The 57671-nt window shown below is 32.1% G+C and carries 54 protein-coding genes and 1 tRNA gene (2 of these 55 cut by a window edge); 40 read left to right on the top strand and 15 right to left on the bottom strand.

The features are described 5' to 3' along the window. From ACP15M_RS07385 to ACP15M_RS07250, 28 genes are all read left to right on the top strand, one after another. Window positions 1-347 carry the 3' portion of a hypothetical protein gene (locus ACP15M_RS07385; protein ID WP_425076548.1) on the top strand. It extends 61 nt beyond the left edge of the window, so the window shows 347 of its 408 coding nt (coding positions 62-408); its start codon lies off the left edge, out of view; its stop codon occupies window positions 345-347. Beyond that, window positions 337-1332: a BtrH N-terminal domain-containing protein gene (locus tag ACP15M_RS07380; protein WP_425076547.1), complete on the top strand. Its 996-nt coding sequence runs from the start codon at window positions 337-339 to the stop codon at window positions 1330-1332. The genes ACP15M_RS07385 and ACP15M_RS07380 overlap by 11 nt, the downstream gene beginning before the upstream one ends. A gap of 1 nt (window position 1333) precedes the next feature. Next, on the top strand, window positions 1334-2077 hold the full coding sequence (locus ACP15M_RS07375) for an ABC transporter ATP-binding protein (protein ID WP_425076546.1): 744 nt from the start codon (window positions 1334-1336) through the stop codon (window positions 2075-2077). Continuing rightward, window positions 2070-3335, top strand: coding sequence for an ABC transporter permease (locus ACP15M_RS07370; RefSeq protein WP_425076545.1), 1266 nt, complete (start codon window positions 2070-2072; stop codon window positions 3333-3335). Before ACP15M_RS07375 ends, ACP15M_RS07370 begins: the two co-directional genes overlap by 8 nt. Continuing rightward, window positions 3313-3765, top strand: coding sequence for an acyl-CoA thioesterase (locus tag ACP15M_RS07365; protein ID WP_425076544.1), 453 nt, complete (start codon window positions 3313-3315; stop codon window positions 3763-3765). The genes ACP15M_RS07370 and ACP15M_RS07365 overlap by 23 nt, the downstream gene beginning before the upstream one ends. Continuing rightward, on the top strand, window positions 3758-4903 hold the full coding sequence (locus ACP15M_RS07360; RefSeq protein ID WP_425076543.1) for a beta-ketoacyl-[acyl-carrier-protein] synthase family protein: 1146 nt from the start codon (window positions 3758-3760) through the stop codon (window positions 4901-4903). Before ACP15M_RS07365 ends, ACP15M_RS07360 begins: the two co-directional genes overlap by 8 nt. A 5-nt stretch (window positions 4904-4908) precedes the next feature. Continuing rightward, window positions 4909-5970 (top strand): methyltransferase, encoded by a 1062-nt coding sequence (locus tag ACP15M_RS07355; protein ID WP_425076542.1) that lies wholly within the window; start codon window positions 4909-4911, stop codon window positions 5968-5970. Window positions 5971-5972: 2 nt separating this feature from the next. Beyond that, window positions 5973-6596 carry a 3-oxoacyl-ACP synthase gene (locus ACP15M_RS07350; RefSeq protein ID WP_425076541.1) on the top strand — a complete coding sequence of 208 codons (624 nt, stop codon included), beginning with the start codon at window positions 5973-5975 and terminating at the stop codon, window positions 6594-6596. 1 nt (window position 6597) lies between these two features. Further along, window positions 6598-6855 carry a phosphopantetheine-binding protein gene (locus ACP15M_RS07345; RefSeq protein WP_425076540.1) on the top strand — a complete coding sequence of 86 codons (258 nt, stop codon included), beginning with the start codon at window positions 6598-6600 and terminating at the stop codon, window positions 6853-6855. A 95-nt stretch (window positions 6856-6950) separates the two neighbouring features. After that, entirely contained in the window at window positions 6951-8153 is a 1203-nt protein-coding gene (locus tag ACP15M_RS07340) for a beta-ketoacyl-[acyl-carrier-protein] synthase family protein (protein ID WP_425076539.1), read from the top strand. Beyond that, window positions 8154-9215 carry a beta-ketoacyl synthase N-terminal-like domain-containing protein gene (locus ACP15M_RS07335; RefSeq protein WP_425076538.1) on the top strand — a complete coding sequence of 354 codons (1062 nt, stop codon included), beginning with the start codon at window positions 8154-8156 and terminating at the stop codon, window positions 9213-9215. After that, window positions 9209-9985, top strand: a complete 777-nt coding sequence (locus ACP15M_RS07330; RefSeq protein WP_425076537.1) for a polysaccharide deacetylase family protein — start codon at window positions 9209-9211, stop codon at window positions 9983-9985. Before ACP15M_RS07335 ends, ACP15M_RS07330 begins: the two co-directional genes overlap by 7 nt. Beyond that, window positions 9978-10595 (top strand): LolA family protein, encoded by a 618-nt coding sequence (locus tag ACP15M_RS07325; RefSeq protein WP_425076536.1) that lies wholly within the window; start codon window positions 9978-9980, stop codon window positions 10593-10595. Before ACP15M_RS07330 ends, ACP15M_RS07325 begins: the two co-directional genes overlap by 8 nt. Then, window positions 10576-11187, top strand: a complete 612-nt coding sequence (locus ACP15M_RS07320; protein ID WP_425076535.1) for a hypothetical protein — start codon at window positions 10576-10578, stop codon at window positions 11185-11187. The genes ACP15M_RS07325 and ACP15M_RS07320 overlap by 20 nt, the downstream gene beginning before the upstream one ends. A gap of 1 nt (window position 11188) precedes the next feature. Continuing rightward, entirely contained in the window at window positions 11189-11821 is a 633-nt protein-coding gene (locus tag ACP15M_RS07315) for a porin family protein (RefSeq protein WP_425076534.1), read from the top strand. A gap of 2 nt (window positions 11822-11823) precedes the next feature. Then, the gene (locus ACP15M_RS07310; protein WP_425076533.1) at window positions 11824-12189 is read left to right on the top strand and encodes a 3-hydroxyacyl-ACP dehydratase; all 366 of its coding nucleotides are present in this window, start codon (window positions 11824-11826) and stop codon (window positions 12187-12189) included. 12 nt (window positions 12190-12201) lie between these two features. After that, the gene (locus ACP15M_RS07305) at window positions 12202-12699 is read left to right on the top strand and encodes a hypothetical protein (protein ID WP_425076532.1); all 498 of its coding nucleotides are present in this window, start codon (window positions 12202-12204) and stop codon (window positions 12697-12699) included. A 17-nt stretch (window positions 12700-12716) separates the two neighbouring features. Then, the gene (locus ACP15M_RS07300) at window positions 12717-13913 is read left to right on the top strand and encodes a DUF2062 domain-containing protein (protein ID WP_425076531.1); all 1197 of its coding nucleotides are present in this window, start codon (window positions 12717-12719) and stop codon (window positions 13911-13913) included. After that, window positions 13906-17601, top strand: coding sequence for an MMPL family transporter (locus ACP15M_RS07295; RefSeq protein WP_425076530.1), 3696 nt, complete (start codon window positions 13906-13908; stop codon window positions 17599-17601). Before ACP15M_RS07300 ends, ACP15M_RS07295 begins: the two co-directional genes overlap by 8 nt. Continuing rightward, window positions 17591-19132, top strand: coding sequence for a phytoene desaturase family protein (locus ACP15M_RS07290; RefSeq protein WP_425076884.1), 1542 nt, complete (start codon window positions 17591-17593; stop codon window positions 19130-19132). Before ACP15M_RS07295 ends, ACP15M_RS07290 begins: the two co-directional genes overlap by 11 nt. 10 nt (window positions 19133-19142) lie before the next feature. Continuing rightward, a complete protein-coding gene (locus tag ACP15M_RS07285) occupies window positions 19143-20021 on the top strand; it encodes a cupin-like domain-containing protein (RefSeq protein WP_425076529.1) in 879 nt (292 codons plus the stop codon). Next, window positions 20018-21688, top strand: coding sequence for a C45 family autoproteolytic acyltransferase/hydolase (locus ACP15M_RS07280; RefSeq protein ID WP_425076528.1), 1671 nt, complete (start codon window positions 20018-20020; stop codon window positions 21686-21688). Before ACP15M_RS07285 ends, ACP15M_RS07280 begins: the two co-directional genes overlap by 4 nt. A 2-nt stretch (window positions 21689-21690) precedes the next feature. Then, window positions 21691-22980, top strand: a complete 1290-nt coding sequence (locus ACP15M_RS07275; protein WP_425076527.1) for a phenylacetate--CoA ligase family protein — start codon at window positions 21691-21693, stop codon at window positions 22978-22980. A 108-nt stretch (window positions 22981-23088) separates the two neighbouring features. Continuing rightward, window positions 23089-24063 (top strand): NAD-dependent epimerase/dehydratase family protein, encoded by a 975-nt coding sequence (locus ACP15M_RS07270; RefSeq protein WP_425076526.1) that lies wholly within the window; start codon window positions 23089-23091, stop codon window positions 24061-24063. 60 nt (window positions 24064-24123) lie between these two features. Continuing rightward, a complete protein-coding gene (locus ACP15M_RS07265; RefSeq protein WP_425076525.1) occupies window positions 24124-25251 on the top strand; it encodes a hypothetical protein in 1128 nt (375 codons plus the stop codon). Between the two features lie 109 nt (window positions 25252-25360). After that, the gene (locus ACP15M_RS07260; protein WP_425076524.1) at window positions 25361-25939 is read left to right on the top strand and encodes an RNA polymerase sigma factor; all 579 of its coding nucleotides are present in this window, start codon (window positions 25361-25363) and stop codon (window positions 25937-25939) included. A gap of 4 nt (window positions 25940-25943) precedes the next feature. Next, window positions 25944-26678 carry a tetratricopeptide repeat protein gene (locus ACP15M_RS07255; protein ID WP_425076523.1) on the top strand — a complete coding sequence of 245 codons (735 nt, stop codon included), beginning with the start codon at window positions 25944-25946 and terminating at the stop codon, window positions 26676-26678. 26 nt (window positions 26679-26704) lie between these two features. After that, window positions 26705-29941, top strand: a complete 3237-nt coding sequence (locus ACP15M_RS07250) for a CHAT domain-containing protein (RefSeq protein WP_425076522.1) — start codon at window positions 26705-26707, stop codon at window positions 29939-29941. A 267-nt stretch (window positions 29942-30208) separates the two neighbouring features. On the opposite strand, the gene ACP15M_RS07245 is transcribed toward ACP15M_RS07250, so the two are convergent. The 3 genes from ACP15M_RS07245 to ACP15M_RS07235 form a co-directional block, all read right to left on the bottom strand. Further along, window positions 30209-30282, bottom strand: a tRNA-Asn gene (locus ACP15M_RS07245). A gap of 86 nt (window positions 30283-30368) precedes the next feature. Continuing rightward, window positions 30369-31694 carry an RIP metalloprotease RseP gene (gene rseP, locus ACP15M_RS07240; protein ID WP_425076521.1) on the bottom strand — a complete coding sequence of 442 codons (1326 nt, stop codon included), beginning with the start codon at window positions 31692-31694 and terminating at the stop codon, window positions 30369-30371. A 77-nt stretch (window positions 31695-31771) separates the two neighbouring features. Next, entirely contained in the window at window positions 31772-33709 is a 1938-nt protein-coding gene (locus ACP15M_RS07235; RefSeq protein ID WP_425076520.1) for a M1 family aminopeptidase, read from the bottom strand. A 125-nt stretch (window positions 33710-33834) separates the two neighbouring features. Here ACP15M_RS07235 and ACP15M_RS07230 point away from each other — a divergent pair, with 125 nt between their 5' ends. From ACP15M_RS07230 to ACP15M_RS07215, 4 genes are all read left to right on the top strand, one after another. Next, window positions 33835-34503: an SCO family protein gene (locus ACP15M_RS07230; RefSeq protein WP_425076519.1), complete on the top strand. Its 669-nt coding sequence runs from the start codon at window positions 33835-33837 to the stop codon at window positions 34501-34503. Between the two features lie 72 nt (window positions 34504-34575). Next, a complete protein-coding gene (locus tag ACP15M_RS07225) occupies window positions 34576-34809 on the top strand; it encodes a FeoA family protein (RefSeq protein WP_425076518.1) in 234 nt (77 codons plus the stop codon). Further along, complete coding sequence (feoB, locus tag ACP15M_RS07220; RefSeq protein WP_425076517.1) at window positions 34802-36901, top strand: ferrous iron transport protein B; 2100 nt, start codon at window positions 34802-34804, stop codon at window positions 36899-36901. Before ACP15M_RS07225 ends, feoB begins: the two co-directional genes overlap by 8 nt. Window position 36902: 1 nt before the next feature. Next, window positions 36903-37043, top strand: a complete 141-nt coding sequence (locus tag ACP15M_RS07215) for a FeoB-associated Cys-rich membrane protein (protein WP_425076516.1) — start codon at window positions 36903-36905, stop codon at window positions 37041-37043. Between the two features lie 130 nt (window positions 37044-37173). Here ACP15M_RS07215 and ACP15M_RS07210 read toward each other — a convergent pair whose 3' ends face one another. Both ACP15M_RS07210 and ACP15M_RS07205 read right to left on the bottom strand, forming a co-directional pair. Continuing rightward, window positions 37174-39198, bottom strand: coding sequence for a S9 family peptidase (locus ACP15M_RS07210; protein WP_425076515.1), 2025 nt, complete (start codon window positions 39196-39198; stop codon window positions 37174-37176). A gap of 21 nt (window positions 39199-39219) precedes the next feature. Continuing rightward, entirely contained in the window at window positions 39220-39879 is a 660-nt protein-coding gene (locus ACP15M_RS07205; RefSeq protein ID WP_425076514.1) for a metal-dependent transcriptional regulator, read from the bottom strand. Between the two features lie 104 nt (window positions 39880-39983). On the opposite strand from ACP15M_RS07205, the gene ACP15M_RS07200 reads away from it, so the two are divergent. The 5 genes from ACP15M_RS07200 to ACP15M_RS07180 all read left to right on the top strand — a co-directional run bounded on the left by ACP15M_RS07200 (window position 39984) and on the right by ACP15M_RS07180 (window position 46516). Continuing rightward, window positions 39984-42236, top strand: coding sequence for a TonB-dependent receptor (locus ACP15M_RS07200; RefSeq protein ID WP_425076513.1), 2253 nt, complete (start codon window positions 39984-39986; stop codon window positions 42234-42236). A gap of 40 nt (window positions 42237-42276) precedes the next feature. Then, complete coding sequence (locus ACP15M_RS07195) at window positions 42277-43179, top strand: metal ABC transporter solute-binding protein, Zn/Mn family (protein WP_425076512.1); 903 nt, start codon at window positions 42277-42279, stop codon at window positions 43177-43179. A gap of 200 nt (window positions 43180-43379) precedes the next feature. After that, complete coding sequence (locus ACP15M_RS07190) at window positions 43380-44117, top strand: metal ABC transporter ATP-binding protein (protein WP_425076511.1); 738 nt, start codon at window positions 43380-43382, stop codon at window positions 44115-44117. A gap of 118 nt (window positions 44118-44235) precedes the next feature. Next, window positions 44236-45363 (top strand): metal ABC transporter permease, encoded by a 1128-nt coding sequence (locus ACP15M_RS07185; RefSeq protein WP_425076883.1) that lies wholly within the window; start codon window positions 44236-44238, stop codon window positions 45361-45363. After that, window positions 45356-46516 (top strand): metal ABC transporter permease, encoded by a 1161-nt coding sequence (locus tag ACP15M_RS07180; protein WP_425076510.1) that lies wholly within the window; start codon window positions 45356-45358, stop codon window positions 46514-46516. Before ACP15M_RS07185 ends, ACP15M_RS07180 begins: the two co-directional genes overlap by 8 nt. A gap of 31 nt (window positions 46517-46547) precedes the next feature. Here the strand turns inward: ACP15M_RS07180 and ACP15M_RS07175 are convergent, their stop codons facing one another. Genes ACP15M_RS07175 through ACP15M_RS07160 form a run of 4 tightly spaced genes read right to left on the bottom strand, consistent with a single transcriptional unit; the run spans window position 46548 to window position 48124 of the window. After that, entirely contained in the window at window positions 46548-46964 is a 417-nt protein-coding gene (locus ACP15M_RS07175) for a hypothetical protein (protein ID WP_425076509.1), read from the bottom strand. 50 nt (window positions 46965-47014) lie between these two features. Next, complete coding sequence (locus tag ACP15M_RS07170) at window positions 47015-47137, bottom strand: TraR/DksA C4-type zinc finger protein (RefSeq protein ID WP_425076508.1); 123 nt, start codon at window positions 47135-47137, stop codon at window positions 47015-47017. After that, window positions 47124-47321 carry a hypothetical protein gene (locus ACP15M_RS07165; protein ID WP_425076507.1) on the bottom strand — a complete coding sequence of 66 codons (198 nt, stop codon included), beginning with the start codon at window positions 47319-47321 and terminating at the stop codon, window positions 47124-47126. The genes ACP15M_RS07170 and ACP15M_RS07165 overlap by 14 nt, the downstream gene beginning before the upstream one ends. Before the next feature lie 11 nt (window positions 47322-47332). After that, entirely contained in the window at window positions 47333-48124 is a 792-nt protein-coding gene (locus ACP15M_RS07160) for a TerB family tellurite resistance protein (protein ID WP_425076506.1), read from the bottom strand. Window positions 48125-48307: 183 nt separating this feature from the next. On the opposite strand from ACP15M_RS07160, the gene ACP15M_RS07155 reads away from it, so the two are divergent. The 3 genes from ACP15M_RS07155 to ACP15M_RS07145 all read left to right on the top strand — a co-directional run bounded on the left by ACP15M_RS07155 (window position 48308) and on the right by ACP15M_RS07145 (window position 50202). After that, window positions 48308-48718 (top strand): BrxA/BrxB family bacilliredoxin, encoded by a 411-nt coding sequence (locus ACP15M_RS07155; RefSeq protein WP_425076505.1) that lies wholly within the window; start codon window positions 48308-48310, stop codon window positions 48716-48718. Window positions 48719-48802: 84 nt separating this feature from the next. Further along, window positions 48803-49546, top strand: a complete 744-nt coding sequence (locus ACP15M_RS07150; protein WP_425076504.1) for a lysophospholipid acyltransferase family protein — start codon at window positions 48803-48805, stop codon at window positions 49544-49546. Further along, entirely contained in the window at window positions 49543-50202 is a 660-nt protein-coding gene (locus ACP15M_RS07145; RefSeq protein ID WP_425076503.1) for an HD domain-containing protein, read from the top strand. Before ACP15M_RS07150 ends, ACP15M_RS07145 begins: the two co-directional genes overlap by 4 nt. Here ACP15M_RS07145 and ACP15M_RS07140 read toward each other — a convergent pair. The 6 genes from ACP15M_RS07140 to ACP15M_RS07115 all read right to left on the bottom strand — a co-directional run. Then, entirely contained in the window at window positions 50194-51267 is a 1074-nt protein-coding gene (locus ACP15M_RS07140; protein ID WP_425076502.1) for a PA0069 family radical SAM protein, read from the bottom strand. The two genes, ACP15M_RS07145 and ACP15M_RS07140, sit on opposite strands and share 9 nt — an antisense overlap. Window positions 51268-51386: 119 nt before the next feature. Then, window positions 51387-52985, bottom strand: coding sequence for a hypothetical protein (locus ACP15M_RS07135; protein WP_425076501.1), 1599 nt, complete (start codon window positions 52983-52985; stop codon window positions 51387-51389). Window positions 52986-53007: 22 nt separating this feature from the next. Next, entirely contained in the window at window positions 53008-53790 is a 783-nt protein-coding gene (locus ACP15M_RS07130; protein WP_425076500.1) for an enoyl-CoA hydratase/isomerase family protein, read from the bottom strand. 13 nt (window positions 53791-53803) lie between these two features. Continuing rightward, entirely contained in the window at window positions 53804-55258 is a 1455-nt protein-coding gene (locus ACP15M_RS07125; RefSeq protein WP_425076499.1) for a sensor histidine kinase, read from the bottom strand. Window positions 55259-55320: 62 nt separating this feature from the next. Then, window positions 55321-55869: a CopD family protein gene (locus tag ACP15M_RS07120; RefSeq protein ID WP_425076498.1), complete on the bottom strand. Its 549-nt coding sequence runs from the start codon at window positions 55867-55869 to the stop codon at window positions 55321-55323. Then, window positions 55869-57671 carry the 3' portion of a WD40/YVTN/BNR-like repeat-containing protein gene (locus tag ACP15M_RS07115; RefSeq protein WP_425076497.1) on the bottom strand. The gene runs 1308 nt beyond the window's last position, so 1803 of the gene's 3111 nt are visible here — the last part of the coding sequence; the start codon falls outside the window, past its right edge — the gene reads right to left on this strand; its stop codon occupies window positions 55869-55871. The genes ACP15M_RS07120 and ACP15M_RS07115 overlap by 1 nt, the downstream gene beginning before the upstream one ends.

The following is a 57671-nucleotide window of genomic DNA, read 5'->3' as shown; positions in this document are numbered from 1 at the left end:
TGTGCTATGCAGTAGACGAAAATGGCAACTATACGACTGTTAATAGTTCAGGTTGGAATCCAAAAACTATTGCACTAGATAATGCCATAGCTGAAATTAATGAACGTGTTGAAAACGCAAAATCTAAAGTACTAAACCAACAAACCAGTCCAATTGAATATTATATGGAGTTGCACAAAATGGATATTCCTATTCTAGCAAGTTATGTTGGTATTTGGAAATGGCGAGTTAAACGTCATTTTAAACCAAACGTATTCAATAAATTATCAGAAAAAACACTTCAAAAATATGCTACTGTTTTTAACATTAGTATTGCCCAACTAAAAGACATTACACATGGAAATTAATTTTACACATCATCAATCTGCACATTGCGAAAATGGTGTGGTTTCCAATTTAATGAAACATAACGGCTTTAATATAAGCGAACCTATGGTTTTTGGCATTGGTTCTGGTTTACTCTTTTGCTATATTCCGTTTTTAATGGTAAACCATGCTCCAGCTATAACTTATAGAGCAATGCCTGGATTTATTTTTAAGCGTTTTGCCAAACGTGTTGGTATTAAAATTAAGCGTGAAAAATTTAGAGATCCTAAAAAAGCGCAAGCTAAATTAGATGAAAATTTAAAGAACAATAATCCTGTAGGCTTACAAGTTGGTGTTTATAATCTTACTTATTTCCCAGATGAGTATCGCTTTCATTTTAATGCACATAATCTTGTCGTTTATGGTAAAGACAAAGATACCTATTTAATTAGTGATCCTGTTATGGAAACAGTAACCACCTTAACAGAAAAAGAACTTGAAAAAGTGAGATTTGCTAAAGGTGCTTTACCTCCTAAAGGTCATATGTACTATCCAACCGATTTTCCTAAAGAGTTACACTTAGAAAAAGCCATCATAAAAGGCATAAAGCACACTTGCAAAGAAATGCTTGCTCCTGTTCCAATTGTAGGTGTAAAAGGAATTAGAGTGGTTGCTAAACTTATACGTAAATGGCCAAAAAAGAAAGGTGTAAAAGTAGCCAATCATTATTTAGGACAAATTGTACGTATGCAAGAAGAAATAGGTACAGGTGGTGGTGGTTTTCGTTATATATTTGCTGCCTTTTTACAAGAATCTAGCGCTATTTTAAAGAATGAAAAACTTGCCGAACTCTCTAAAGAAATGACACAAATTGGTGATTTATGGAGAGATTTTGCTGTTGATGCCTCTAGAATATATAAAAATAGAGCTGCTAAAACAGATGGTTATAATGATGTAGCATCTCAGTTAGATACACTTGCCGATAAAGAAGAAGCCTTCTTTAAAAAATTAAAGAAAGCCGTTTAATATGATTTCCATAGAACAAATTTCTAAACAATATAAAGGTGCTGATAAGTTTTCGGTTTCTAATTTAGATTTGTTCATTCAAGAAAAAGAAATTTTCGGACTTCTTGGGCCTAATGGCGCAGGAAAAACTACACTAATTTCAATACTTTGCTCTTTAATAAAACCTACTTCTGGTACGTTTAATATTAATGGTTTAACTTATCAAAAACACAAAAATCAACTCAAGCAACTCATAGGTATAGTACCTCAAGAATATGCTTTATATCCAACCTTAACAGCTTTAGAAAATCTAAAATATTTTGGAAGCATGTATGGTTTAAAAGGAAAATCATTAACTGACAAAATACATAACACTTTAGAAATATTAGGATTATCGCAATTTGCGAATAAAAAAATAATCACATTTTCTGGTGGTATGAAACGTCGCGTAAATCTTATTGCTAGCATCTTACATGAGCCTAAAGTGCTATTTCTAGATGAGCCAACTGTTGGTGTAGATGTGCAATCTAAAAATGTCATTATAGAGTTTCTTAAAGACCTCAACAAAAAAGGAACGACTATTATTTATACTTCGCATCATCTTAACGAAGCTGAAGCTTTTTGTACTAGAGTGGCTATTATAGATCATGGAAAACTTATTGTAAAAGGCAAACCAAAAGATCTCATTAATGCTAACAAAGATGCTCATAATTTAGAAGATGTCTTCTTAAGTTTAACTGGAAAAGCCTTACGTGATCATGCATAAACTCTTAGCGTCTGCACATAAAGAGTTTTTGTTACTCATCAAAGATTTTGGTGGTCTTGTGGTATTGTTTGTCATGCCTTTGGTGTTAATTATTACCATTACAATCATTCAAGACAGTACCTTTAAAACTGTTAATGATGTTAAAATTCCTGTTTTAGTTGTCGATAACGATTTAGGGAGTGTTTCGCAACACATTCAAGAGGGTTTAGCTAATTCTAATGCGTTTCAGGTTGTTGTAAACGGCAGCGAAAAGAATGCTAAAGATTTGGTGTTTTCTGGAGCCTATCAATTAGCAATTATTATTCCTGAAAATTTATCTTCAGATTTAGAAAAAAAAGTAAATCAAAATGTAGAAGGTATTATTGCCAAATTTAGTTTAGAAGACGATACTGAAACTAAAACCGTTGAAATTCCTAAAAAGGAAGTCAGACTTTACTTTGATCCTGCAACGCAACAATCGTTTAAATCTTCGGTTAAAAATGGCATTGATAAAATGATTTCTAAAATTGAAACACAATCGATTTATAAAGCCTTTCAAGATCAAATAACAGACGATCCTACTGAAGCTATCTTTGAAACCGATAATTTTATTCATTTTAAAGAAATTATGCCTATAAAAGATGAGAAAGAGATCATTCCAAATTCGGTACAACACAATGTTCCTGCTTGGACACTCTTTGCTATCTTTTTTATTATTGTGCCTTTATCTATAAATATTGTAAAAGAAAAAAGTCAAGGTACGTTTGTGCGCTTGCGTACAAATCCTGTGTCTTATGCAACAGTTTTAGGAGGAAAAACACTGGTTTATCTTTGTGTTTGCATGATACAATTTATTCTCATGTTGCTCGTAGGTGTTTACTTTTTTCCTCAAATGGGTTTACCAACTTTAGACATTTCTGGTCGCATACCTTTACTATTTGTTGTTGCGTTTTTTGCAGGTTTAGCAGCTATAGGTTTAGGATTATTATTAGGTACAATTGCCAAAACACAAGAGCAATCTGCACCTTTTGGTGCAACATTTGTTGTTATTCTAGCCGCTTTAGGAGGTGTTTGGGTTCCTGTGTTTATAATGCCAAAGTTTATGCAAACTTTATCTAATATTTCTCCTATGAATTGGGGTTTAAATGCCTTTTACGATGTATTTTTGCGACATTCAGGACTAGTAGAAATTCTTCCAGAAATAAGTTTACTGTTTTTGTTTTTTATAATCACAACATTAATTGCTATTGTTTATAATGAAAAGAAAAATGCCATCTAAATTCAAACAGGTAGAACATACCAATCAAGTTCGTGTTCGCTTTGTAGAAACCGATCCTTTAGGTATTGTTTGGCATGGAAATTACATTCAATATTTTGAAGATGGTAGAGAATCTTTTGGGAGAAAACATGGCATTTCATATCTCGATCAAAAAAAACATGGTTATGCAACTCCAATAGTTAAATCAAGTACAGATCATAAATTGCCTTTACGATATGGAGATATAGCTACAGTTAAAACCATTTATGTAGACAGTCCTGCAGCAAAAATGGTATTTCGTTACGAAGTTTATAATCAAAATAATCAGCTGGTTTGTACTGGAGAAACGGTTCAAGTATTTGTAGATGATATTGGAGAAGGCGAATTGTCTTTAACCATTCCTGAATTTTTTATGGAATGGAAAAAAAATGTAGGCTTATTAGATGAATAAAGTTTACGTATCACATAATAATATCATATCGTCTTTAGGGTTTACTAGTGACGCTGTTGTAGGAAACATTAAAAACGAAGTTTCTGGTTTACAACTTATCACAAACAACCATGTGCTTCCTGAGCCATTTTATTCTTCTTTAATTCCTACGGAAACATTAGAAGATACATTTAATAGTTTAAATCCTAAAAATGCATATACACGTTTAGAACAAATGATGATAGCGTCATTGCATCCAGTTATTGAAGCTTCAAATGTTGAACTCAACGAACGTGTTGGACTTATCATTTCTACGACTAAAGGAAACATAGATGCTTTAGATAGTGCAAATCCATTTCATAAAGACAGAGCATATTTAAACCAATTAGGTAGACATGTTAAAGATTTTTTCAATTTTAAAAATGATGCTATTGTTGTGTCTAATGCCTGTGTCTCTGGTGTTTTAGCCATTGCTGTTGCAAAACGCTATATACAAGAAGGCTTATATGACCATGTTTTTATTGCAAGTGGAGATGTTGTTACAGCATTTATTTTATCTGGTTTTAATTCGTTTCAAGCTTTAAGTAGTTTGCCATGTAAACCTTATGATTCTAATAGAACTGGAATAAATATTGGTGAAGTTGCTGCGAGTGTTTTAGTAAGTAATACCAATGCAAATCTAGCCAAAGAAAGTGTCGAAATTTTAGGCGAAGGGTCTTGTAATGATGCTAATCATATTTCTGGACCATCACGAACAGGTGAAGGTCTATACAGAAGTATGCAATCTGCTTTTACACAAGCTGGTGTTTCGGCTAAAGACATCGATTATATTTCAGCTCATGGCACTGCAACTTTATACAATGATGAAATGGAAGCCATTGCCTTCAACCGAATGCAATTACAAGACGTTCCGCTTAACAGTTTAAAAGGTTACTTCGGACATACTTTAGGTGCTTCAGGATTAGTAGAAACAATTATTGGCATGCATTCTTTGCATAATAATACATTGTATGCATCTAAAGGCTTTGAAACTCTAGGAGTTTCTAAACCTATAAATATTATTAAAAAAACGAATCAAAAAACATTACATACATTTTTAAAAACAGCCTCAGGATTTGGAGGTTGTAATACTTCTATATTATTTAAAAAAACTAATTAATAAACATGTCAACCCAAAACATAAAAGCTATAGATGCTATTCAAGAAGCGCAAAAAATTGCCTTCGCTCCTTTTGTATTTCAAGCTACAGTAAGTTTACGTAATCTTGGTGTTTTCGATTTAATTTTTCAACATAGAAAAAAAGGAGGAATTACTATTGAAGACATTGCAAAAACACTATCAATTAGCACTTATGGAATTGGTGTATTACTTGAAATTGCAGAAAGCTCAAACATTGTAAGTCAAGACGATAACAAAAAATTCTCCTTAACAACTATTGGCTACTTTTTAGCTTATAACGAAACGGTTAATGTAAATATAAACTTTACGCAAGATGTGTGTTATAAAGGATTATATCATTTAGAAGAAGCTATTAAAACTCAACAACCTTCTGGATTGAAAGAACTAGGAGATTGGAGCACCATTTACGAAGGCTTATCTAAATTACAACCAAAAATTCAACAATCTTGGTTTGAGTTCGATCACCATTATTCTGATGATGTATTTCAAGAAGCTCTAGAAACTGTATTTAGAACTAACCCAAAAGTAATTTATGATGTTGGTGCAAACACAGGAAAATTTGCTATTAGTGGAAGTAAATACAGTGATGATGTTTCTATAAAAATGGTCGATTTACCTGGACAATTAAAAATTGCACTTGATAATGTTGAAAAAGCTGGATTTAAAAATCGTGTGACACATCACGAAATAGATTGGTTGTCTGAAAATCCTACATTACCAAAAGGAGCAGATACCATTTGGATGAGTCAGTTTTTAGATTGTTTTTCTGAAGATGAAATTTTAACCATCTTAAAAGCCTGTGCCAATGCAGTAAAAGACGATGGTGAAATTTTAATTATGGAAACCTTTACAGATAGACAAAAATTTGACAATGCTAAATTTATACTAGAAGCAACTTCGCTTTACTTTACAGTTATGGCAAATGGAAACTCTAAAATGTATCCTGCTGAAGTCTTTTTACAACTTATTGATAAAGCTGGTTTACAATTAAAAGAAGATATTGCAGTTGGAGAATATCATACAATTTTAGTTTGTAAAAAGAAATAAGAATGTCAAATTCTGCATATAACATATCAGCATTTTGTAGTATAAAAAACAATACTATCACATTAAATGGCAATGTGTTATATACCCATAAAGCTGAAAGCTTTTCAGCCTTCATTAAAGCAGCTTATAAAGCACAAGACACCAAGTATCCAAAATTCTTTAAAATGGATAGCTTAAGTAAACTTGCGTTTTTGGCTTCAGACATTGTATTAAAAAACGAAAATGTAACTCCAGAAAACGAGCAGAATATTGCAATATTATTTTCTAACAAAGCATCGAGTTTAGATACAGATAGAAAGCATCAAGACTCCATTCAAAACAAAGACAGCTATTATCCGAGTCCAGCAATTTTTGTCTATACTTTGCCAAATATTTGTATTGGAGAGATTAGCATAAAATACAAGCTATATTCTGAAAATAGTTTTTTTATCTTTGACAACTTTAATGCCGAACATTTGTTTGCCTATTCAAACAGTTTACTATCAAGCCAAAAAGCAGATGCAGTACTTTGTGGTTGGGTAGAGTTTGATGATGACAACAATTATGAAGCATTTGTATATTTAGTATCAAATACTGGTAACACAGAACACAATAAACAAAACATAATAAAACTATATAACACATAATATGGACGCTTTAAAACAAGAATTAAAAGAATACATTATCGAGCAATTAAACTTAGAAGACCTAAGTCCAGATGATATTGCAAATGAAGACATGCTTTTTGGTGATGGTTTAGGCTTAGATTCAATTGATGCTTTAGAATTAATTGTGATGCTCGACAAAAACTATGGTATTAAATTAACAGATCCTAAAGAAGGTCGTGCTATTTTTGAATCTATAAACACTATGGCGACTTATATTGCTGAGCATAGAGCAAAATAAGATTACATTAACTAAACATTAAGTCTAGCTGTTAACTTAATCTCAACAAAACAGTGCAGACGTATTAAAAGGTTTTCGCTTTCGCGGAATATATTATGAGTAAAGGAGTTGCAATAACAGGAATGGGAATTATCTCTGCCATTGGAAACAATGTTGCAGAAAATTACCAATCGCTTATTGATGGTAAAAAAGGAATTTCTCGTGTTTCTAAAATAACAACCAATCATGTTAATGAGATTATGGTTGGTGAGATCGATTTTACCAATCAAGAATTAGAAGAACAACTTCAGTTAGCTTCAGATAATAATTATTCTAGAACAGGACTACTTGGTGTTGTCGCTGCCAAAGAAGCCATAAAGCATGCTAAAATCACAGATATTAATGCCTATAAAACAGGTCTTGTTTCTGCAACTAGTGTTGGTGGAATGGACATGACAGAGCGTTATTACTACGATTATTTAGAAAACACAGCCACTCAAAAATATATAGAAGGTCATCATGCTGGTGATGCTTCACAAAAAATTGCAGAACAATTAGGCATTAAAAAAAGTTTAGTCACTACAATAAGTACAGCATGCTCATCAGCAGCCAATGCTATTATGTTTGGTGCAAGACTCATAAAATCTGGACAACTGGATCGAGTGATTGTTGGAGGTTCAGATTGCTTGTCTAAATTTACAATTAATGGATTTAAAACTTTAATGATTTTATCAGACACCTACAATACACCTTTCGACGACAATCGTAAAGGACTTAATTTAGGTGAAGCTGCTGCCTTTTTAGTTTTAGAATCAGATAAAGTCGTTCAGGCACAAAACAAAACTGTGCTTGCTTATGTAAAAGGTTATGGTAATGCTAATGATGCTTACCATCAAACAGCATCCTCAGATCATGGAGATGGCGCAACACTTGCTATGGAAAAAGCCTTAAAAGTCGCAAATTTATCACCAAAAGATATCGATTATATCAATGCTCATGGCACAGCAACTGCTAATAATGATTTATCTGAAGGACGTGCCATTATAAGAGTTTTTGGAGATCAGGTTCCAGAGTTTAGTTCTACTAAAGCGTACACAGGACATACACTAGCTGCTGCAGGAGCAATTGAAGCAGTTTATTCGGTTTTAGCATTACAAAACAACGTGATTTATCCGAATCTGAATTTTAAAACGCAAATGAAAGAATTTGCTATCACTCCACAATTACAGGTAAAAGAAAAACCACTTCAAACAGTGATGTCTAACTCTTTTGGGTTTGGCGGAAACTGTTCTACAGTCATCTTTTCTAAAGCACAATAAATGAAACAGGTTTACATTAATAGCATCGCTTCAATTTCTGCTCAAAAAACATTTGAACATTCTTCCTTCTTACAAGATATTGAAGATCATGAGGCTAATGTAATTAAAGTCATCAATCCTAATTATAAAGATTTTATTCCTCCAGCAGCTGCAAGGCGAATGGCTAAAGGAATAAAAATGGGAGTTGTGGCTTCTAAACTTGCTTTAAAAGAAGCGCATTTAGAAAATGTAGATGCTATTATTACTGGAACTGGAATGGGTTGTGTTCGCGATTCTGAAAAATTTGTAAGTGCTATTATTGATAATGACGAACAATACCTTACACCTACTTCGTTTATTCAATCTACACACAATACAGTTGGAGGACAAATCGCTTTAGAGCTACAATGTAAAGGCTACAATTTTACTTATGTTCATGCGAGTAATTCGTTTGAATCTGCTTTGTTAGATGCTAAACTTCAGTTAGAACATAATGAAGAAAAAAACATTCTTATTGGTGGTGTTGACGAACTAGGAGATCATACTGTAAAGATTCATAAACTTATAGATCACGTTAAAGCAGAACCTGTAAAAGTTTCTCAAGTACTAGATTCAAATTCGTCTGGTGCTGTTTTTGGTGAAGGTGCTAATTTTTTTGTGCTTTCTAATGAAAAACAAGCCTCTACTTATGCCAAAATTATGGCTGTAAAAATCTATAATACTTTAGAGAAATCAGACCTAGTTTCTGAAGCAACACAATTTTTACAAGCGCATCAAATTCAACCAGAAGCCTTAGACCTTTTAATTCTTGGTAAAAATGGCGATGCTGATTATGATGAATATTATAATCCCTTATCTGAAGCCTTTCAAACTACACAACAAGCTTATTACAAACATTTGTGTGGTGAATTTAATACAGCATCATCGTTTGGGTTTTGGTTAGCCTCTAAAATTTTAAAAACCCAAACACTTCCTAATGTAGTAAAACTGAATACTACAGCGACTACTTCTATTAAAACCATTTTATTATACAATCAGTATCGTGGAGAAAATCATAGTTTCACCTTACTACAACAATGCTAAACTTTAGAAGTGTTAATATCATTATAAGCCTTATTTTAATTGGGTTTTTAATCGCTTACTATTGTTTTAATTTTTCATTTATTCCAATTCTTATTGTCATATTTATATGGTTGATTTTAACCGCTTGTGGTTCTGCTTTTATTGGATGGAATTATCATTTTAAATCTTTAAACGCTAATTACAACACAGACAAAAACCATGTTGCTATTACTTTTGATGATGGTCCTAATCCTAATTTTACACCTAGAGTTTTAGCGCTTCTGAAACAATATAATGCTAAAGCTACTTTTTTTTGTATTGGAAAACATATTGAAGCACATCCAGATCTCTTCAAAAGTATTATAGCTCAAAAACATACTGTAGGAAACCACACCTATTCTCATGCGAATCATTTTGGTTTCTTTTCTACTGCCAAAGTAACTTCAGAGTTACAACAAACCAGTACGATTATAAAACAGCTAACGCATTTAAACGTTTCCCTTTACAGACCAGCTTTTGGTATTACCAATCCAAATATAAAACGTGCTTTAAAAATGACTGGATTGCAATCTGTAGGTTGGAGCAAGCGTTCTTTAGACACAACAGCTCTAAGTGAGAAAACGGTTTTACATCGCATTACCAATAACTTAAAAAAAGGCGATGTTATTTTATTGCATGATACTAGTGAAAAAACCATCGCTGTTTTGGAACAGTTATTGTTATTTTTACAGCAACAAAACATAGAATCTGTTACTATAGATTCTTTATTTAATATAAAAGCTTATGCCTAAACTCGTATATCTATTCTTTGTCTTGGTTTTTGCAAGTCAAGCACAAACAAAAATAACAGATGCCGAAGCCAATGCTTTAAAAGATAAAGTGAAACAATTAGCTGCTTCTACACAAACCATTACTAGTGATTTTGTACAATACAAGCATTTAGATTTTTTAGATAACGATATTGAAACATCAGGAAAACTAGCATTTAAATATCCAGATTTAGTAAAATGGGAATATGTTACGCCTTTTAAATATTCCGTTATTTTTAAAGATGAAACGTTATATGTAAATGATGAAGGAAAAAAGAGTAATGTAGACATAGGTAGTAGCAAAATGTTTAAACAACTTAACAAACTTATTATTAGCAGTATTAAAGGCGATATGTTTGATGAAGATGCTTTTGATATTACTTATTTTAAAAGTGATAATAACAGCTTAGTGTATTTTAATCCGAAGGATAAAAAATTTGCAAAGTACATTCAAAGTTTTCATATCACATTTAATGAAAAAGGCGATGTTATCGAAGTAAAAATGATCGAACCGTCTTCAGATTATACTCGAATCCTATTTCAAAATAAAACTTTAAACCAAGCTTTAGACAATGCGATTTTTAGTCATTAGTCTTTGTTTTTGTTTAACTGCTTGTGCGAGTTATCCTAAAAAAAATAATTTTCAAAAGCTAGATACACAAGGTACAATTAGCAATCCTTATTTTTCTAATCTTAATCAAGACTATATCTACAAAGCAAATATTGAGGTTTATAACCGTTCGTTAGGAGGTCTTTTTGTAGTAAAAAAAATAGGAGATCAGCATCACAGAATTGGTTTTACTACAGAAATGGGACAAACCTTATTAGATGTCACCTTTTATAAAGATGATTTTAAAGTCAATTATATTGTAGATGAACTTAACAAAAAAATGCTCATTGCCATTCTTAAAACAGATTTTAAAGTTTTAATTACTGAAAATCTTCTCGCTACAGACATATACAGTTTTGAAAATCAAATTATTAATAAAGCAATACTAGACAACAAGACTTATTACTACTCTGAAGATGCTAAAACACTTAAAATTATAAGAGCAAACAAAAGAAAAGAAAAGGTTAGGTTTCTCTTTTCAGAAATAAGTGATAATATTGCACAACAAATAGAGATTAATCACTCTAATATTAAACTAAAAATCAATCTCAAATCAATCATAAAACAAAACTAACATGAAGAAAAATATTTTAAATATTATACTCATTTTTACTTGTGCTATTGCTTTTTCTCAAGTTAAAATCCAGCCAGGAATAAAGTCTGGATTAAACATTTCTAACTTATCAAACGTTAGTAGAAGCGACTCTAAAACAGGATTACAAGGTGGCTTATTTTTAAATATTAAATTAACGCGTTTTTATGAGTTACAACCTGAAATAAATTACTCTAATCAAGGTGCAACTATAGAATATAGATCTTTTAGTAACGATATTTTTAATTCCTCAATTATTACTCGTGAAAGAGATTTAGTTTTAGAGTATATAGGCTTAAATGTTGCCAATAAATTTTATCCTATAAACAACTTAGGTTTTAATCTTACTGTTGGTCCAGGACTAGACATTCTTATCAAAGATAATGATACAGATATTACACCTATAGACATCGTCTTTTTTGGAGGTGTTGGTTATGAATTTCCTTTTGGTTTAGGGTTAGAACTAAGATACAAACAAGGCATTATTGATGTTCGTGACGATTTTTATGATGATTATGATTACGACGACGATGATGACGATGATTATTTTGATGACACTATTTTAAATGGTGTGATTCAATTTAGTATTTCTTATAGACTTGATTTTTCGAAATAAACATGCAATTAAACGATTTTTATACGCTAACTAATTTAAATGTTGTTGATAATGCTGTCACAGCACATATCACAATTAATAAAGATCATGATATCTTTAAAGGGCATTTTCCAGGAAATCCTGTAACTCCAGGAGTTTGCATGATGCAAATTATTAAAGAGCTAACCGAAAAGGTGGTCGATAAACAATTACAGATGCAATCGTCTAGCAATATTAAGTTTATGGCCATTATAAATCCTGAAAAAACACCAGATTTAGAGCTACAACTTAATATAGAGCAAACCGAAACTGGCTACAAAGTAAAAAACAGTACTACTTTTGAAGACACTGTGGCACTAAAATTGACAAGTAACTTTATAGTGAAATAAAATTACTTTAAAATGAAACTAATATTACTTTTATTAAGTGCTTTAAGCCTAAATGCACAATCTATAAGTATTGATACTGTTAGAGCAGCTTATAAAGATGCTGCGCAAGATAAAAGTAAGGTAGAAGCCTTATACCAATCAATCGCTAAAGTTACCAAGCAAGATCATGTAGTTCTTGTAGCATACAAAGGTGCTGTAATGGCATTGTTTGCGAAACAACAAAAAACTATAAAAGCAAAAAAAGATGGATTTATTGAAGGCGTTTCTCTTGTTGAATATGCTATTGAAAAAGCACCAAATACTATAGAAACTCGCTTTATTAGATTAACCATTCAAGAAAATACGCCTAAACTTCTTAGGTATAAAAAAAATATTGAAGAAGATAAACATTTTATACTTACACAATTTAAAAACATAAAATCTTCACATTTAAAAAATCATATAAAAGACTATATTTCCCAATCTAAAGTCTTCTCAGATGAAGAAAAATCAGTAATTTTAGGTTTCTAAAGAAGACCTTTTCTTGAGTGAATAAAACGCTAATACTTCAAAAAATAAAAGACTTAAACGTTTGTGTGTTAATTCCAACATACAACAACGAGCGTACTTTAAAACGTGTTATTGATGGTGTTTTGCAATTCACTAACAGTGTCATTATTGTTAATGATGGTTCTACAGATAGCACAGCACAAATTCTAAAAAACTATTCGCAATTAGAACAAATTCATGTTCCAGAAAATAAAGGAAAAGGAAATGCTTTACGTGTTGGCTTTAAAAAAGCAACAGCTTTAGGATATGAGTATGCAATAACAATAGATTCTGACGGACAACATTTTCCTGAAGACATTCCTGTATTTATTGAAGCACTAGAACAAGTAGAACATAAAAACCTTTTACTTATTGGAGCTCGCAACATGGAGCAAGAAGGTGTTCCTGGCAAAAGTAGCTTTGGCAACAAATTCTCTAATTTTTGGTTTTGGGTTGAAACTGGAATCAAACTTACAGACACGCAATCTGGTTTTAGATTATATCCTTTAAAAGCATTAGATAAACTTAAATTTTACACCAATAAGTTCGAGTTTGAAATCGAAGCTATTGTTAAAGCAGCTTGGAATGATGTGGTTGTAAAAAACGTCCCTATTCAAGTGCTTTATGATGAAAGCGAACGTGTATCACACTTTAGACCTTTTAAAGATTTTACTAGAATAAGCATTTTAAATACCTGCTTAATTGTAATACTTCTTTTTTACATCATCCCTAGAAATCTATTCAGAAAACTTAAAAAAAAAGGCGTTAAACGTTTTTTTGTTGAAGACTTTTTAGGAAGTCAAGATTCTCCAACAAAAAAAGCCTTATCTATAGCGCTTGGTGTGTTTATTGGCTTGTCTCCTTTTTGGGGTTTTCATACTGTAATTGTCTTGTTTTTAGCTCTTGTTTTAAGATTAAATAAAGCCATTGCTTTTGCGTTTTCTAACGTAAGTTTACCTCCTTTTATTCCGTTTGTATTGTATGCAAGTTCTAAAATGGGACAGTTTATTTTAGGTATAGACTACAACTATACCTTAGATATGTTTAAAAATGGTTTTGAAATTACAGACCATCTAAAAACCTATATCATTGGTAGTTTTTCTTTAGCTATTGTTAGTGCTCTTGTGTTTGGTTTTATCGGATTTTTATTCTTTTCTATTTTTGAAAAAAAGAACGCAGCACTCCAAAATGGATAAGCTATTTTATTACATATCTCAGCGCATTGCTGCTCAAAAGCTTTTGAGTATTGGTGTTTTAATTGCATTACTCATAAGCTTATTATTTGGAGCTTCTCGTATTGAATTTGAAGAAGATATCAGCAAGCTAATTCCGCAAACCGAAACATCTTTAGAAGCACAAAAAGTACTAAAACAAGTTAATTTTGCCGACAAAATTATTGTTAACATTCAGCGAAAGGAAAACGGAAGCATTGCTGATCTTACACAATACGCAACACAATTTATTGATAGTGTTTCAACAACTTCAGAAGCATTTATAAAAGATATTCAAGGACAAGTAGCAGATGACGACATCACAAAAACTTTAGATTTTGTGTATCAAAATTTGCCACTTTTTCTAAACGAAAAAGATTATCAAAGCATTGAACGTAAATTACATAAAGATAGTATTCAAGCACTTACAAATGCTAACTACAAAACCTTAGTATCACCTTCAGGATTTATTGCTAAAGAACACATTTTAAAAGATCCTTTAGGTTTATCCTTTATCGCTTTAAAAAAACTAGAAACTTTAAGTTTTGGAAACGATTTTACTTTACACAACGGATTTGTATTAAGTAAAGACAAAAACAATGTCTTACTGTTTATTTCGCCAAAATTTGCCTCAAGCGAAACCGATAAAAATGCTGTGTTTGCAGATGCACTTTACAAGCTTCAAAAGCAGTTGAACCATAGCTTTAAAGATACTGTTTCTGCCGAATATTTTGGTGGTGTTTTGGTAGCTGTAGCCAATGCTAAACAGATTAAAAAAGACATTCAGCTTACCGTTGGAATTGCCATAAGTATTTTATTACTCATCCTCGTTTTATTTTATAAAAAGTTGAGCGTTCCTATTATTCTATTTGTTCCAACAGCATTGGGAGCACTTCTGGCTATAAGCATCTTGGTTTTAATTCGTGGGAAAATTTCTGCTATTTCTTTAGGAATTGGCTCTGTACTTCTAGGTGTTACACTCGATTATGCATTACACATTCTAACACATATACGTAGCAATTCGGAACTTAAAACACTTTACAAAGAAATTACCAAACCTATTTTGATGAGTAGTTTAACTACTGCTTTAGCATTTTTATGTTTACTGTTTTTACAATCGCAAGCTTTACAAGATTTAGGGATTTTTGCAGCAATAAGTGTACTTAGTGCTTCGGTTTTTGCACTTATTATTATTCCGCAAGTATATAAAACAAAAGTAACTACAAGTACGCGAAACACTTATATTGATCGTGTTGCTTCGCATCCTTTACATAAAAATAAGTGGAGCTTAATTGCACTAACTGTTCTGCTTGTAATAAGTCTATTTACTTATAACAAAGTAACCTTTAATAAAGATTTAGCAAAGCTAAATTTTGAACCAAAAGCCTTAATAGAAGCTCAAGAGAGATTAAATGCGCTAACTAATTTCTCTTCTAAATCGGTATATCTAGCAGCTTATGGTAAGACCGAAGAAGAAGCCTTAAAGGTGAATGATGCTATGTTTCCGTTATTAGAAGGGTTAGAAAAACAAGATAAAATTATTAAGTTTAGTTCTATAGGCGCTTTAGTCCAGTCGCAAACGCTTCAAAATGAAAACATAACAACTTGGAATCGTTTTTGGTCTTCAGAAAAAAAGCAAGCACTTAAAGATAATCTTATTGAAAGTGGTAATACGCTTGGCTTTAAATCTTCAACATTTCAACCCTTTTACAGCTTTCTTAATTCTGAATTTTCACCTTTAAATGTTTCAGATTATAAAGGTTTAAATACCATTTCTACTGAAGATTTCATCACTACAAAAAACCAATTTACAACCATAACAACATTGGTTAAAGTGCAAGACGAAAATGTAGAATACCTTATTGAAAATTTTAAAGATTTTAAACACACTGTCGTTATTGATAGAAAACATATGAACGAAACTTTTTTAGGAAACCTAAAACATGATTTTAACCGTTTAGTTCTCTATTCATCAATTGTTGTTTTACTCTTATTACTCCTGTTTTACAGAAGTGTTTCTTTAACTTTAGTTACCGCAATTCCTATTGCTTTAACATGGTTAATGACTATTGGAATTATGGGATTATTAGGTGTGACATTTAACATCTTTAATATCATTATTTCGACATTTATTTTTGGTTTAGGTATAGACTACTGCATTTTTATAACCAACGGTTTATTGCATAAATATAAAACTGGTGAGAATGTATTGCCAACTTATAAAACCTCAATTATTCTTTCGGTAATAACGACCATTTTAGGAGTTGGTGTTTTAATTTTTGCAAAGCATCCTGCATTACATTCTATTTCCTTAGTATCTATTATAGGCATTTTATCTGCTTTGCTTATATCGTTTAGCATTCAGCCTTTACTTTTTAAGCTGTTTATAGGAAGTAAAACCAAACGACCAATCACTTTGCCTTTACTCTTTCATTCGGTATTGTCGTTTGCGTATTATGGTATTGGCGGATTTTTATTATCGTTAGTTAGTGTTATTGTAATTCCGTTGATTCCAATTTCTAAAAAAATTAAAATGACTTGGTTTCACAAGGTGCTTTCTTCTTTTATGAAATCGGTTTTATACAGCAATCCTTTTGTTAAAAAACGCATTATTAATTTAACTAAAGATACCTTTAAAAAACAAGCCATCATTATTTCTAACCATACGTCTTTTTTAGATATTTTAGCCATAGGCATGCTGCATCCAAAAATTATTTTCTTGGTTAACGATTGGGTTTACAACTCTCCTATTTTTGGTAAAGCTGTTAAATTTGCTGGATTTTATCCTGTTTCTAGTGGTATAGATAAAGGCGTTACTCATTTACAAGCTAAAGTAGATCAAGGCTACTCACTTATGGCTTTTCCTGAAGGCACACGTTCGTATACCAATAAAATGAAACGCTTTCATAAAGGTGCTTTTTATCTGGCTGAAAAATTACATTTAGATATTGTGCCTATTCTTATTCATGGGAATTCTGAAGTATTACCAAAAGGAAGTTTTATAATAAAAAACGGTTGCATTACTCTAAAAATATTAGATAGAATTCCTGCTGAAGACACCAGCTATGGTTCTACTTCTAGAGAAAAAACAAAAGCCATAAGCACACATTTTAAACAAGCGTTTAAAGCGCTTCGTAAAAACATTGAAGGTGATACTTATTTTCATAATATCATACTTGAAGATTTTAGATACAAAGGTGATGTGATTTACAAGTCTGTAAAAAATGATTTAAAAACCTATGCCAAAACCTATAAGCTAATTATAGATCATATAGATGACAATGCAAGTATTGTGCACCTTTCTAAAGATTATGGACAACTGGATTTTTTACTCGCCTTAGATAATCCAGGTCGAAAAATCTTCAGTTATTTTGAAGATGCAACCACTCAAAACATGGTTAAAAACAGTTTTATCACAAATGCTAATTATAAAATTACTGTTTGTCATTCTGTAGAAGATCTTAAAAATAATACTGCTAGTGTCGTCATTATTAATTCAGAAGACTTCAATAAAAATCAATTAAAAGAAATCGCTAATACTGCAAATCTTTTTATATTACTAAAAGAAAGCCGAGATTTATATCCTGATACCATAACACAATTAGGTTATACTATTGAAGTAGAAAATAAATCCCTAATTATTTTAAAAAAACAGAATCTTGATAAAGTATAAATCACATTATGATGTTGTTATTGTTGGAAGTGGTTTAGCTGGATTGGTTTCTGCCATTATTTTAGCCAAAGAAGGAAAGCGTGTGTGTGTTTTAGAAAAAAACAATCAATATGGCGGAAACCTTCAAACCTTTGTTAGAGATAAAACTATTTTCGATACAGGAGTGCATTATATTGGAGGTTTAAGCGAAGGTCAAAATCTGAATCATTATTTTAAATACATCAATATTTTTGATGATTTAAAGCTTCATAAAATGGATGAAGATGGATTTGATATCATTTCCTTTGATAACGATCCTAAAGAATATAAGCATGCGCAAGGCTATGAAAATTTTATCAAAAACCTTGTCAAAGATTTCCCTGAAGAAGAAGAAAACATTAAAAACTATTGCAAAAAATTACAAGAAACTTGTCAAAAATTTCCACTATACTGTCTTGAAAAAGGCAAACCATATTATGATGATGCTGAGATTTTTCAGCTTTCAGCAAAAACATTTATAAATTCATTTACCGACAACAAAAAATTACAAGCAGTTCTAGCAGGTTCAAATTATTTATATGCTGGAGATCAAAATAAAACACCGTTTTATGTGCATGCTTTATCTACCAATTCTTATATACAAAGTGCTTACAGATGTATTAATGGTGGAAGCCAAATTACAAAAGCCCTTATTAAGCGTTTAAAAGAACATCATGGCGAAACTTATAAACACCATGAGGTTAACAAGTTTAATTATGTAGATGGAAAAATAACATCTGTAACCACTACAAAAGGGATAGAAATAAAAGGTAATGTGTTTATTTCTAATATCGAACCTAAGCTGACTATAAAAATGGTTGGTGAAGATAAGTTTAGAAAGTCTTATACTAATCGAATTCAAAAAATTGAAAGCACAATTGCTGCTTTTACCTTATACATTGTTTTAAAACCCAATACCTTTAAATATCTAAACAAAAATTATTACCATTTTAAAGATCCTAACAGAGTTTGGGATAATATTAATTATACACAAGAAAGTTGGCCAGAAGGTTATATGTTCTCTATGGGAATTAAAAAAGGAGAAACAGAATATGGCGACAGTATTGCTGTGATGACCTATATGAATTATGACGAAATGAAACCATGGAAAAACACCTTTAACACTGTGGCTCATAAGAACGAAAGAGGTCAAACTTACGAACAGTTTAAAACCGAAAAAGCAGAAATTCTACTCGATGAATTAGAAAAAAAATTCCCAAATTTAAGACGTTGTATTAAAACCTATTACACCTCAACTCCTCTATCGTATAGAGATTATATTGGCAGCAACAGAGGCTCTATGTATGGCTATACTAAAGATGTAAATAAACCTTTACATTCTCACGTATCTCCCAAAACAAAAATTAAAAACTTGTTTTTTACTGGACAAAGTTTAAATATGCATGGTATATTAGGTGTAACTATAAGTGCTATTATTACCTGTTCTGAAATTCTTGATAAAGATTATCTGTTAGATAAAATTTTGTACTCTAATAAACAAGAGCAGCACTAAGTTGTATATTATGGGACAATTTAAATTAACAACCATTGAAATTGTAAAAGACATTAGCAAAGAAGATTTTGTAAAAAACTATTACAAACCTCAAAAACCTGTTTTAATCAAAAATCTTACTAAAGATTGGAAAGCGTTTCATAAATGGAATTTAGATTACATTCAATCCTTAGCTGGAGACCAAATTGTTCCTTTATACAATAATGAAGCTACAAAAGGCAAACAAAAATCTGCCGAACCAGCTACAGAAATGAAACTTTATGATTATATAGAAATACTAAAAACCAAGCCTACAGATTTACGAATTTTCTTTTATGATTTGATGAAAAAGATGCCTGTGTTAAGTCAAGATTTTAAATATCCAGAAATGGGTTTAAAATTCTTTAAACGATTACCTGTTTTGTTTTTTGGAAGCAAAGGCTCGCAAGTTTTAGCTCACTATGATATGGACTTGGCAGATTTGGTACATTTTCATTTTCATGGTCATAAACGTGTTACATTATTTTCACCTGAGCAAACCAAGTTTTTATATAGAATTCCATTTGCTGTTCATAATCTTGAAGACATTGATATGGCAAATCCAGATTTTGAAAAATTTCCAGCATTACAACATGTCGAAGGCATACAAGTTGAAATGAAACATGGTGATGCTCTATACATGCCAAGTGGTTATTGGCATTTTGTTGAATATCTAGATGGTGGATTTTCAATGACCTTAAGAGCTTTTTCAAGAAACCCTAAAATTGCTTTAAACATGCTTTATAATGTGTTTTTTATGCGACATTTTGAAAATTTTATGCGAAAATGGAAAGGTCAAAAATGGTTAGATTACAAAAACAAAAAAGCCATAGATAAAACTCATAAAACACTTCAAAAATTACATAAATGAAGTTACATTTAAACATATCGACGACTTGCTTTTATTATATCGCAATACTTTTGCTACTTACGTCTTGTGGTGTTTCAAAATCTATTAATCATATTCCAGATGTGAGTAATTATAAGGTTTCTATTGAAGAAAGAGTTGCAGTAAACGACTCAACTTTTACATTAGGAAATAACAGTTTTTCAAAGAACAAATATGGCACTTGGGAAATGTATGCCGAAGGCAATCCATATCAATTAGGCTTAAATCAAGGTTTGCTTACACAAGAATTAGCTCACCAACAAGAGCGTGTGTTTTTAAAGAAAGTGGACGAGCTAGTGCCTTCAAAGTTTTGGCAAAATATGCTTCGGAAAATTTTAGCTTACTACAACCGAAAAATGTATTTACATGTTCCTGAAATCTATAAAGCAGAAATTTTCGGACTTTCAAAATACGCTTCAGACGATTATAATCATATTGCAGAAAAGTATTTAAGAATCTTATACCTTCATGGTGCACACGATATTGGTCACGCTATGCAAGATTTAATGTTGGTTGGTTGTTCTTCGTTTGCAGCTTGGGGAAATAAAACCGAAGATGGTCAACTTATTATTGGCAGAAATTTTGATTTTTATGCTGGAGATGATTTTGCAAAAAATAAAATCGTTGCCTTTATAAATCCAACAGAAGGACACAAATTTATGTCTGTAACTTGGCCAGGAATGATTGGTGTTGTTTCTGGCATGAATGAGCATGGATTGACCGTTACAATAAATGCAGGAAAATCTAAAATTCCTTGGGTTGCCAAAACACCAATTTCTATACTTACACGAGAAATTTTACAATATGCTTCTACCATAGACGAAGCCATTGCTATTGCAAAAAAGCGTCAGGTATTTGTTTCAGAATCTATTTTTATAGGAAGTGCCAAAGACAAAAGAGCAATTACTATTGAAGTATCTCCTAAAAATTTTGGTGTTTATGATGTTGAAAATTCTAATCAGCTTATTTGTTCTAATCACTTTCAAAGTGAGGCTTACGCAAAAGATAAAAACAACATAAAACACAAAGCTGAAAGTCATTCTCAATATCGATATGAGCGTATGGAAGAACTCTTAAATGCTTCTGAAAAATTAAACGTCGAAAAAGCTGTTGCAATTTTACGAAACAAAGAAGGACTTAATGATAAAGCTATTGGCTACGGAAACGAAAAGGCATTAAATCAATTACTAGCGCATCATGGAATTGTTTTTAAACCTGAAGAAAAACAAGTTTGGGTATCTTCAAATCCTTATCAATTAGGTGCTTTTGTGGCTTATGATTTAGATGACGTTTTTAATGATAATCGTTCGCATGTTAATGTATCTCAACCAGAATTACTTATTGAAGCAGATGATTTTCAGTATACAAAAGCCTTTCAAGATTATGAACAATACAGAGTGTTAAGCAGAACGCTTCAAAAAGCAATTAACGAAGACACACATCTTGAACCAACAATGCTTTCTAAAATACAACAATTAAATCCCGAATATTGGGAAGTCTATTATCTTGTTGGAAAGTACTATTACGAAAAAGGGTATTATACAGCAGCTTTAATTAGTTTTGAAAAAGCTAAAACCAAAGAAATTACAACTGTTCCAGATCAAGAAGCATTAGAAAAATATATTAAGAAAATTAAACGAAAATTATAGTTATGATTCCAAAAATAGAACAAGCTTCTACTCAAGAGATAAAAGCCTTTCAAGAAGAAAAGCTTAAGGAATTATTAGCCTATTTAAACACTAATTCTACATATTATAAACGTGTGTTTTCAAAACACAACATCAATATAAGCAATATTAAATCTATTGAAGATTTAGTACAGATTCCTCCTACTACAAAAGACGATTTACAACAATATAATGACGATTTTTTATGTGTTCCAAAACATAAAATTATAGATTATGTTACTACTTCTGGAACCTTAGGAGATCCTGTAACCTTTGCTTTAACAGATAAAGATTTAGAGCGTTTGGCATACAATGAAGCTATTTCTTTTGCCTGTGCTGGTGTTACAAATAACGATGTTTTACAACTTATGACAACCATAGACAGACGCTTTATGGCTGGATTAGCATATTTTCTTGGCGTTAGAAAATTAGGCGCAGGAATTATACGTGTTGGTGCAGGAATACCTGAGTTACAATGGGATTCTATTTTAAAATTTAAACCCACTTATCTTATTGTTGTGCCTTCATTTTTATTAAAATTAATTGAATATGCAGAGCGTAATGATATCGATCTTAATGCTTCTGGAGTTAAAGGTGCTATTTGTATTGGAGAACCCTTAAGAGAGCAAGATTTTTCGTTGAATACTTTATCACAAAAGATAACTTCTAAATGGAACATAGAATTGTTTTCGACCTACGCATCTACAGAAATGAACACTGCATTTACTGAATGCCAACACCAACAAGGTGGTCACCATCATCCAGAATTAATTATTGTTGAAATTTTAGATGATTCAGATCGTCCTGTTTCTCAAGGAGAAGTTGGAGAATTAACCATTACAACTTTAGGTGTAGAAGGCATGCCTTTGCTACGCTTTAAAACTGGAGACATGGTTAAAGCATATCATGGTCCTTGTGCATGTGGAAGAAACACCATGCGCTTAGGTCCTGTAGTTGGAAGAAAAAAGCAAATGATAAAGTATAAAGGAACGACTTTGTATCCTCCAGCAATGCACAATATTTTAAACGATTTTGCAGATGTAGAATCATACATTATTGAAATCTCTCATAATGCTATTGGTACAGACGAAATTTTAATTAAAATAGCGACTAAAAACACTTCTCAAAAATTACTACAACATATAAAAGATCATTTTAGAGCAAAGCTTCGTGTAGCACCTAAAATTGAGTTTCACGATAAAAGAGAAATTCAAAAGCTACAATTTCCTGCTATGAGTAGAAAACCTATTCATGTCATTGATAAGCGTTTATAATTTTTAATACATAAATTAGAAATAATTGTATTTTAAATTTAAATCATACGCTTTTTTGTCTTTGTTTTTCTTAGTATTTTTGAATTGCATTAACGAGCGTTATTCCTTATGTCAAAAGTATTAATTATTGGTGCTGGTGGTCAAATTGGCTCAGAGCTAACCTACAAGCTTCGTGAAATTTATGGCAACACAAATGTTGTTGCTAGTGATATTAGTTTTTCTAATTTAGATATTGTTAATTCAGGACAATTTGAGCTTTTAGATGCTAAAGATTATAATGCTGTTAAAATTTGTGTTGAAAAATACAATATCGATACTGTATATTTAATGGCAGCCATGTTAAGTGCAACTGGTGAAAAATACCCAATGCAAGCTTGGGATTTAAATACAAACTCCTTATTTCATGTTTTAAACTTAGCTAAAGAAGGCCTTATAAAAAAAATCTTTTGGCCTTCAAGCATTGCGGTTTTCGGACCAACAACACCAACAATAGACACACCTCAACATACCATTATGGAACCAACTACTGTGTATGGTATTACTAAACAGGTTGGAGAACGTTGGTGTGAATATTACCACGAACAATATGGTGTAGATGTTAGAAGCATAAGATATCCTGGAATTATAAGCTGGAAAACCATGCCTGGAGGAGGCACTACAGATTATGCTGTAGAAATTTACCATGAAGCCTTAAAAAAAGGACATTACGAATGTTTTTTATCTGAAGACACCATGCTTCCAATGATGTTTATGGACGATGCTATTAAAGCTACTGTAGATATAATGCAAGCTCCAAAAGATGCCATTAAAATAAGATCAGCTTACAACTTAGCTGCAATTAGCTTTACTCCAAAAACCATTGCTTCTACTATTAAGCAGCATATTCCAGATTTTAACATCACTTATAAGCCAGATTTTAGGCAAACAATTGCTAATAGTTGGCCAAAATCTATTGATGATGCTTCAGCAAGAGCAGATTGGAACTGGAAGCACGATTACAATCTAGAGTCTATGACTAATGAAATGATTATGCAATTGAAAAAGAAATATCCTTCTTCCGAAAAGTTATCTAAATCATTATGATGACATTTTAAGATCCTCTTCGATGTACCAATAGAAACCACAATTAAACCTATTGGCATCATGAAATCTAATTATTTTCTTTTAATATGTTTAGCCTTCTGTAACTTCTCTTGCTTTCAGCAAAAGAATGACAATCTGTATTCAGATTTTGACGCTGAATATGAAAACATTGACAATACTGAAATTTCAAACAAAAACAATACTTCAAAGGGATTAAAATTATATAAAATTAAAAACCAGCAATTTGGGATGATCTTTGGCGTTATGCCAATTCCAAATACATGGAACGTTGTTAACAATACAAAGGACAACATTATGTTTGAAGATCCTAACGGAACCAAAGTGTATGGTGAACGCTATAACAGATTTTATTATTCTAATAACCCACAACAAAATTATTATTCAGAACAAAATGGAAGTCAGATAAAACCACCTAAAGATCTTAATAGTGTTATTCATGAAGACTTAAAACCTTTCTTGGCGTCTAAAGGCATAAATTATATAGGTCAGTTTCCGCTACCTCAATTAGCTCAAGCAGACCAACAGCTTGATAATGCATTGTTTAAATCGGTTCCTGAAGACAAAAAATTCTCTTGTGTTGTTACAGAATGGGAAGATAATAATGGTAATAAATCCCTAGGCGTTTTAAGATATTTTACTAATTATTACACAAGTCTTGGAGGTATGGATTGGGGTTACACACTAAATGCCATGGAAGCTCCTAAATCGGTTTACGAAGAAGCTAAAAAAGATTATATCAATGCCTTACTCAACTTACAAGTGAATCCGAATTGGTTACAACGCAACAATCAATATTACGCTCAACAATCGCAACAAAGTAGTGCACAACATCAACAACGTATGGCAGCAATACGAGCGCAAGGTCAAGCTGCTATAAACACAGGAAACACGTACAGCTCAATACTAGATAGTAATCATGATAGTTGGAAACGACGTAATGCCATAACAGATGCTGGTCATTCTAATTCTGTAAATGCAATTTGGGATCGCAACACTATGAACGACCAAAGTGGAAACACGTATCAAGTAGAAGGGTATTACAACAATGTATGGAAAGGAAATGACGACTATTATATTGGTACAGATAATGTGAATTGGAACCCTAATACAGACAACTCAACCAACCAAATAAATTGGGAGCAATTAGAATACAGTGATGACAATTAGTAATATTTGCGATATATAATAAACATTTTGTCGTTAAAATTTTGATTTAATAGCATTGTATTGGTCTAAAATTGAAATAATTGTATCTTTCTGTTGATTAGCTATTAACATGAAAGAAGCCCACGAAATTAACCATCAATTACAACTTGTAGAAGCTATTAAAGCAAACGATCAAATTGCTTTAAAACAATTTTATATGAATAATTATTTTAAAATTGAAGCTTTGGTTTTAAAAAATAGTGGTTCTGTAGAGCATGCTAAAGACTTATATCAAGAGAGTTTTATTACAGTTTGGAAAAATTTAAAAGCAGACAAATTTACTCCAAAAAATGAAACTGCACTGCAAGGTTATTTGTATCAAATCGCTAAAAACAAATGGATGGATGTTTTACGCTCAAAAACCTTTAAAAAAACAAATTCTTTATCTGATGAAACTCTTGATGTTTTAAAACATGAATCTGAAGATGTATCAATAGAAGATGAATATTCAACAAAGCTGATAGCAACCATGAGTGCCTTTAAAAATCTAGGACAACCTTGCAAACAACTTTTAACTCACTTTTATTTTGAAAAAAAATCCTTAAGAGTTATTGCTTCAGAATTGCAATTGGGAGAAGCTTCAGTACGAAATAAAAAGTACAGATGTATGGAAAAACTCCGAAGCATTGCACTATCCTCAAAATCTTAAAACATTGAAAACTAATAGCAACATATCACAAGAACAACTCGAAACTATTGAGCGCTACATCAATGGCACAATGGCTTCAGAAGAACTCAATGCATTTGAAACCAAACTAAATTCAGATTCAGAGTTTAAATTACAAGTTGAATACATTAAGACCTTGCTTACTGGTATTGAAACACAAGCTCTTAAAGACCAACTAGATGAATTCCATAAAGAGCTTCCTAAATCAACATTTCAAAAAACTGAACCTAAAGTTCGCTATTTGCATTTTAGAAAGTTAGTTGCTGCTGCTGTAATCATCATTGCATTAGGAAGTTTTTGGTTTTTTAATCAAAATCCTAATGAAAAATTATACTCAAAATACTTTAGTCCAGATCCAGGATTACCAACAACCATGAGTAACACTGCTAATTTTGAGTTTTATGATGCTATGGTAAATTATAAACAAGGTGATTATAAAACTGCCATACAAAAATGGGAAATTTTAAAAACCAAAACACCAAATAATGATACGCTAAATTACTTTTTGGGTGTTGCACATTTGGCTAATAAAAATAGAGTCCATGCAATTTCTTTTTTAGAAAAATCCATCAGTGATAAAAATTTTTCGTTCGCTAATGATGCTCACTTTTATTTAGGATTAGCTTACCTAAAAGAAGGAAATATTGAGTTGGCAAAACACAATTTTAAAATGAGTTCTTTTGAAAAAAGCCAAGCCCTTTTATCTGAATTAGAAGATTAACCACTTATTTAAAAAAAGTCTTGATTATGAAACAATTACAACATTGTTTTAAAATTATCATACCTATAATGCTCGTGTTAGGATTTCATTTTAACATGCTTGCACAAGCAGACAATATTCAAGACACCAAACTTATCGACTCGTTAATTGCCTTAAAAGATTTTAAAAAAGCCGATTCTGTTTTAACTAAAAATATTCATGATTTAAAATCTAATCAACATTATGAAGAGCTGACCAGACGCATATATTACTTTGGAAAAATTGCGCTAAACCTTAATGACAAAAACACTGCAATTAAACAAACTAAAGACTTTGCCAACAGCATCGACCAACTCACAGATTCATTGCATGTTACAAGACAAAAACACTTAGTCTTAGCTAGATTTTATGTGCATTTAAGAGATTATAAAAGTGCTTCGGAACAAAACTTACTTGCTCTCGAAGAAACCAAAAAAATGACCAATGCTACTGGAGATTTATTCGGATTAATACACCATAATCTCAGTATTGATTATAGACGTATTGGAACTATTAAAAAAGCAATATGGCACAGTAAAAAATCCTTAGAATATTACTTGTCTTATCCAAAATCTGAAAAGTCAAAAATCTTAGATGCCTACAACTCTCTAGGTGCCAGAATGTGGGACATTTATAAAATAGATAGTGCTATCTATTATTTTAAAAAAGCAGAAAAAATCATTGAAGGATTAGAGCCAACACCAATGAACAAATACTATCATAAAGCCAAGGCACAATCAAACATTAGCTCTGCTCATTCTCAAATTGGAAATATTTCTGAAGCTTCTACCTACAACGAAAAGGCGATTAAAAACTATAATGCATTTATCAATTCAAATTCTGATAAAGACTTTTTTAAAGAAGAAGCTCGACTCTTCATGTTTATGACGATACAAAATTATGCCGACGATTTTATTGCTCAAGGTAATTATACAAAAGCACGAGATTTAAACGAATATGTCTACACACAACAACTAAAACACATGCCTAATAATGATTATGAAATCACTTATTCGTTGCTTAACCTTGGAAATATCTACTTAAAATTAAAAGACCATAAACGCGCTGAAACTTATATTAACAAAGGACTCGAACTTAGCTTAAAAAATGAACAAGACAATAAACTTGGTGTTGCAGATGCCTATTACTACAAAGGAGTTATCAATGATTATTATGGCAATGTAGAAAAGGCAAAAACCAATTACGAATTAAGTAAAACACGTTATGAAGGCATTTTTGGAAAGCACTATGATGATTTTTACCTCAATGCTATGCAAACCTATTCGAAGTTTTATTCTGAAAATGGATACCATATTCAAGCGATAGCAATGGCAAAAAAAGCCTATAACTATGTTGTAAAAAATCAAGGAAAAACAACTACAATCGAAAGTTCGCAACTCATCAATCTCGCAAAGATTTACTTTAAAGCCAACGATTTTGACAATGCTTTAAGTCATATCAACAAAGCCTTAGCATTGTATAACGATTCTGAAGCTTTAACTAGCAATCAGATTAATGATTTTAGTTTAAACCTCGACAAACCTGCTGCAATACTTCTAAAATCTAAAATTGTATTAAAACAACATCAAAAAACAGATGTAACGATTTTAAAAACAGAATATCAACACTTAAAACAAGCCATTTCTATTTTAGAACATCAAAAAACCATTATTACAGAAGACGAAAATTTATCTGTAATCATAGAAGACAACAATGAGCTTTTTGAATATGCTAAGCAAGTGTGTCTTTGGTTATATCAATCTACAAATGAAGCGAGTTACTTAGAAGATATGTTAAGTTTACATGAGTCTAAGTTATATAATAGGATTCGTCAGCAATTAAATGTTAACACTAAATTTTCATCAAATGATATTCCTAAACATGTAATCGAAAAAGAATCTCAATATATTGCACAATTAAAGCAATCTTTAAAAAGCACTAATCATATTGAATCGTTTATTGAAGCCAATGAACAATGGAAAAACTTTCTTTTAACGTTAAAAAAAGATTATCCAAAATATTACAAGCTAAAATATGCTTCAATCGCTAAGGAGTTTAACCTTGATGCGATTACAAAAGAAAAACATTCTGTACTTAGGTATTTGTATATCTATAATGATTTGTTTGCCTTTGTAATCGAAGATCAAAAACTTCAGTTGTTTGAAATAGAAACGATTAAATTAAATCAAGTTCTAAAAGATTTCAATAGTGAACAACTTGATCAACGTGTAGAGCCTTATCATATCTTATATCGCATTTTATGGCAACCTATTGAAAAGGCATTATCTAATGATAATATTATTATTATTCCTGATGGAAATTTATTCAATTTAAGCTTTGAAACCCTATCATCAATTCCTGTTAATTCCTATAAAGCATTAGCTAGTAATAGCTTACTTAATAAGCATCAAATTTCATATAATTACAGCTTACTCTTAATTGATAAACATAAAACGCCTACGTTTTTTGAAAACAATTTTATTGCGTTTACGCCAGAGTTTAATGATAGCATGAAGTCTAACTATAAAACTGCAATTAGAGATTCTATATTTTTAGATAAAGCCTATTTAACATTATTACCACAACCTTTTAGTAAAGACTTAGCGAAATCGTCTTCTAGAATTTTTGAAGGAACATTATTTAGTAACGAAAAGGCTTCAAAGCAAGTCTTTACTAAACAAGCAAAAGAACATAAAATCATTCATATTGGAACACATGCTGAATCTAATAATGTTTCACCAGAATTATCTCGACTTATTTTTGCCAAAAATGTGAGTGACACTTTAGCTACAGATGATAATTCACTCTATACTTATGAGATTTACAATCAGAATTTATCTTCAAATCTCGCCATTCTTACAGCATGTGAAACCGGGAAACCAACGTATCAAGCTGGAGAAGGCATGATTTCATTAGCTCATGCTTTTAATTATGCAGGTAGCGAAAGTATTTTGACCAGTCTTTGGAAAATTGACGAGCAATCTAGTGCGCAAATCATTGAAAGTTTTTATGACTACATCAAACAAGGAAAATCGAAAAATAAAGCCCTTCAAAAAGCTAAACTAGATTATTTAACTACTGCTGAAGGCAGAACTTTAGCACCTCAATATTGGGCTGGTTTGGTTCTTATTGGTGATACAACTCCTATAGATTTAAAATCTTCTTCAAATATACTATATTGGATATTTGGTGTTATTATACTTTTGCTTATTATCGTGCTTATTAAGAAAAAAAGCAAAGCATAAAAAAAGAGCTTTCTATACATTAAGAAAACTCTTTTGTTTAAACACGATAAACTCGTATGTAATACAATTCCCTACAAATTAATAGCAATGACTCGTTTATCAATTAATCATCGTTTAAATTTTAAAATGTGAGCAAAAAATATAAATTTTTTATTTTAGACTTTGTTTATTCTTTTTATTGAGTTCACTTAAAACCTCCTCTATATAAGACTATTACTCAATTTTACGTACAAAAAAACCCGACACTTTCGTATCGGGTTTTCTTTGCTCCTCTTCTTGGGCTCGAACCAAGGACCCTCTGATTAACAGTCAGATGCTCTAACCAACTGAGCTAAAGAGGAGTGTTTCTTCGCTTTTGCGAGCGCAAATATATATTATTTTTTAGGTTTAGCAAACAAAAAAATCAAAAAAATGATTCATTTTGTTATTATATCCAATCATTAATATTTGCAAACAATACTAATGTAATTAAAATGATAAAGCCAACGAGTTGAGCACGCTCTAAAAACTTTTCGCTAGGCTTACGTCCAGAAATCATTTCAAACAATAAAAACATCACGTGACCTCCATCTAATGCAGGAATTGGAAGCAAGTTCAAAACACCTAACATGATTGACAAAAATGCTGTTAGTACCCAAAAGGCTTGCCAACTCCATACACTTGGAAAAATACTATAAATCGCTTTAAATCCTCCAACACCTTTGTAAGCTCCTGTACTCGGATTAAAAATTGCTTTTAATTGTGCGCCATATTTGCTTAATGTATCAACAAAATCAGCTGCTCCTGCTCCAAAGCTCTCACCAAAAGTATAGGTTTGAATGGCAATATCGTAGTAACCTAATTCAGCAAAACGATCATTATCAAATGCTGGATGAAACCCAAATTTACCTTGTTCATCAACTTTTAACTGACGTGTAATTGTTTCTTCACCTCGCAACAACTCTACTGCTAATGTTTGGCTTTTGTAGTTTGCCATTAACGAATCTAATTGATCAAAATAACGTAATGGTTTACCATCAACAGACATTATTACATCACCTTCTTTAATATCTAATGATTTATTTAACGAAGAATCTGCAACAGCTCCAACCATAAACGGAATTCTTCTTTCAAAAAGATCTTTACTTTTGGCAGAGGTAAACTGTCCTAAAAAATCTTCGGGTAAATCGATAACTTTTTCTTGACCATTTCTAACAATAGTAATGTTTTCTGCACCAATAATATTTGAACGAACATCGTAATCGTTTACAACTTTGATATCGTTTACTGCTAAAATTTTATCTCCTGTTTTAAAGCCTAAATCTTGAAGAAACTCATTTTCAACCCAATATCCATCTTTTAAACTTTCTACTTTTGTCGTTTTGTCTCCATAAACAAAGGCTACAAATACATAAATAACGTAGGCTAAAATAAAATTAACAGTAACACCACCTAACATGATAATTAAGCGTTGCCAAGCTGGTTTAGAACGAAACTCCCAAGGTTGTGGTGGTTGAGCCATTTGTTCTTTATCCATACTTTCATCAATCATTCCAGCAATCTTCACATAACCTCCTAAAGGCAACCATCCAATTCCGTAAACGGTTTCACCAATCTTCTTTTTAAATAAAGAAAATTTGATGTCAAAAAATAAATAAAATTTCTCAACTCTTGTTTTAAATAACTTTGCAGGTACAAAGTGTCCTAATTCGTGAAGTACGATTAAAAGCGAAAGGCTTAATAAAAATTGTGATATACGTATTACAAACTCCATGTATCTCTAGTCAAAATTTTACAAGCCACAAAAGTAGTGTTTTGGCGTCATTTAGAAAATTATATTTAGAGTTAAGCCTAATTTTTTAACAAGGTTTTATTAATTGCTCCTTTATTGGTTTGAAATTGTATAAAAAGTAATCCGTTTGAAAAAGATGATATATCAATTTTATCCATCCATTCTGAACGATATAATTCTTGACCAAGAGCATTGTAAATGCTTATAGCATTGACATCTAATCTTTCAGATTTTTGAATATTTATGGCTGCTGAAGACGGATTAGGAAAGACTTTAAGTGAGCTCTCTATTTGAAAATTATCTACACTTAACACAACTTGATTATCTCTAGAAATAATATCGAATTCTGGATTAAAAATCACATCCTGCACCACAAAACCAACAGTTTCAGTAAACTGCTGTGCATTTGAAGTATGATCTAGTACAAGGTCTAATTGTTCACCTAATGTGCCTATTAGTCGTACAGGTACAGGAGCTTCAAAAAAGGATACAGATGGATGACTTTGAGCTTGAGAAAGCTGAATAGCAATTTCTGCGGCTGAAGGTTGATGCCAAGTTAGTGTATAACTCGGATAGCCTTGATTGTATAACCAATCGTTAAAAAACTCTGTTAAATCTTCACCAGATGACGTTTCAACAATACTAATAAAATCTTCCGTTTTAGCATAATCATAAGCATGTTCAGGCGTACTCAAATAGACTTGTAAGGCTTGAAAAAAATCTGTGTCACCTAATTTTTTCCGAAGCATATGCAATACCATAGCACCTTTATTATAACTTAATCTTGAACTAAAAATACGACTCACACTTGTAGTATCAATATCGCTTAAATACACAGCTCCTCCATCTTGTGACGTAATAGAATTGATACGTTGTTGTTTCCAAACTCTAAAAGTTGCATTCCCATCTAAGTGTTCGTAAACAAGACCTGATAAATAGGTGGCAAAGCCTTCGTTTAACCAGATATCCTTCCAACTTCCACAGGTGATTTTGTTTCCAAACCATTGATGTGCTAATTCATGTGCAATTAAGTTTCTATTATAACTTCCCATAAATGAAACAGTTGTGTGTTCCATGCCTCCACCAAAACCAAATTGAGCGTGACCATATTTTTCATCTTCATAAGGATAGGCTTCAAACAAATCAATAAACAAATCCATAATATCAACCGTTACAGGTGTACTTGCCTGAGCGTTAGCTAAACTTTCTTCATACACATAATTAACAATTTCAAAAGGATTGCCATTATTAGGAACTGTATGAGAATACACTTCATAATTGGTTACTGAAATAGCAATGAGATATGCAGGAATTGGATAACGATGCTTAAAATGAGTTGTTTTTTCGCCAGAATTTACTATCTGACTTTGCTCTAATCCGTTTGCAACAGCTACATATTCTTCGTTTGTTGGATTAAATTCTGGTGTGGTTAAAAACACATCTATAGAATCTATTTTATCTATCAAATCTTGTTTGCAAGGCCACCAAGCTTTTGCTCCATAAGGCTCAGAAAGCGTCCAAATAGTTGGATCTCCATTATGCGTTTCTTGAACAAAAGAACCTAAACCAGAACTAATCGGATTTCCAGAGTAACTAATTGTTAAAGAATCTAAAACTCCAATATTTTGAACCATAGGCAAAGTTACCACCAATTCATCATTTGAATTTTGCGTAAAACTTAAAGAGGTTCCTCTTTGATCTACTTGAGAAACCACCATATTATCAGATAAATCAAACGTAATCTGATTCATGTTTTCTTTGGCTTCAAAGTAAGTCGTTATATCTCCTGAAACAAAAGCAACTGATGGATCTAAATTTAATTCTAATCTGTGGTATTTTAAATCGTAATTACCTGTATTTAAATTGGCGCGATGCATAATTTGATTCAGAGCAGATTTTGCTTCGGCAATACGTACATCTTCTAAAATTTCATCAAAATTTTGAGAAAACGCAGTTAAAGATAATAAACAAAAAAGTGAAAGTATTGGTATTCTCATAAGTATTAATTTTTCTTTCTTTTAGCAATATAGCGTGTTAAAAGTACTGAATTTGTTGTAAATGTGTCGTATTTTTGCATTCAAATCTTACGATTCTGTAATCGTTAAAGCCTTAATAATCTGTTATGTTACGATATTTCAAACAACTTAAGCTCTTTTTTTTAGTATTTGCTTTAGTCTCTAGTATTATCATTTATTTTATTTATTCGGCATTAGATAGCGAAAAACCCTTACCTATTTATCAACCTAATCGTATTGATGCTTCATTGGTAGATAGTACCATTCAACATAAAAAAAAGTATCACACCATTGCAAATTTTAAACTCATCAACCAAAATGGAGATACTATTACTCAAGATTACTACCAAGATAAAATTTATGTGGCCGATTTCTTTTTTACGACTTGCCAAACGATTTGTCCTATCATGACAGATCAAATGCATCGCATTCAAGAACAAATCATAAATGATGATGAAGTTATGCTTTTATCGCATTCTGTTACTCCCGAAATTGATTCTGTAGCACAATTAAAACGCTATGCTCTTGAAAAAGGAGTGAATGATACTAAATGGAATTTAGTAACAGGTGATCGAAAACAAATTTATGATCTGGCAAGAAAATCTTATTTAGTGGTTAAACATGATGGTTCTGAAGACTACGGAATGGTACATACCGAAAACTTTGCGCTTATTGATAAAGACAAACAAATTAGAGGTATTTATAATGGTGTTAGTCCGACTTCAATAGACTCTTTACTTCAGGATATAAAACGACTAAAAAAAGAATATCAATAGTTTTAAGATAACAATTTCCTTACGTAGAATTTTTGACTTATTTTTGCTTCTTTAAAATCAATCTAAATAAGCTTGCAAGCAACATTAGCAGACATAAAACGTGGGCAACAAGGCATCATTACTGATGTCTCTTCAATTCACATTCCTCTTAAATTATTAGAAATGGGATGTTTACCTGGCAATCTGGTCGAGCTTGTTCAAGTTGCTCCATTTGCAGATCCAATGTACTTAAACATCAACGGAACACATTTAGCAATTAGAAAAGAAACTGCTATTCACATTTTAATAGAAATTACCAATGTCTAAACAAATTAATGTAGCACTAATTGGTAATCCGAATACTGGAAAAACATCTGTTTTTAATGCCTTAACTGGATTGAATCAAAAAGTTGGTAATTATCCAGGAATTACTGTTGAAAAAAAGGAAGGCATTTGCAAATTACCTCGAGGTGTAAAAGCTCATATTATTGACCTTCCTGGAACGTATAGCTTGAACGCGTCTTCATTAGATGAAAATGTTGTTATAGAACTACTACTCAATAAAAAGGACAAAGATTTTCCAGATGTTGCAGTTGTTGTTAGTGATGTAGAAAACTTAAAGCGTAACCTTTTACTCTACACACAAATTAAAGACTTACAAATACCTACAATTCTTGCCATTAATATGTCTGATCGAATGGCATATAAAGGCATCAAATTAGATATTCCGCTATTAGAAAAAGAATTGAATACTAAAATAGCGTTAATAAGTACTAGAAAAAATAAAGGTATTGACAATCTTAAAGAGCTCATCACAAACTTTAAAGAACTGTCTATAGAACCATGTGTTAATGCTTCAGAAATTGACACAAACTACTTTGATAGTCTTCAAAAAGCATTTCCAAATCAACTCTTGTATAAGCTTTGGTTAGTTATCACTCAAGATGTCAACTTCGGAAAAACAGACAGAAAAGAAATTGATGCTATTAATAGTTTTAAAACAAAAAGCAACGCAGATTTAAAACGATTACAGCAAAAAGAGACTATAAAACGCTATCAATTTATAAATAATACGCTCAAAAAAGGACAAACTATCGATTTAAAATCTGCCAAAGATTTACGAATACAACTCGATAGAATTTTAACTCATAAAGTTTGGGGATATTTAATCTTCTTTTTCATTTTACTTATTATTTTTCAAGCTATTTACGATTGGTCAAGTGTTCCTATGGACTTTATAGATAGTGTTTTTGCTTCTTTTAGTGAATGGACTAAAAATAGTTTGCCTCAAGGTGCTTTTACCAATCTTATTGCTGAAGGTATTATTCCTGGACTTGGAGGAATCGTTATTTTTATTCCACAAATTGCATTCCTCTTTTTATTCATTTCTGTTCTAGAAGAAAGTGGTTATATGAGTCGTGTGGTCTTTTTAATGGATCGAATTATGAGACGTTTTGGACTCAGCGGAAAAAGTGTCGTTCCTTTAATTTCAGGTACTGCATGTGCCATTCCAGCAATCATGGCAACCCGAAATATTGAGAGTTGGAAAGAACGTTTAATTACCATTTTGGTAACGCCTTTTACAACCTGTTCTGCAAGATTGCCTGTTTATCTCATTATTATTGCTTTGGTAATTCCTGAAGGTCGATTCTTTGGTTTAAGCTATCAGGCACTTACCTTAATGCTATTATATTTAATAGGATTTGGTGCTGCTATATTTTCGGCTTGGCTACTTAACAAAGTTCTTAACATTAAAAGTAAAACATTTTTTGTGGTAGAAATGCCAAATTATAAATTACCACTCTTCAAAAATGTGGCTTTAACAGTTATCGAAAAAACAAAATCATTTGTGTTTGGTGCTGGTAAAATCATTTTAGCCATTTCAATAGTCTTATGGTTTTTAGCGTCTTATGGACCTGGTGACGATTTTAATAATGCCAAAGAAATTGTAACAACAGAATATGCTTCGCAAGATTTAACTGAAGAAGAATTACAACAAAAAATAGCCTCTCATAAATTAGAACATTCGTTTATAGGCATTGCTGGACATACCATAGAACCTGTAATTAGACCATTAGGCTACGATTGGAAAATTGGTATTGCCATTGTAAGCTCCTTTGCTGCTCGTGAAGTTTTTGTAGGAACTCTTGCAACCATCTATAGTGTAGGAAGCGATGAAGAAGACACCATCAAAAACCGAATGGCAGGAGAAATCAACCCAATTTTAGGTGGACCATTATTTAATTTTGCTAGCGGAATTTCGCTTTTATTGTTTTACGCCTTTGCCATGCAATGCATGAGTACATTAGCCATCGTAAAACGAGAAACTAATAGTTGGAAATGGCCAACCTTACAACTTGTCATCATGAGCGGATTTGCTTATATTGTTGCTTTAATCGCTTTTCAGGTTTTAAAATAAAATGAATACCATCATACAAAACATACTCGTATTTGCTACACTAGGATTTGCTTTAATCTTTCTAGTACGTAAGTTTATTTGGAAACCTAAAAAACCAGTCTCTAAATCTTGTGGTGGAAATGATGACTGTGGTTGTCATTAAGATTATTAAATGTCACCTCGAGCATTGGTAAAAAAAGAAATATATTTCTTTGAAAGCACTTTGCAAAGCAAAACGAGAGGTCTTTATACAATATAGGTCTCGACTGCGCTCGACCTGACAAATCACTAAACTAATTATACTTTTTAAGCCACGCTAAAGTATGTGCTACTTTACTAATCAAGTTACTCGGCTTTGCAGCAATATTGTGATACGATTCAGGAATTTCAACCAAAACGGTTTCTATTTTACGCAACTTTAAAGCATGATATAGTTGTTTAGCTTCACTAGGTGGTGTACGCAAATCATTCATCCCAACCATAACCATTGTTGGTGTTTCTATGTTTCCAACTAAAGATATTGGAGAAAACTTCCAGTAATTCTCAAAATTTTCCCAAGGATGTCCAGGATAACGTGTGTCCTTGTAATAAAAATAATTATCAGCAACCAAAGTTTTACTAATCCAGTTCATTACAGGTTTTACCACAACTGCTGCCTTAAAACGATTGTTCATTCCAATCATCCACGCTGTCATAATGCCTCCTGCACTTCCTCCTGTTACAAATAATTGGTCGTTATTTGCAATGCCTTTTTCTACTAAATAATCTACACCATCCATCACATCGTTGTAATCTTGTCCTGGATAATTGTTCTTCAATAAATTTCCAAATGCTTCGCCATAACTTGTACTTCCTCTAGGATTTGGATAAAACACCACATAACCATCAGCTGCATACAATTGTATTTCAGCTGTAAAACGATCTCCATAGTTTAAAATCGGTCCTCCATGATTTTCAACCAATAACGGATAGCTTTTAGAAGCATCATAAAAAGGTGGCTTTACAATCCATCCTTGAATATCTCTTCCATCAAACGTCGATTTGTACCACACTTCTTCTACCTCACCAAGTTGTCTGTGTGCTAAAACATCAGCATTTAAACTGGTAATAAGTTTTGGCGTTTTTTTATTTTGAATTACAGCCAATTCTGCTGGATATTCTGGTCGTGTTTGCGTATAAGCAATAACACCTTTATTTGACACCGAATACGATCCAGACGCATAAGGTCTTCCTATGGTTGTGCCTCCAACATTATCAGTAAGTTTTGAAATATTTCCTGAAGTGGTAATGTAACCTATTTTGGTATTTCCTTTCTCGTCATACATAAAGTACAAGCCTTTTCCTGAAGTGTCCCAAGAAATATCTGAAACACTTTCGTCCAAGCCAGAAGAAATAATTCTTCGGTTAGAACCATCAGTATTCATTAGATGCAATACTGTATTTTGATGATCTTGAACCTTGTCTAAATAGCCTAAAAACGCAACTGTTTTTCCATCAGGTGATACTTTTGGTGCATAATCTGGTCCATCTTGAGTTGTTAATGTAGTAATCTGCTTGGTATCCACATTCACTTTATAGACTTCGCTGTTTCTAAATCTATATTCCCAATCGTCTACACGATTAGCGGAGAAGTAAATCTCTTTTCCGTCAGGTGAAAACGACAAGCTTCCTCCATGACTGTAATCGCCAGAGGTTAATTGACGTGCTGTTCCGCCTTCGGCAGAAATCATAAAAACATGTGTAAAGCCTGTTGGCATATAACCTCTACCATCGGCTTCGTGTTTTAGTCTATCTGTAATTCGTGCTGGTTCAGCCCATTTAGCGCCTTTAGGTTTTGATGGCATTTGCGCTACAACAGGTGGTTTTTCATCAACAAACATGGTAAATGCTATTTGTGATCCGTCTGGTGACCAAGTTAAGTTTCCAGGTGATTTTTCTAATTGTGATAATTTGGCAATTTGACCAGAATTTAGCCAATACATATAAATTTCGGCACCTTTATCGGTAGAGCTTACAAACGCAATGCGATCTCCATTTGGTGACCATCTAGCTTGAGACTCTCCAACTTCACGAGAGGTTAATTTTCGATGTGATGTTCCGTCAGTATTAACAATCCAAAGGTTACCTCTAGAATTATCCTTCATAATATCAAACCCGTTTCTTCGGTAAACAACTTGCGTTCCATCAGGAGATATTTGAGGATCTGAAGCCCATTCTAATTCAAACACATCTAAAGGTTGAAATGGGATTTTTTCTGCTTGTGCAGAAACTAATTGAAATGTAAAAATAAATAATAGTAATGAACAAAATCGATACATATGCATGCAATTAAAATGAAATTAGTTTAACGGTTTTAAAAATAAATTTTGAGCAACATTTTGAGATACTACCATTTCTAAATCATTCAATTTAATTTTTACAGAACTATCAAAAGGTTCTTTGTAAAGTATTTCAATAGTAGTCCCTAAACTTATGTTGTTATTGTCTAAATATTGCAAGAAACTGGTAGATGTATCTTCTACTCCAATACATTTATAAGTGTTTCCAACATTGGCTTGTGATAAGGTGATTTTTTCAATTTTATTAAATTTTCCATCCTTGTCTGGTATAGGATCTCCATGAGGATCATGCGTAGGAAATTTTAAAAAAGCATCAAGTTCGTTTATTAGTTTTTCAGATTTTATATGTTCTAAGTGTTCTGCTATTTCATGAACTTCATCCCAAGTAAAATTTAACTTTTCAACTAAAAACACTTCCCATAATCTATGCTTTCTAACAATATTAACTGCAACATTAATTCCGCTTTTAGTTAATTTAACACCTTGATATTTTTTATAATTAAGATATTCTTTTTCTGCTAATTTCTTAACCATATCAGTAACAGATGAAGCTTTGGTATTTAAAGCTTCCGCAATTGCATTGGTATTTACCATTTCTTTACCATAAATTCCTAAATGGTAAATAGCCTTGATATAATTCTCTTCGGTTAATGTAAGCATATTCTTTTATAATAATTAATCTCAAAGGTAAAGTTTATATTTTTAATAATTAATTTTTAGATTAGGCTAAAAATTAATTTATATTTGCATAAATTTAAATTAAGATGAAGCTAATATTTGTTCTGTTTCTATTTGCAACTTCACTACTTGAAGCGCAAAATTCATATACTATACAAGGTCGAGTATTATCGCAAAATGAAGGACTCCCTTTTGTAAGCGTCTATTTAAAAAACACAAACCTAGGAACTACTACAGACGACCATGGAAACTTTAAGATATCGAATGTCTCTTCTGGAAAACAAGAAATTATAGCTTCTTTTATTGGCTATCGAACAGAAAAAAAAGTCATTGATATCACTAAAAATATAAATAATCTGGTTTTTAATTTAGAAGTGAACAGTGCTTTAGATGAAGTAGTTGTTACTGGTACACTTAAACCTGTGAGTCGATTAGAAAGTGCAGTACCTGTTGAAGTATATTCTCCTACATTTTTTAAAAAAAACCCTACTCCAAATATTTTTGAAGCACTACAAAATGTAAATGGTGTTAGACCTCAACTCAATTGCAATGTATGCAACACAGGAGACATTCATATTAATGGTCTTGAAGGCCCTTATACGCTTGTCTTAATAGACGGAATGCCAATAGTTAGCGGTTTATCTACTGTGTATGGTTTATCTGGTATTCCAAACTCTTTAATTGAACAAGTAGAAATTGTAAAAGGTCCTGCGTCATCCTTATATGGAAGTGAAGCCGTTGGTGGCTTAATAAATATTATTACAAAATTACCAGAAAATGCGCCTATTGTGTTTGCTGATAGTTTCGTTAATACTTGGGGAGAACTTAATATAGATGCTGGATTTAAAGCCAAAGTCGGTACAAAAGCCACGCTTTTATTCGGCACGAATTATTTCAATTTTAATAATCGTGTAGATAATAACAATGATAATTTTACAGATCTAACGCTTCAAGATCGTATATCTATTTTTAACAAATGGGATTTCAAACGAAAAGAAAATAGAACCTTTTCATTGGCTGGACGGTTTTTTTATGAAGATCGTTGGGGAGGAGAATTACAGTGGAATCCTAGCTATAGAGGTGGTGATGAAGTATATGGTGAAAGCATATATACGACTCGTTTTGAATTGTTAGGGAAATATCAATTACCAATTGCTGAGAAAGTCGATTTTCAATTTTCCTATTCTGATCATGATCAAAATTCTGTATATGGCAATACGCCTTACTTGGCCAAACAACGTATTGGTTTCGGTCAGTTGGTTTGGGATAAACCGCTTAAAAATCATGAGCTCTTATTTGGAACTGCTATTCGTTATAATTATTATAACGACAATACAACAGCGACTTTAAGTGCAGATGAAGTTACAATTCCATCGCTTTTTATTCAAGATGAGATTAAACTAAATGAAAAAAACAATCTTCTACTTGGCTTACGATATGATTATGATAAAAGACACGGATCAATTATAACACCTCGAATAGCCTACAAATACAAACCTACTGTAAACGATATTATTAGAATAAATGCTGGTACAGGATTTAGAGTCGTTAATTTGTTTACCGAAGAACATGCTGCGCTAACTGGAGCAAGAGATGTAATTATTGAAGAAGCATTAGAACCTGAACAATCTTATAATATCAATGTGAACTACCTTAGAAAACTGTATACAAAAAAAGGCATGATGTTTACTTTTGATGCTTCAGCTTGGTACACCTATTTTACAAATGCTATTATTCCAGATTATGATACAAACCCAAATCAAATTCTTTATGATAATTTAGATGGCCATTCAACTTCTAAAGGAATAAGCTTAAATTTAGACGCAGTATTAGCCAATGGCATTAAAGGTAGCATTGGTGCGACTTATCAAGATGTTACTCAAACCGAAAATAGTAATACAACACAACAAATACTAACAGAAAAATTTACTAGTACTTGGGCATTATCTTATAAACACCAACCAACAAATATCACCATTGATTACACTGGAAATATTTATGGTCCAATGCGACTACCAACACTTGGTAGTCTAGATCCTAGACAAGAATATTCGCCTACTTGGAGTATTCAAAACATCCAATTCACATACGATGGACTTAATAATATTGAAATTTACACAGGCATAAAAAACCTTTTAAACTGGACACCAAATCAAGGAAATCCTTTTATTATTGCAAGAGCTGATGACCCTTTTGATGAAAACGTAACTTTTGATGCTGAAGGAAATGCTATAGCAACAACTGAAAACCCGTATGCTTTAACCTTTGATCCTTCCTATGTTTATGCACCAAATCAAGGCATTCGTGCATTTGTTGGACTAAGATATATACTTAAATAAACTGATGATTTTTTAGTACTTTCACATTAAATTGATTACCATGAAAAAACTACTCGCTGTTTTTATATTAATAACTTCCTTTGGTTGCAAAAACGACACACAATCAAACGATAAACTTAACGTGGTGACTACAACCACCATGATTACTGATTTAGTAAATAATATTGGTGGCAAACACATCAATGTACAAGGTTTAATGGGAAGTGGTGTTGATCCTCATCTTTATAAAGCTAGCGAAGGCGATGTGACCAAACTAGTCAATGCAGACATCATCTTTTACAATGGATTACACCTTGAAGGCAAACTAATTGAAGTCTTCGAAAAAATGAAACATAAAACACCCATTGCACTTGGAGAAGAGTTAGATAAAAACAACTTAATTGGCTCAGATTATTTTGCTTCAAATTACGATCCTCATGTCTGGTTTAATATCGATTACTTTATACAGTTTGCCAAGAAGGTCACTAAAGTACTTTCTGAAAAAGATTCTGAAAATGCCGAACAATACCAATCTAATTTAACCACATATACTAATAAACTAAATGTGCTTCAATCTAAACTGAAAGATGTAATAGAAACACTTCCAAAAGACAAACGCATTTTAGTTACAGCACATGATGCTTTTAATTACTTCGGAAAAACTTATGGTTTTGAAGTTGTTGGTCTTCAAGGATTATCTACAGCTACTGAAGCAGGAGTACAAGATGTTCAAGAGCTTTCCGCTTTTATTATTAAGAAAAACATCAAAGCTATATTTGTAGAAAGTTCTGTACCGAAACGAACCATCGAAGCTTTGCAAGCAGCAGTAAAATCAAAAGGACATGAAGTCGCAATTGGAGGAACACTGTATTCTGATGCTTTAGGAAACTCAGGAACAGTTGAAGGGACTTATATAGGTATGTTTGAATATAATGTGAAAACTATTGTTGATGCACTTAAGTAAGTTAGCAGTTAGCAAAATTGAACCAATAAGTTGAAAAGAAAAAGTCAAAATTCAGAAATAATGAGTGTAGAAATGGAATCGCAAAGCATAGCTTTAAGCCTGTAATTTTGGAAGCGAATGATCCATGGGAATTTCCTAATTTTGATATGATTTTTTGGTTCGTTTGTATCAAAACAAAATGACCATTAAAATTGTAAAAAATGACAAAGAAAATTGCAGTACAAATAGACGATTTAACTGTTGCTTACAACTACAAACCTGTACTTTGGGACATTGATCTTGAAATTCCTGAGGGTGTTTTGATGGCTATTGTTGGACCAAATGGTGCAGGTAAATCAACACTTATTAAATCGATTTTAGGGATTTTAAAACCTATTGCTGGAAGCGTTTCTATTTATGGAAAACCTTATGAAAAACAACGCTCTTTAGTGGCTTATGTGCCGCAAAAAGGAAGTGTCGATTGGGATTTCCCAACAACAGCTCTCGATGTCGTTATGATGGGAACTTATGGAAGTTTGGGTTGGATTAAACGTCCAAAACAAAAAGAAAAAAAAGCAGCTTTAGAAGCACTTGAAAAAGTGGGTATGTTGCCTTTTAAAAACAGACAAATTAGTCAGTTATCTGGTGGTCAACAACAACGCATCTTTTTGGCTAGAGCTTTAGTACAAGATGCTTCTATTTACTTTATGGATGAACCTTTTCAAGGTGTCGATGCCACCACAGAAATAGCCATCATCAATATTTTAAAAGAGTTGCGAAAAGCTGGTAAAACGGTTATTGTTGTACATCACGATTTACAAACTGTGCCTGAATATTTTGATTGGGTAACATTTTTAAACGTCAAGAAAATTGCTACAGGTCCTGTTAAAGATATCTTCAATGATGATAACCTAACTAAAACCTATGGAATTAATTACAAAGTGAGTATACAAGAGTAACCATTGACAATGAATAAATAAAATATAATTCTGCATCAATACTTCGAAAAGCTCAGTGTGGCATTGCGAAATTAAAAAAAACAAAAACTGATGTCTAACCTATAATAACTATAAACTAATAGACTTAAACGATTACATACAACTTGTTTTTTCTGACTACACACTCAGAACCATCACACTAGGAACCGCAATTCTTGGTGCTGTTACTGGTATGTTGGGAAGTTTTGCTGTACTCAGAAAACAGAGCCTTTTAGGTGATGCCATTTCTCATGCTGCACTTCCAGGAATCGCTATTGCATTTTTAATCACAGGAGCAAAAGATAGCAATACATTGTTGTTAGGTGCTTTGGTTAGTGGTTTGATTGGCACGTTCTGGATTCGTGGCATCATCACCAAAACACATTTAAAATCAGATACTGCTTTAGGATTGATTTTATCCTTGTTTTTTGGCTTCGGAATGTTATTGCTTACATTCATACAAAAACAACCTAACGCTAATCAAGCTGGATTGGATAAATATTTATTCGGACAAGCAGCTACGCTTGTTGAACGCGATGTGTGGATGATGGCAATCGTTACTGGAATCTGCTTATTTGTGTTGCTTCTGTTTTGGAAAGAGTTTAAAATTCTTCTATTTGATAAAGACTACGCAAAAACACTAGGCTTCAATACTAAAACAATTGATATCTTAATCACAAGTTTTATCGTGTTAGCTATTGTTCTTGGCTTACAAACTGTTGGAGTTGTGCTTATGAGTGCCATGTTATTAGCTCCTGCTGCAGCTGCTAGGCAATGGACAAACAGTCTTGCTAAAATGGTGTGTCTTGCGGCATTTTTTGGTGCTTTTTCTGGTATTTTCGGAACAGCCATTAGTGCGAGTCAGAGTAATTTATCTACTGGTCCAGTAATTGTTATTGTTGCGGCTGTGTTTGTGTTTGTTTCCTTTATATTTTCTCCTAGTCGTGGATTGTTATTTAAACAAATTCGATTTATAAAAAATCGTCGTGATTTACAACTTCATAAAACTTTAGCTTTTATGTATGGTATTGCTGAAACCCACGATAATATTGCGCATCCTCATGAGATTAAAATCTTAAATAACTTTCAAGGATACACTAAAGGAACACTCAAAAAATTAGTCGAAAAAAATTATGTTACAATTCAAGGAACGACATGGAGTTTAACTGAAGATGGATTTAATTCGGCTGCAAATTTGTACAATCAATTAACCAAACAAGATGAGTAACGCTCAATTAGAAATACAATTAATCGCGAGTTTGGTTGCGATTGCATGTGCAATTCCAGGAACATTTTTAGTGCTTCGAAAAATGGCTATGATTAGTGATGCGATTAGTCATTCTATTATACCAGGAATCGTTGTCGGTTTTTTTATTACTCAAGATTTAAATTCACCTTTACTTATTCTTTTAGCTGCAATTACAGGTGTTATTACTGTGGTTTTAGTAGAATATATTCAGAAAACTGGATTAGTGAAAGAAGACACAGCAATCGGACTTGTATTTCCAGTGTTGTTTAGTATTGGTGTGATTATGATTGCTAAAAATGCAAATGATGTACATTTAGATATTGATGCTGTACTTTTAGGCGAATTAGCTTTTGCGCCTTTTGACAGACTCCTTATTTCTGGAGTAGATGTTGGTCCGAAATCCCTTTGGATTATTGGAAGCATTCTAATTATCACACTCATCCTTTTATATGCCTTTTTCAAAGAATTGAAACTAAGTACTTTTGACAAAGGTTTAGCAGCTTCATTAGGCTTTTCGCCTGCTGTAATTCATTATGGATTGATGAGTGTGTCTTCAATAACTACTGTTGGTGCATTTGATGCTGTTGGTGCAATTTTAGTCGTTGCCTTAATGATTGCTCCTCCTGCAGCAGCATATTTATTGACCACAGATTTAAAAAAGATGTTAATCCTTTCAGTAGCTTTTGGTGTATTTAGTGCTATTTCTGGCTATTGGTTTGCGCATTGGCTTGATGCTTCAATCGCAGGATCTATTACAACAATTCTTGGACTTGTATTTTTAATGGTGTATTTATTTGCGCCAAGTAAAGGGATTATTGCTGTTTTATACAGAGAAAAACAACAACGTACTGAAGTCTCTTTATTAACCTTTCTACTACATTTAAAAAATCATGACGAAGAGGAAGAACGTCATGTAAATCACCTCAACGAACATATTAACTGGCAAAAAGTACGTTCAAAAACGGTTTTAGATTTGGCTCTAAAAAATAACATGATTGAAATAGATAATGATATTGTTTCGCTTACCTCTAAAGGTGATGAATTTACATCTCTTGCTATTGATTATATCATCACCAATGAAGATGCCCAAATTGAAGGTATGAAAGACGACTTCTTTTTGTTTAGAGGTTAAATTCTTCTGTCGATCCTCCTTATAAAGACCATTATTTCTTTACAACTGTCATGCCTTTTATCCAAAAAATTTCAGATTCATAAAACCGAATAGAAGTTTCAATAACTCTATCTGATTTATCTCTTGGCGATTTGCTAATGAATCTAGCTTTAGTTCCGTTAAAATCTAAAGTAAACTTATCGTCTAAGTCTGAAGCTTCAGTAGAAAACACAATTATTTTTTTGTTTTGAGTCCAAGTCCCTTTTCCATAAGTGTGAGTTTCTGGAGGAATACCGCTTTTAAGCCAACGAAAATTATAATATTCAAAAGTTCCGTCAGCATTAAGTGTTAAGGTTCGCTTCAACTCATGGTCACTAGAACTAGAATGGAGTTGATAAGTTCCTGCAATATCTTGAGCATTTGTGATTACACCACTTAATAACAGTGTAAGGCAGAATAAATATTTCATTTGTAATCGTATTGGTTGACTAATTCTTTATTACAAATTTTATGCCTAAATTATCTTGCACAATTGACACAGAGTAAACTTTCGGGTCTAATTACAATGCGACCAACAGGAATTTGTTGTTTGCATTTTAAACAGATGCCAAAATCTTTATCATCAATTTCAGATTTGCTCATTATGTTCCTCGTTATTAGAACCTAAATTTTTATCGACATATTCTATTTCTTGTTTTTCAAAAGAGCTAGGATGTTTTAAAATTCCTAGATTAGAATCTGAATTTTCATTGGTATTCACTGTTAGCTTAATAATTATAAAAGCTGCAAAAACTATTATGACAAAACCTACGATCCAATACACCATAATATTTCTTATTAAAACCCTCTCTCCTTTTGTAATTGCTCGTATGCTTTTTGAACTTGTCTGAATTTTTCTTCAGCACCTTTTTGATGTTCTTTGCCTAAATGAATCACTTTATCTGGATGGTATTTTTTTGCCATTTTTCTGTAGGCCTTTTTAATCTCATCAACTGTTGCGTTTTTGGTGATTTCTAAAATTTTATAAGCATTATCAACACTATCATAAAACATGGCTTTTATACTTTCGTAATCACGAGAACTAACACCTAAATAGCCACAAATTGTATAAATTTGTTTCACTTCAGGCTCTGTTACCATACCATCTGCTTTAGCAATTCCGAAGAGAAAATGAACCAACTGCAAACGAGACGAATGATCCATCATTTGCTTAATTTGCAAGCATACTTGTCGTGTTGGAATGGTTTGCTTGTTAATATTTTTAAATAAACGAAATGCATGATTAGCACGTTCTTTACCATACATGCTTACAAATTGCTGTCGTACATAATCTAATTCCTTTGGATCTTGAATGCCATCGGCTTTAATGACAACCGAAGCTAAAATAAGCAAGCTCACTTCAAAATCTCCAGATTGTGTTTGCGAGCGCTGAGTTCGCCTTTCATAATTAGGCTTTGTTCTATACGTTCCTTTAGAACGACGACGTGTTGTTTTTCCATCATCTAATAAAAATCCACCTTGTTCAGAAGCTCCATCAATCAAACTCCCAATAGCTAATCCAATAATAGCTCCTACTGGTCCACCAAACGACCAACCTAAAGCACCACCAATCCATTTTGCAAAACTCATATATGTATTCTTTTTTAATATTCAAATATACTATAGTTCGTCTTCTTTTATTGTCATTTGTTACTGATTTTACATATTGAAAACCTAAATAGCAGCATTGAAACTGCTTACTATGAGCATCGCTCTAAACACATATTTTGCGTATCTTTGTATGATAAATATTAATCTGAAAAAAATAAATATATGTATCCAGCAGAATTAGTAAAACCTATGCGTGAAGATTTAACCAACGTTGGTTTTGAAGAATTACATACACCTGAAGCTGTAGAAACAGCATTAAGTAAAGAAGGAACAACCTTAATAGTTGTAAATTCTGTTTGTGGTTGTGCCGCAGCAAATGCACGTCCAGGAGCAAGAATGAGTTTACAAAACGCTAAGCGTCCAGATTATATTGTGACTGTTTTTGCTGGTGTTGACAAAGACGCAGTAAATACAGCAAGAGAACACATGGTTCCATTTCCTCCAAGCTCACCAAGTATGGCTTTATTTAAAGATGGAGAATTGGTTCATATGTTAGAGCGTCACCACATTGAAGGTCGTCCAGCAGAATTAATTGCTGAAAACCTTATGGATGCATACAACGATCATTGCTAAAAAAGTAAAATTACTATTGAATTTTAAACCACGATTTACTCGTGGTTTTTTTGTGAATTATGGTCTTTAAATTACTTTTGCTGCATGAGAAAACTACTGGCTTATCCTTTAACAATACTATACTTTATAGCCTTTGGAATAAGTTTACTTGTTTTTCATCCTATACAATGGTTTTGTTTTAATGTTTTTGGATATCAAGCGCATAAAATAAGTGTCGATGCGCTTCAGTTTTGTTTACTGAGATGTCTTAATCTTTTAGGAACTCGATTTACATGGAACAACCTTCATCATATTCCAAAAAACAGACCATTAATCATTGTTTCTAATCATCAAAGCATGTATGATATTTCGCCTATCATATGGTATATGCGACAACATCATGTAAAATTTGTAAGTAAAAAAGAATTAGGAAAAGGCATTCCGAGTGTATCATATAATTTGCGTCATGGAGGCTCCATTTTAATTGATAGAAAAAATCCGCGTCAAGCATTACCTGCTATGCTTCAGTTTGGTGAATATATTGAAAAAAATAAACGAGCCGCTGTTATTTTTCCTGAAGGGACACGAAGTAAAGACGGAACACCAAAGCCTTTTAAAACTAAAGGATTAGAATTATTATTTAAAAAAATACCTTCAGCATTGGTAGTGCCTATAACTGTAAACAATTCATGGAAAATGTTACGCTATGGAAAATTTCCAATGGGAATTGGTAATCACCTAAAGTTTACTGTTCATGAACCTGTCGAATTAAATTCTGTTGAAGATCAATCAAAACTCATAAAAGATATAGAACAAACCATTACCAAAGCAATTATTTTAGAATCATGACTTCAGACGAACTTAAACAGATTGAATTGACAAAAACCTTTGTAAAGCAAACTTTAAAAACTGCTGAAGGTGGTCATGACTGGTTTCATATTGAACGTGTTTACAAAAACAGTAAACTCATTGCCAAAAATGAGACTGTAGACAACTTTGTTGTTGCATTAGGTGCTTTATTGCATGATATTGCTGATAGCAAATTCCACAATGGAGATGACACTATAGGTCCTCAAAAAGCGAGAGCGTTTTTATTTAGTATCAACGTAGATTCTGTTGTTATTGAACATGTGGTTAAGATTATTGAAAACATCTCTTTTAAAGGTGGCAATGTTACACAACAATTCTCTTCAAAAGAATTAAATGTAGTTCAAGATGCAGATCGTTTAGATGCACTTGGAGCTATTGGAATTGCAAGGACTTTTAATTATGGTGGTTTTAAAAATCATAAATTATATGATCCTGAAATTCTTCCAAAATTAAATATGACTAAAGAAGAATATAAAAATTCTAAAGCACCAACCTTAAATCATTTTTATGAGAAGTTATTGCTTTTGAAGGATCGAATGAATACGAATACAGGGAAACAAATTGCATTACAAAGACATCAATACATGGAAGGTTTTTTGAAACAATTCTATGATGAATGGAATGGCTTAAAATAGCTTCATTTGACCGTCTTTATAAACCTCATGTAATTGAGTATTTAATCTAGGCATGCCTTTATTTGTGAAATACTTAAGTCTAGCTAATTTTACCAAATCATTTATTTGTTTTGCAATTTGACCTTCGCCACGCATTCGAGTTCCATATCTGGAATCGTTGAGTATTCCTCCATGGCAATTTTCAATTTGATGCAACACTTTTTTTGCTCTATCTGGCATTGCTTTTTGTATCCAATCTGTGAAAATTTCACCAATAGCACCATTTAATCTCACAATAGTATGTGCAATACTTAAAGCTCCAGCATCTGAAACTGCTTTTGCTAATGGTAAAATTTCATGACTATTAATTGAAGGAATTATAGGAGCCAACATCACGTTTACAGGAATGCCATTTTCGCTTAATGTCTTAACAGTTTCTAAGCGCTTTTTTATTGTTGCTGTTCGTGGTTCTAAAATTCTTCTAGTGGTTTCGGAAAGTGATGTAATGGAAACATTTACACTAATTAGATTGTCTTTTGCTAATGCTTTTAAAAGATCTAAATCACGAAGAATTAAAGCATTTTTAGTTATGATAGAAACGGGATGCTTGTACTTTAAAAACACTTTCAAACATGCTCTAGTAATTTCAAATTGTTTTTCTGCTGGCTGATAACAATCTGTATTTCCAGACATGACAATTGGATAGGCTTTCCATTGTTTTCGTTTTATATATGCTTCTAATAATTTTGGAGCTTCCTTTTTTACGAGGATTCGCCTTTCAAAATCTAAACCAGCACTAAATCCCCAAAATTCATGACTATTTCTCGCATAGCAATAAATACAACCATGTTCACAACCTTGATACATATTCATAGAATATGCCATTCCAACATCTGGACTCTTCACTTTATTGACTATCGTTTTAGGAAATACTAGAAGATAAAGCGTTTTATTTTGATCTGCTTCTTCTCCTTCTTTTGCACAATAGTTTAAAAAATCGTCTCGCTGTTCATGGCTTAACTCAAAGAAGCGGTTATGAACATTCTGTTGAGCTCCACGACCTTTTATAATTGATTTTTTTAACATATTTTGCAATTTTTTGTAAAATTACAAAATATGTTGTTTGGTTAAAGAATGTTTAATATGAGTTATAAACAAAAAAAGCGACCTGTTTCAAGTCGCCTTTCAAACTTAAATTTAGTATTCTAAAGACTCAGTTCTAATATTTGTTTTTCTTTTTTCTTATTACCTTCAAATAGTACGCTTTTACCATTTTTAGTCATCACACCATACTTGGTTTTATAAGTCATTTGAGAATCCTTGTCTCCTACAAGTATCTTGTAGTTAAATGAGCCATCTGGTGTTATTTCAATAGCATATAGGTTCATTTTTTTAACCTTTTTTTGCTTAAATTGGATTCTGTCATCTTTTAGTTTCTTGACTTCGTCTCCTCCATTTAAAAACAAATACATATTTCCATTTGAAACTGTAGACGAAAAAGACAAGTAACTTATAGCTCCTCCAGTAGTAACTTGGGTTTTATTTATGGTTCTTATCCATTGCATCTCTCCAGAACTGTTAAGTTTACAAGTATAAATATCATTGTAATGATAATTGTAGTACGTACTGGTACTACCATTTGTGCTAGTTCTCGTATGTACTGTAATATAAAATTCTTCAGCATTAAAATAGAGGTCTCCATTTTGGTCTATAATAAAATCTCGATAAGTTAAATATGGTAATTCTTTATTTTTTTTCTTCTTTCTTTTACCTTTTCTTTCACCATATTTATCGATCATAAATTGTTCGGTGAACTCATTAAACGTTGAATTTTCAATACTTAAGGTTTCTGGGTTAAGGTCAAAAAAACATATGCCTTTATAATCGTCAGAATTTCTATCTGAATAAGAACCTAACGTGTATAGTTTACCATTTTTCAATACAATAGCCATTGATTGAATGTAGTGGTTTTCAGTTTTAAAAGAACTTCCTAAAGTTCCATCAGAATTCACTTTATAAACTTTATAGTCGTAATTAATTTCTCCTTTTATTTTATCTCTAAAACTATCATTTTTATAAGCTTTTCCTAAATAATATACAGAACCATCTACATCACTAACAGAAAAGGAATTGTACTGAAAATATTTGTCTTTTATATTCTCTTTAAAAGTTTGATCAATAACTTTTTTCCAATTGCTATCATATACTATAATTTGATGTGTTTCTTTTTTGTCGTCTTTAATATCAAAGTTAAATGCTATAAATTCATTATTTTTTGAAACTCTAACCTCTCCTGTTGGGTCATGATCTATTTTACCTACATTAGTAATAGGAACAAATCCTATTCCGAAAAAGAAAGGTTTCTTTACTTTTTTTCTATCTATTGAAAATAGTTTTTCATCGGAAAACTTTAGAGTATTCGGATCGGCTTTCAACACATAATAATCGTTGGTTTTATTGTCTTTGTTTTTTCGATACTCAATAATGTTGACCTCATTATTTTTTATGAATATATTCTTAATTCCACTATCATCCATCTCCATTTCATGACTAGCAACGAGATTAAGATCATTGTCATAATACTCAAGATAATATCCTTTAGGTAATCTCATCATTCCACCCATAAATTGCCTAACAATTAAAACTCCTCCATCGTCGTTACTACAACTAAAAACAAGTTTAGAATGTTTTTTCTTGTCTTTTGTAATAGCACTTTTTTGAACTTTGATTTGGTCTATTTGTCCAAGGGCAGTAAAAGGCGAACATAGCATGACTGCTATGAATAATGTGAATATTGATTTCATATTATGATTTAAAATTCATAGTCTATTTTCCAGGAAAAGCTGCTTTCCGTTTTTCTAAAAATGCTGTTGTGCCTTCTTTAAAATCTTCAGTACCAAAACATTTCCCAAATTGTTTGATTTCAGTTTTAAATCCATCAACACCATCTTTATAGTTTGCGTTCACAGCTTTGATTGCAGCTTTAATAGCAACTGAGGAATTTCGCATAATTTTTCCAGCAATTTTTTCAGCAAGAGGAATTAATTCTTCTTGAGTAGTGACATGGTTTACCAGACCATAATCTAATGCTTGATTAGCGTCAATCATTCCAGCAGTCATCACCATCTCCATTGCACGTCCTTTACCTACCAATTGAGGTAAACGTTGTGTGCCTCCATAACCAGGAATAACACCAAGTGACACTTCTGGCAAGCCCATTTTGGCATTATCACTAGCAATTCTAAAATGAGCAGACATAGCCAATTCTAAACCACCTCCTAATGCAAAACCATTTACGGCTGCAATTACAGGTGTCGATAAATTTTCGACAAAATCAAATAACAATTCTTGACCGTTAGCAGCCAATTTTTTTCCTTGTTTAACATCAAAATCTGCAAACTCACTAATGTCTGCACCAGCAACAAACGCTTTCTCTCCACAACCAGTAATAATAATAACCTTAGTGTCTTTGTTTTTATTCGCTTCATTAAAAGCATCGTGCAATTCTTGAATTGTTGCTTTATTTAAAGCATTTAGCTTACTAGGCCTGTTAATTGTAATGGTTGTAATTCCGTTGTCTGTATTCGATAAAATATTTTGGTAACTCATAGTGTTTTTATAATTAAATCTTAGGAAATCGAACTACAAAAGTAGTTCCTATATCTTGTTGCGATGTAAAGGTAATACTTCCTTTATAAGTTTCCACAATATTTTTTACCATCGCAAGTCCTAATCCCATTCCGCTAGATTTGGTTGTGAATTTAGGCTCAAAAATCTTGTTTTTATTCTCTTGAGAAACTCCAATACCATTATCTTCAACCGAAATTTTAACCATTTCTTCTTCTGAAGTAACCAGCACTTTAATCTTAGGATTTTCTTTATCATGCGGAATGGCTTGTGTTCCATTTTTTACTAAGTTGGTCACTACTCGAATAAGTTGAGTGCGATCAAAATTTGCTTCAAGGTCATGATTATCTGAAGCAAACTCAATATAGTCTTCGCTAAAAATATCTAAGGCTAATTTTACAATACTCGTTACATTGAGTGTTTCTTTTTTTTGAGCTGGCATTTTAGCAAAGTTTGAAAACGCAGACGCTATAGAGCTCATTGTATCAATTTGTTGAATAAGTGTTTTACTAAATTCGTCTACTTTTTGATGAATATTTTCATCTTCAGGATTAAACTTTCGTTGAAAACTCTGTACGCTTAATCGCATTGGTGTTAACGGATTTTTAATTTCGTGAGCCACTTGTTTTGCCATTTCTCTCCAAGCTTGTTCACGTTCACTTGTTGCCAACTGAACAGCACTTTCTTCAAGCTCATCAATCATACTATTATATGAATTGACTAAGGTTGCTATTTCTTCACTAGAGGATTCTATATCTATTTTCTTGTTGCGTTTTTCAAGTCTAGTTTCATTAATTTTATCTGCAATATTTTTTAAAGTCTTTGTAATATATTTAGACAAAAGTAATGCTAAGAGAATGGCGATTAACATCATAAACAAATAGGCATAGCCTAAACGCTCAAGAAATTCGTTCAATTCTTTATTTAAAAAATCATCATTTTCTAAATATGGTAAGTTTAAAATGGCTAGTGGCTTCGATTTTGAGTCGTAAATATAACTGTAAGACGATTGAAATGTTTCACCATTTTTTTTGTTTTTAATAACAAACCGATGCTCTGCAGTATTTGAAATCGCATTAAGAACTTCTGCAGCTATACAGGTGATGGTCGTATCTCGCGAAAAACTTGCTTTAGACGATTTTAATAAGGTACCATCTATGTCGTATAAATTAATTTTAAGTCCGTGAATAGCAGCAATTCTATAAATTTCATCCTTAAATATAAGTGGTACTTTTTCGGTTTCAACAGGATATGTGGTTTCTTTAATCACATAATTTATATCACTTATAATGGCTTTTTCTTTACGTTCAAGTCGCTCTCTATGATAATCTCTTGCTTCTTCATTGTATTGATAAATGGTTACAGCGGCAATCAATATTGATGCAATAAGCACCAATAAAATCATAGCAAAAAAGATGCGAACTCGTAAAGACATTTTTTTTAACCTCATCTGAAAATTTGTAGTGGCTCTAGATAATTTTTCAGTTAAATGTAGCAATAATTAAGCCAACATTATGCATCTGGATTTTTGCTTCTAATATTTTTATACACTTTAAAGCCTATCATTAATAAAATACCTAAAACGATAATACCAATAACTCCAAATATCCAGTTAATCGCATTTTTGAGTATCACAAGAAATATAACAGCAAATAAAATAAAGGTTGCACCTTCATTCCAAAGACGCATAAAGTTAGATGTTTTTTTGACTTCATCTCGTTGTAATTGCTTGTAAAATTGATGTGTTTTTAAATGGTATAATATCAATAGTATCACGAAGGTTAACTTGACATGCATCCAAGGTTGCTCTAATAAAAAAGGGTTTAATACCAATAACCAAATTGCAAAACTAGTCGCTAAAATTGCTGAAGGCCAAGTAATGATAGTCCATAATCGTCTTGCCATAAGCTTTAACTGCTTACCTAATATTTCTTTATCAGGTGATGGTTTGTAGAACGCTTCAATTTGATATACAAATAGTCTAGGAATATAAAAGAGACCTGCAAACCAAGTGATAATAAAAATAAGATGTAACGCTTTTATGTAATTGTAATACTCCATTAATCTTCAACAAATAAATAGTTTAGTTGCTTCTCATTAAATGCCTTATTAAAACCTTTAATTTCTTCTCTAATCAATTGGTTAAATTTATCTAACTGAGTTTTAATTTTTGCAGATAATTCATTTTTAACAGCAATATCTTGTTCTGTAGGTGCAAAATCTCCTATACCAACTAAAGCGTTTAAATGACCTAATTTATTCGTTAATCGGATAGGAAAATTTAAAGGATCTTGTCTACTTCTGTTTTTTGTTTGATACAAAGCTTCTTCAATTTTGGTAAAGTCTTCTTTAAGTTGCTTTGCTTTATCTAATAAATCCTTCAAATCGTCATTGCCTTTATATTGTGTTTCAAATGCTGAAAGTTGCTTCCTAATATTTCTTATTTTTTTAATCGATTTATGTGCTTCGTCCATAGTTGCATTAACATCAGTAATAAAATCAAATTGTTGTTGCATCTCAGCTTGAGTACTTTCTGCTCTTGGGTCTGCTACTATCTTAAAGGTGTTAGACATCTCGACTGCGCTCGATGTGACACTATTATTAATATTAAGATGCACTTTATAAGTGCCAGGTATGGCTTGCGGACCATCAAGACTTGCCCACCATAAAATCATACCATCTAACTGTTCAGCACCTTTATAGGTCATATCCCAAACAAACTGATTCATCCCTTTTTTAACCTCTAGTTTATCTTCCTTTTTATTTTTAGTTGAATATGTTTTGATGGTATCTCCCTTTTGATTGAAATATGTTAAAGCTACCTCATCATTTTCTTTATCGTAATCTTTTATACTGAAATACGTGATAACTCCATTAGGATGATTAGTTCCAGAGGTTTTACTACCTTTTACATAACCACCTCGCATTCGATACGTGTCTTTTGGTTTAAAAAGTCTATTTGTTTTAGTATTAGAATTGTAAAGCTGATGAAGAACTGTCAAGTCATCAATCATCCAAAGGCTTCGACCTTGAGTAGCTACAATTAAGTTATCGTCTTTAACAGCTAAATCTGTAATTGGTACTATTGGTAAATTTAATTGAAATGGTTGCCAATTTTTACCATCATTAAACGAGACATACATTCCTGTTTCTGTTCCAGCATATAATAATCCTTTTTGCTTTGGATCTTCTCGAAGTACTCTTGTAAAATGCTCTGCATCGATTCCGTTAGTAATCTTTTTCCAAGTCTTTCCATAATCAGTCGTCTTGTATAAGTAAGGTGCAAAATCTCCTGTTTTATATTTTGTACCAGCAATATAACACGTTCCAGCATCAAAAGCACTCGGTTCAACACTGTTAATCATCATCCATTCTGGCATACCTTTTGGCGTGACATTTTCCCAAGTTTGCCCTCCATTCTTTGTGACATGAACTAAGCCATCATCACTTCCAACCCAAAGCAAACCTTCAGTAATTGGTGATTCTTGAGCTGCAAAAATGGTACAATAGTATTCAACAGATGTATTATCTTGTGTAATTGGGCCTCCAGAAGATTTTAGTTTTTCAGGATCATTTCTGGTTAAATCTGGACTGATAATGCTCCATGATTGTCCTTCATTTTCAGTCACATGTACATGCTGAGAAAAGGTGTATAATCGGTCTGGATTGTGTTTAGAAAATATAATCGGAAAATTCCATTGAAAACGATATTTCATACCTTCTGCGCCATGTCCCATAGGATTGTCTGGCCAAACATTAATTGCTCTTACTGTACCTCGTTTGTGATTATAACGTGTTAAAAAGCCATCATAACTTCCGCCATAAACAATATCATTATCTTCTGGATCTACTGCTATATGAGC

The sequence above is a fragment of the Psychroserpens sp. S379A genome (genome assembly GCF_049800755.1).
In the GTDB taxonomy this organism is placed as follows: domain Bacteria; phylum Bacteroidota; class Bacteroidia; order Flavobacteriales; family Flavobacteriaceae; genus Psychroserpens.
Note: the sequence above shows the minus strand (reverse complement) of the source record. Positions and strands in the feature narration are given on the sequence as shown.

Excerpts from the sequence above, each read along its gene's own strand:
- ACP15M_RS07345 (WP_425076540.1), top strand. The coding sequence starts at position 6,598 with ATGGACGCTTTAAAACAAGAATTAAAAGAATACATTATCGAGCAATTA.
- ACP15M_RS07170 (WP_425076508.1), bottom strand. The coding sequence starts at position 47,137 with ATGAGCAAATCTGAAATTGATGATAAAGATTTTGGCATCTGTTTAAAA.
- ACP15M_RS07180 (WP_425076510.1), top strand. The coding sequence starts at position 45,356 with ATGAGTAACGCTCAATTAGAAATACAATTAATCGCGAGTTTGGTTGCG.
- ACP15M_RS07380 (WP_425076547.1), top strand. The coding sequence starts at position 337 with ATGGAAATTAATTTTACACATCATCAATCTGCACATTGCGAAAATGGT.
- ACP15M_RS07140 (WP_425076502.1), bottom strand. The coding sequence starts at position 51,267 with ATGTTAAAAAAATCAATTATAAAAGGTCGTGGAGCTCAACAGAATGTT.
- ACP15M_RS07190 (WP_425076511.1), top strand. The coding sequence starts at position 43,380 with ATGACAAAGAAAATTGCAGTACAAATAGACGATTTAACTGTTGCTTAC.
- ACP15M_RS07270 (WP_425076526.1), top strand. The coding sequence starts at position 23,089 with ATGTCAAAAGTATTAATTATTGGTGCTGGTGGTCAAATTGGCTCAGAG.
- ACP15M_RS07145 (WP_425076503.1), top strand. The coding sequence starts at position 49,543 with ATGACTTCAGACGAACTTAAACAGATTGAATTGACAAAAACCTTTGTA.
- ACP15M_RS07275 (WP_425076527.1), top strand. The coding sequence starts at position 21,691 with ATGATTCCAAAAATAGAACAAGCTTCTACTCAAGAGATAAAAGCCTTT.
- ACP15M_RS07295 (WP_425076530.1), top strand. The coding sequence starts at position 13,906 with ATGGATAAGCTATTTTATTACATATCTCAGCGCATTGCTGCTCAAAAG.
- ACP15M_RS07130 (WP_425076500.1), bottom strand. The coding sequence starts at position 53,790 with ATGAGTTACCAAAATATTTTATCGAATACAGACAACGGAATTACAACC.
- ACP15M_RS07260 (WP_425076524.1), top strand. The coding sequence starts at position 25,361 with ATGAAAGAAGCCCACGAAATTAACCATCAATTACAACTTGTAGAAGCT.
- ACP15M_RS07320 (WP_425076535.1), top strand. The coding sequence starts at position 10,576 with ATGCGATTTTTAGTCATTAGTCTTTGTTTTTGTTTAACTGCTTGTGCG.
- ACP15M_RS07135 (WP_425076501.1), bottom strand. The coding sequence starts at position 52,985 with ATGAAATCAATATTCACATTATTCATAGCAGTCATGCTATGTTCGCCT.
- ACP15M_RS07210 (WP_425076515.1), bottom strand. The coding sequence starts at position 39,198 with ATGTATCGATTTTGTTCATTACTATTATTTATTTTTACATTTCAATTA.
- ACP15M_RS07160 (WP_425076506.1), bottom strand. The coding sequence starts at position 48,124 with ATGAGTTTTGCAAAATGGATTGGTGGTGCTTTAGGTTGGTCGTTTGGT.
- ACP15M_RS07215 (WP_425076516.1), top strand. The coding sequence starts at position 36,903 with ATGAATACCATCATACAAAACATACTCGTATTTGCTACACTAGGATTT.
- ACP15M_RS07175 (WP_425076509.1), bottom strand. The coding sequence starts at position 46,964 with ATGAAATATTTATTCTGCCTTACACTGTTATTAAGTGGTGTAATCACA.
- ACP15M_RS07350 (WP_425076541.1), top strand. The coding sequence starts at position 5,973 with ATGTCAAATTCTGCATATAACATATCAGCATTTTGTAGTATAAAAAAC.
- ACP15M_RS07310 (WP_425076533.1), top strand. The coding sequence starts at position 11,824 with ATGCAATTAAACGATTTTTATACGCTAACTAATTTAAATGTTGTTGAT.
- ACP15M_RS07365 (WP_425076544.1), top strand. The coding sequence starts at position 3,313 with ATGAAAAGAAAAATGCCATCTAAATTCAAACAGGTAGAACATACCAAT.
- ACP15M_RS07330 (WP_425076537.1), top strand. The coding sequence starts at position 9,209 with ATGCTAAACTTTAGAAGTGTTAATATCATTATAAGCCTTATTTTAATT.
- ACP15M_RS07125 (WP_425076499.1), bottom strand. The coding sequence starts at position 55,258 with ATGAGGTTAAAAAAAATGTCTTTACGAGTTCGCATCTTTTTTGCTATG.
- feoB (WP_425076517.1), top strand. The coding sequence starts at position 34,802 with ATGTCTAAACAAATTAATGTAGCACTAATTGGTAATCCGAATACTGGA.
- ACP15M_RS07265 (WP_425076525.1), top strand. The coding sequence starts at position 24,124 with ATGAAATCTAATTATTTTCTTTTAATATGTTTAGCCTTCTGTAACTTC.
- ACP15M_RS07335 (WP_425076538.1), top strand. The coding sequence starts at position 8,154 with ATGAAACAGGTTTACATTAATAGCATCGCTTCAATTTCTGCTCAAAAA.
- ACP15M_RS07150 (WP_425076504.1), top strand. The coding sequence starts at position 48,803 with ATGAGAAAACTACTGGCTTATCCTTTAACAATACTATACTTTATAGCC.
- ACP15M_RS07250 (WP_425076522.1), top strand. The coding sequence starts at position 26,705 with ATGAAACAATTACAACATTGTTTTAAAATTATCATACCTATAATGCTC.
- ACP15M_RS07370 (WP_425076545.1), top strand. The coding sequence starts at position 2,070 with ATGCATAAACTCTTAGCGTCTGCACATAAAGAGTTTTTGTTACTCATC.
- ACP15M_RS07340 (WP_425076539.1), top strand. The coding sequence starts at position 6,951 with ATGAGTAAAGGAGTTGCAATAACAGGAATGGGAATTATCTCTGCCATT.
- ACP15M_RS07205 (WP_425076514.1), bottom strand. The coding sequence starts at position 39,879 with ATGCTTACATTAACCGAAGAGAATTATATCAAGGCTATTTACCATTTA.
- ACP15M_RS07155 (WP_425076505.1), top strand. The coding sequence starts at position 48,308 with ATGTATCCAGCAGAATTAGTAAAACCTATGCGTGAAGATTTAACCAAC.
- ACP15M_RS07285 (WP_425076529.1), top strand. The coding sequence starts at position 19,143 with ATGGGACAATTTAAATTAACAACCATTGAAATTGTAAAAGACATTAGC.
- ACP15M_RS07230 (WP_425076519.1), top strand. The coding sequence starts at position 33,835 with ATGTTACGATATTTCAAACAACTTAAGCTCTTTTTTTTAGTATTTGCT.
- ACP15M_RS07235 (WP_425076520.1), bottom strand. The coding sequence starts at position 33,709 with ATGAGAATACCAATACTTTCACTTTTTTGTTTATTATCTTTAACTGCG.
- rseP (WP_425076521.1), bottom strand. The coding sequence starts at position 31,694 with ATGGAGTTTGTAATACGTATATCACAATTTTTATTAAGCCTTTCGCTT.
- ACP15M_RS07195 (WP_425076512.1), top strand. The coding sequence starts at position 42,277 with ATGAAAAAACTACTCGCTGTTTTTATATTAATAACTTCCTTTGGTTGC.
- ACP15M_RS07200 (WP_425076513.1), top strand. The coding sequence starts at position 39,984 with ATGAAGCTAATATTTGTTCTGTTTCTATTTGCAACTTCACTACTTGAA.
- ACP15M_RS07120 (WP_425076498.1), bottom strand. The coding sequence starts at position 55,869 with ATGGAGTATTACAATTACATAAAAGCGTTACATCTTATTTTTATTATC.
- ACP15M_RS07375 (WP_425076546.1), top strand. The coding sequence starts at position 1,334 with ATGATTTCCATAGAACAAATTTCTAAACAATATAAAGGTGCTGATAAG.
- ACP15M_RS07325 (WP_425076536.1), top strand. The coding sequence starts at position 9,978 with ATGCCTAAACTCGTATATCTATTCTTTGTCTTGGTTTTTGCAAGTCAA.
- ACP15M_RS07280 (WP_425076528.1), top strand. The coding sequence starts at position 20,018 with ATGAAGTTACATTTAAACATATCGACGACTTGCTTTTATTATATCGCA.
- ACP15M_RS07360 (WP_425076543.1), top strand. The coding sequence starts at position 3,758 with ATGAATAAAGTTTACGTATCACATAATAATATCATATCGTCTTTAGGG.
- ACP15M_RS07305 (WP_425076532.1), top strand. The coding sequence starts at position 12,202 with ATGAAACTAATATTACTTTTATTAAGTGCTTTAAGCCTAAATGCACAA.
- ACP15M_RS07315 (WP_425076534.1), top strand. The coding sequence starts at position 11,189 with ATGAAGAAAAATATTTTAAATATTATACTCATTTTTACTTGTGCTATT.
- ACP15M_RS07355 (WP_425076542.1), top strand. The coding sequence starts at position 4,909 with ATGTCAACCCAAAACATAAAAGCTATAGATGCTATTCAAGAAGCGCAA.
- ACP15M_RS07165 (WP_425076507.1), bottom strand. The coding sequence starts at position 47,321 with ATGGTGTATTGGATCGTAGGTTTTGTCATAATAGTTTTTGCAGCTTTT.